At 72.7% G+C, this 54930-nt stretch carries 64 protein-coding genes (2 of these 64 running past the window's edge); 17 read left to right on the forward strand and 47 right to left on the reverse strand.

Going from position 1 to position 54930, the window contains the following annotated elements; all coding sequences use genetic code 11:
• The 4 genes from BN6_RS38965 to BN6_RS38980 all read left to right on the forward strand — a co-directional run.
• Positions 1-664, forward strand: partial view of a 1,4-dihydroxy-2-naphthoyl-CoA synthase gene (locus BN6_RS38965; RefSeq protein WP_041315590.1) — the 3' portion only. It extends 248 nt beyond the left edge of the window; 664 of the gene's 912 nt are visible here — the last part of the coding sequence; its start codon lies beyond the left edge, outside the window; the stop codon is at positions 662-664.
• Positions 665-1253: 589 nt separating this feature from the next.
• Complete coding sequence (gene menE, locus BN6_RS38970) at positions 1254-2213, forward strand: o-succinylbenzoate--CoA ligase (RefSeq protein ID WP_408005272.1); 960 nt, start codon at positions 1254-1256, stop codon at positions 2211-2213.
• Positions 2214-2339: 126 nt separating this feature from the next.
• Positions 2340-3617: a hypothetical protein gene (locus BN6_RS38975; protein WP_015105379.1), complete on the forward strand. Its 1278-nt coding sequence runs from the start codon at positions 2340-2342 to the stop codon at positions 3615-3617.
• A gap of 67 nt (positions 3618-3684) precedes the next feature.
• A complete protein-coding gene (locus BN6_RS38980; protein ID WP_015105380.1) occupies positions 3685-4557 on the forward strand; it encodes a 1,4-dihydroxy-2-naphthoate polyprenyltransferase in 873 nt (290 codons plus the stop codon).
• 59 nt (positions 4558-4616) lie between these two features.
• Here BN6_RS38980 and BN6_RS38985 read toward each other — a convergent pair whose 3' ends face one another.
• Positions 4617-5009, reverse strand: a complete 393-nt coding sequence (locus BN6_RS38985) for a hypothetical protein (protein WP_015105381.1) — start codon at positions 5007-5009, stop codon at positions 4617-4619.
• 81 nt (positions 5010-5090) lie between these two features.
• A complete protein-coding gene (gene cds1, locus BN6_RS38990; protein ID WP_015105382.1) occupies positions 5091-6137 on the reverse strand; it encodes an L-cysteine desulfhydrase Cds1 in 1047 nt (348 codons plus the stop codon).
• Between the two features lie 68 nt (positions 6138-6205).
• Here cds1 and BN6_RS38995 point away from each other — a divergent pair, with 68 nt between their 5' ends.
• From BN6_RS38995 to BN6_RS39005, 3 genes are read left to right on the forward strand one after another with little or no spacing between them, the layout of a single operon-like run.
• Complete coding sequence (locus BN6_RS38995; protein ID WP_015105383.1) at positions 6206-7210, forward strand: ADP-ribosylglycohydrolase family protein; 1005 nt, start codon at positions 6206-6208, stop codon at positions 7208-7210.
• Positions 7211-7257: 47 nt separating this feature from the next.
• On the forward strand, positions 7258-7566 hold the full coding sequence (locus BN6_RS39000) for a PadR family transcriptional regulator (protein ID WP_015105384.1): 309 nt from the start codon (positions 7258-7260) through the stop codon (positions 7564-7566).
• Positions 7563-7862, forward strand: coding sequence for a hypothetical protein (locus tag BN6_RS39005; RefSeq protein WP_015105385.1), 300 nt, complete (start codon positions 7563-7565; stop codon positions 7860-7862). Before BN6_RS39000 ends, BN6_RS39005 begins: the two co-directional genes overlap by 4 nt.
• 27 nt (positions 7863-7889) lie before the next feature.
• Here BN6_RS39005 and BN6_RS39010 read toward each other — a convergent pair whose 3' ends face one another.
• Together BN6_RS39010 and BN6_RS39015 are read right to left on the reverse strand one after the other, a co-directional pair.
• On the reverse strand, positions 7890-8138 hold the full coding sequence (locus tag BN6_RS39010; RefSeq protein WP_015105386.1) for a DUF4229 domain-containing protein: 249 nt from the start codon (positions 8136-8138) through the stop codon (positions 7890-7892).
• 29 nt (positions 8139-8167) lie between these two features.
• Entirely contained in the window at positions 8168-8635 is a 468-nt protein-coding gene (locus BN6_RS39015) for an Lrp/AsnC family transcriptional regulator (RefSeq protein WP_041315597.1), read from the reverse strand.
• A 150-nt stretch (positions 8636-8785) separates the two neighbouring features.
• On the opposite strand from BN6_RS39015, the gene BN6_RS39020 reads away from it, so the two are divergent.
• Positions 8786-9004: a BldC family transcriptional regulator gene (locus BN6_RS39020; protein WP_231904860.1), complete on the forward strand. Its 219-nt coding sequence runs from the start codon at positions 8786-8788 to the stop codon at positions 9002-9004.
• A gap of 52 nt (positions 9005-9056) precedes the next feature.
• Complete coding sequence (locus BN6_RS47560) at positions 9057-9233, forward strand: hypothetical protein (RefSeq protein ID WP_015105389.1); 177 nt, start codon at positions 9057-9059, stop codon at positions 9231-9233.
• 63 nt (positions 9234-9296) lie between these two features.
• Here BN6_RS47560 and BN6_RS39030 read toward each other — a convergent pair whose 3' ends face one another.
• The 4 genes from BN6_RS39030 to BN6_RS39045 form a co-directional block, all read right to left on the reverse strand.
• Positions 9297-10793, reverse strand: a complete 1497-nt coding sequence (locus BN6_RS39030) for an AAA family ATPase (protein ID WP_015105390.1) — start codon at positions 10791-10793, stop codon at positions 9297-9299.
• A 101-nt stretch (positions 10794-10894) separates the two neighbouring features.
• Positions 10895-11863, reverse strand: a complete 969-nt coding sequence (ccsB, locus tag BN6_RS39035) for a c-type cytochrome biogenesis protein CcsB (protein WP_015105391.1) — start codon at positions 11861-11863, stop codon at positions 10895-10897.
• Positions 11864-13402, reverse strand: coding sequence for a cytochrome c biogenesis protein ResB (gene resB, locus BN6_RS39040; protein WP_015105392.1), 1539 nt, complete (start codon positions 13400-13402; stop codon positions 11864-11866).
• Entirely contained in the window at positions 13402-14181 is a 780-nt protein-coding gene (locus BN6_RS39045) for a cytochrome c biogenesis CcdA family protein (protein WP_041319447.1), read from the reverse strand. Before BN6_RS39045 ends, resB begins: the two co-directional genes overlap by 1 nt.
• Before the next feature lie 155 nt (positions 14182-14336).
• On the opposite strand from BN6_RS39045, the gene BN6_RS39050 reads away from it, so the two are divergent.
• A complete protein-coding gene (locus tag BN6_RS39050) occupies positions 14337-15308 on the forward strand; it encodes a M64 family metallopeptidase (RefSeq protein ID WP_015105394.1) in 972 nt (323 codons plus the stop codon).
• A 24-nt stretch (positions 15309-15332) separates the two neighbouring features.
• Here the strand turns inward: BN6_RS39050 and BN6_RS39055 are convergent, their stop codons facing one another.
• The 20 genes from BN6_RS39055 to BN6_RS39150 all read right to left on the reverse strand — a co-directional run bounded on the left by BN6_RS39055 (position 15333) and on the right by BN6_RS39150 (position 32723).
• Positions 15333-15917 carry a TlpA disulfide reductase family protein gene (locus tag BN6_RS39055; protein ID WP_015105395.1) on the reverse strand — a complete coding sequence of 195 codons (585 nt, stop codon included), beginning with the start codon at positions 15915-15917 and terminating at the stop codon, positions 15333-15335.
• Positions 15914-16540 carry a histidine phosphatase family protein gene (locus BN6_RS39060; protein ID WP_015105396.1) on the reverse strand — a complete coding sequence of 209 codons (627 nt, stop codon included), beginning with the start codon at positions 16538-16540 and terminating at the stop codon, positions 15914-15916. Before BN6_RS39060 ends, BN6_RS39055 begins: the two co-directional genes overlap by 4 nt.
• Positions 16537-17826, reverse strand: coding sequence for a glutamate-1-semialdehyde 2,1-aminomutase (gene hemL, locus BN6_RS39065; RefSeq protein ID WP_015105397.1), 1290 nt, complete (start codon positions 17824-17826; stop codon positions 16537-16539). Before hemL ends, BN6_RS39060 begins: the two co-directional genes overlap by 4 nt.
• A gap of 11 nt (positions 17827-17837) precedes the next feature.
• Positions 17838-18170, reverse strand: a complete 333-nt coding sequence (locus BN6_RS39070) for a hypothetical protein (RefSeq protein ID WP_015105398.1) — start codon at positions 18168-18170, stop codon at positions 17838-17840.
• Positions 18171-18277: 107 nt separating this feature from the next.
• The gene (locus BN6_RS39075) at positions 18278-18733 is read right to left on the reverse strand and encodes a hypothetical protein (protein ID WP_015105399.1); all 456 of its coding nucleotides are present in this window, start codon (positions 18731-18733) and stop codon (positions 18278-18280) included.
• Positions 18733-19305 carry a proline-rich domain-containing protein gene (locus tag BN6_RS39080; RefSeq protein WP_015105400.1) on the reverse strand — a complete coding sequence of 191 codons (573 nt, stop codon included), beginning with the start codon at positions 19303-19305 and terminating at the stop codon, positions 18733-18735. The genes BN6_RS39075 and BN6_RS39080 overlap by 1 nt, the downstream gene beginning before the upstream one ends.
• A complete protein-coding gene (locus tag BN6_RS39085; protein ID WP_015105401.1) occupies positions 19302-19952 on the reverse strand; it encodes a hypothetical protein in 651 nt (216 codons plus the stop codon). The genes BN6_RS39080 and BN6_RS39085 overlap by 4 nt, the downstream gene beginning before the upstream one ends.
• A gap of 22 nt (positions 19953-19974) precedes the next feature.
• Complete coding sequence (locus tag BN6_RS39090; protein ID WP_015105402.1) at positions 19975-20361, reverse strand: hypothetical protein; 387 nt, start codon at positions 20359-20361, stop codon at positions 19975-19977.
• Positions 20358-20900 (reverse strand): hypothetical protein, encoded by a 543-nt coding sequence (locus BN6_RS39095; RefSeq protein WP_051075893.1) that lies wholly within the window; start codon positions 20898-20900, stop codon positions 20358-20360. The genes BN6_RS39090 and BN6_RS39095 overlap by 4 nt, the downstream gene beginning before the upstream one ends.
• Before the next feature lie 169 nt (positions 20901-21069).
• Positions 21070-21660 (reverse strand): proline-rich domain-containing protein, encoded by a 591-nt coding sequence (locus BN6_RS42790; protein ID WP_015105404.1) that lies wholly within the window; start codon positions 21658-21660, stop codon positions 21070-21072.
• Positions 21661-21702: 42 nt separating this feature from the next.
• Positions 21703-22269, reverse strand: a complete 567-nt coding sequence (locus BN6_RS39105) for a hypothetical protein (protein ID WP_051075894.1) — start codon at positions 22267-22269, stop codon at positions 21703-21705.
• The gene (hemB, locus tag BN6_RS39110) at positions 22266-23243 is read right to left on the reverse strand and encodes a porphobilinogen synthase (RefSeq protein WP_015105406.1); all 978 of its coding nucleotides are present in this window, start codon (positions 23241-23243) and stop codon (positions 22266-22268) included. The genes BN6_RS39105 and hemB overlap by 4 nt, the downstream gene beginning before the upstream one ends.
• Positions 23244-23301: 58 nt before the next feature.
• Complete coding sequence (locus BN6_RS39115) at positions 23302-24834, reverse strand: bifunctional uroporphyrinogen-III C-methyltransferase/uroporphyrinogen-III synthase (RefSeq protein WP_041315603.1); 1533 nt, start codon at positions 24832-24834, stop codon at positions 23302-23304.
• 14 nt (positions 24835-24848) lie between these two features.
• Positions 24849-25790 carry a hydroxymethylbilane synthase gene (gene hemC, locus BN6_RS39120; RefSeq protein WP_015105408.1) on the reverse strand — a complete coding sequence of 314 codons (942 nt, stop codon included), beginning with the start codon at positions 25788-25790 and terminating at the stop codon, positions 24849-24851.
• On the reverse strand, positions 25787-27109 hold the full coding sequence (locus BN6_RS39125) for a glutamyl-tRNA reductase (protein WP_015105409.1): 1323 nt from the start codon (positions 27107-27109) through the stop codon (positions 25787-25789). The genes hemC and BN6_RS39125 overlap by 4 nt, the downstream gene beginning before the upstream one ends.
• 205 nt (positions 27110-27314) lie before the next feature.
• Positions 27315-28085 (reverse strand): redox-sensing transcriptional repressor Rex, encoded by a 771-nt coding sequence (locus tag BN6_RS39130; protein ID WP_148303177.1) that lies wholly within the window; start codon positions 28083-28085, stop codon positions 27315-27317.
• A 356-nt stretch (positions 28086-28441) separates the two neighbouring features.
• Complete coding sequence (locus BN6_RS39135) at positions 28442-29092, reverse strand: fasciclin domain-containing protein (RefSeq protein WP_015105411.1); 651 nt, start codon at positions 29090-29092, stop codon at positions 28442-28444.
• A gap of 77 nt (positions 29093-29169) precedes the next feature.
• Positions 29170-30660 (reverse strand): molybdopterin-dependent oxidoreductase, encoded by a 1491-nt coding sequence (locus BN6_RS39140; protein WP_015105412.1) that lies wholly within the window; start codon positions 30658-30660, stop codon positions 29170-29172.
• A gap of 212 nt (positions 30661-30872) precedes the next feature.
• The gene (locus BN6_RS39145) at positions 30873-31109 is read right to left on the reverse strand and encodes a glutaredoxin family protein (RefSeq protein WP_041315607.1); all 237 of its coding nucleotides are present in this window, start codon (positions 31107-31109) and stop codon (positions 30873-30875) included.
• A gap of 144 nt (positions 31110-31253) precedes the next feature.
• Positions 31254-32723: an AMP-binding protein gene (locus tag BN6_RS39150; protein WP_015105414.1), complete on the reverse strand. Its 1470-nt coding sequence runs from the start codon at positions 32721-32723 to the stop codon at positions 31254-31256.
• A gap of 217 nt (positions 32724-32940) precedes the next feature.
• Here BN6_RS39150 and BN6_RS39155 point away from each other — a divergent pair, with 217 nt between their 5' ends.
• From BN6_RS39155 to BN6_RS39170, 4 genes are all read left to right on the forward strand, one after another.
• Positions 32941-33540, forward strand: coding sequence for a sigma-70 family RNA polymerase sigma factor (locus BN6_RS39155; RefSeq protein ID WP_408005350.1), 600 nt, complete (start codon positions 32941-32943; stop codon positions 33538-33540).
• 109 nt (positions 33541-33649) lie between these two features.
• Positions 33650-34756: a DUF5667 domain-containing protein gene (locus BN6_RS39160; protein WP_015105416.1), complete on the forward strand. Its 1107-nt coding sequence runs from the start codon at positions 33650-33652 to the stop codon at positions 34754-34756.
• Between the two features lie 39 nt (positions 34757-34795).
• Positions 34796-35686 (forward strand): HAD family hydrolase, encoded by an 891-nt coding sequence (locus BN6_RS39165; protein WP_015105417.1) that lies wholly within the window; start codon positions 34796-34798, stop codon positions 35684-35686.
• On the forward strand, positions 35679-36080 hold the full coding sequence (locus BN6_RS39170; protein ID WP_015105418.1) for a hypothetical protein: 402 nt from the start codon (positions 35679-35681) through the stop codon (positions 36078-36080). The genes BN6_RS39165 and BN6_RS39170 overlap by 8 nt, the downstream gene beginning before the upstream one ends.
• 187 nt (positions 36081-36267) lie before the next feature.
• On the opposite strand, the gene BN6_RS39175 is transcribed toward BN6_RS39170, so the two are convergent.
• The 13 genes from BN6_RS39175 to BN6_RS39240 all read right to left on the reverse strand — a co-directional run bounded on the left by BN6_RS39175 (position 36268) and on the right by BN6_RS39240 (position 47731).
• On the reverse strand, positions 36268-37233 hold the full coding sequence (locus BN6_RS39175) for a lysophospholipid acyltransferase family protein (protein WP_041319461.1): 966 nt from the start codon (positions 37231-37233) through the stop codon (positions 36268-36270).
• Between the two features lie 20 nt (positions 37234-37253).
• A complete protein-coding gene (locus BN6_RS39180) occupies positions 37254-38291 on the reverse strand; it encodes an NAD-dependent epimerase/dehydratase family protein (RefSeq protein WP_015105421.1) in 1038 nt (345 codons plus the stop codon).
• A gap of 223 nt (positions 38292-38514) precedes the next feature.
• Positions 38515-38616, reverse strand: coding sequence for a 30S ribosomal protein bS22 (locus tag BN6_RS44675; protein WP_015105422.1), 102 nt, complete (start codon positions 38614-38616; stop codon positions 38515-38517).
• Positions 38617-38740: 124 nt separating this feature from the next.
• The gene (locus BN6_RS39185; protein WP_015105423.1) at positions 38741-38950 is read right to left on the reverse strand and encodes a helix-turn-helix domain-containing protein; all 210 of its coding nucleotides are present in this window, start codon (positions 38948-38950) and stop codon (positions 38741-38743) included.
• Between the two features lie 120 nt (positions 38951-39070).
• On the reverse strand, positions 39071-39883 hold the full coding sequence (gene proC / locus BN6_RS39190) for a pyrroline-5-carboxylate reductase (protein ID WP_015105424.1): 813 nt from the start codon (positions 39881-39883) through the stop codon (positions 39071-39073).
• Positions 39884-39934: 51 nt separating this feature from the next.
• Positions 39935-40741 carry a thioesterase family protein gene (locus tag BN6_RS39195; RefSeq protein WP_015105425.1) on the reverse strand — a complete coding sequence of 269 codons (807 nt, stop codon included), beginning with the start codon at positions 40739-40741 and terminating at the stop codon, positions 39935-39937.
• Between the two features lie 8 nt (positions 40742-40749).
• Positions 40750-41670 (reverse strand): proline dehydrogenase family protein, encoded by a 921-nt coding sequence (locus tag BN6_RS39200; protein WP_015105426.1) that lies wholly within the window; start codon positions 41668-41670, stop codon positions 40750-40752.
• 40 nt (positions 41671-41710) lie between these two features.
• Complete coding sequence (locus BN6_RS39205) at positions 41711-42496, reverse strand: sugar phosphate isomerase/epimerase family protein (RefSeq protein ID WP_015105427.1); 786 nt, start codon at positions 42494-42496, stop codon at positions 41711-41713.
• Positions 42493-43893, reverse strand: coding sequence for a hypothetical protein (locus BN6_RS48295; protein ID WP_015105428.1), 1401 nt, complete (start codon positions 43891-43893; stop codon positions 42493-42495). Before BN6_RS48295 ends, BN6_RS39205 begins: the two co-directional genes overlap by 4 nt.
• On the reverse strand, positions 43893-44915 hold the full coding sequence (locus tag BN6_RS39225) for a Ppx/GppA phosphatase family protein (RefSeq protein ID WP_015105429.1): 1023 nt from the start codon (positions 44913-44915) through the stop codon (positions 43893-43895). The genes BN6_RS48295 and BN6_RS39225 overlap by 1 nt, the downstream gene beginning before the upstream one ends.
• 27 nt (positions 44916-44942) lie before the next feature.
• Positions 44943-45623 carry a response regulator transcription factor gene (locus BN6_RS39230; RefSeq protein ID WP_015105430.1) on the reverse strand — a complete coding sequence of 227 codons (681 nt, stop codon included), beginning with the start codon at positions 45621-45623 and terminating at the stop codon, positions 44943-44945.
• A complete protein-coding gene (locus BN6_RS39235) occupies positions 45620-46813 on the reverse strand; it encodes a sensor histidine kinase (protein ID WP_015105431.1) in 1194 nt (397 codons plus the stop codon). Before BN6_RS39235 ends, BN6_RS39230 begins: the two co-directional genes overlap by 4 nt.
• Before the next feature lie 108 nt (positions 46814-46921).
• Positions 46922-47731, reverse strand: a complete 810-nt coding sequence (locus tag BN6_RS39240; protein WP_015105432.1) for an oxidoreductase — start codon at positions 47729-47731, stop codon at positions 46922-46924.
• 67 nt (positions 47732-47798) lie between these two features.
• Between BN6_RS39240 and BN6_RS39245 the strand changes: the two genes are divergently transcribed.
• Positions 47799-48428, forward strand: a complete 630-nt coding sequence (locus tag BN6_RS39245) for a helix-turn-helix domain-containing protein (RefSeq protein ID WP_015105433.1) — start codon at positions 47799-47801, stop codon at positions 48426-48428.
• Positions 48429-48480: 52 nt separating this feature from the next.
• On the opposite strand, the gene BN6_RS39250 is transcribed toward BN6_RS39245, so the two are convergent.
• Positions 48481-49227: a phosphoglyceromutase gene (locus BN6_RS39250; RefSeq protein ID WP_015105434.1), complete on the reverse strand. Its 747-nt coding sequence runs from the start codon at positions 49225-49227 to the stop codon at positions 48481-48483.
• 150 nt (positions 49228-49377) lie between these two features.
• Entirely contained in the window at positions 49378-49935 is a 558-nt protein-coding gene (locus BN6_RS39255) for a CGNR zinc finger domain-containing protein (RefSeq protein ID WP_015105435.1), read from the reverse strand.
• A 21-nt stretch (positions 49936-49956) separates the two neighbouring features.
• On the opposite strand from BN6_RS39255, the gene BN6_RS39260 reads away from it, so the two are divergent.
• A complete protein-coding gene (locus BN6_RS39260) occupies positions 49957-50352 on the forward strand; it encodes a RidA family protein (RefSeq protein ID WP_015105436.1) in 396 nt (131 codons plus the stop codon).
• 58 nt (positions 50353-50410) lie between these two features.
• Here BN6_RS39260 and BN6_RS39265 read toward each other — a convergent pair whose 3' ends face one another.
• The gene (locus tag BN6_RS39265; protein WP_041315622.1) at positions 50411-50602 is read right to left on the reverse strand and encodes a hypothetical protein; all 192 of its coding nucleotides are present in this window, start codon (positions 50600-50602) and stop codon (positions 50411-50413) included.
• 296 nt (positions 50603-50898) lie between these two features.
• Between BN6_RS39265 and BN6_RS39270 the strand changes: the two genes are divergently transcribed.
• Positions 50899-51555: a GNAT family N-acetyltransferase gene (locus BN6_RS39270; protein ID WP_015105438.1), complete on the forward strand. Its 657-nt coding sequence runs from the start codon at positions 50899-50901 to the stop codon at positions 51553-51555.
• 90 nt (positions 51556-51645) lie between these two features.
• Here the strand turns inward: BN6_RS39270 and BN6_RS39275 are convergent, their stop codons facing one another.
• The 3 genes from BN6_RS39275 to BN6_RS39285 all read right to left on the reverse strand — a co-directional run.
• On the reverse strand, positions 51646-53208 hold the full coding sequence (locus tag BN6_RS39275; RefSeq protein ID WP_015105439.1) for a 4-coumarate--CoA ligase family protein: 1563 nt from the start codon (positions 53206-53208) through the stop codon (positions 51646-51648).
• A 416-nt stretch (positions 53209-53624) separates the two neighbouring features.
• Positions 53625-54485, reverse strand: coding sequence for a DUF4349 domain-containing protein (locus BN6_RS39280; protein WP_015105440.1), 861 nt, complete (start codon positions 54483-54485; stop codon positions 53625-53627).
• 128 nt (positions 54486-54613) lie between these two features.
• Positions 54614-54930, reverse strand: the 3' portion of a protein-coding gene (locus BN6_RS39285) for a type III secretion system chaperone family protein (protein WP_015105441.1). It continues 166 nt past the right edge of the window; only the last 317 of its 483 coding nucleotides appear in the window; its start codon lies beyond the right edge, outside the window — the gene reads right to left on this strand; its stop codon occupies positions 54614-54616.

Here is a 54930-nt window from a genome sequence, read left to right on the forward strand (position 1 = left end):
GCGCGACGGCGGGTGGGCGTTCTGCTCGGGCGGCGACCAGCGCATCCGGGGGCGCAGCGGGTACCAGTACGCCTCGGGTGAGACCGCCGACACGGTCGACCCGGCGCGGGCCGGCCGGCTGCACATCCTGGAGTGCCAGCGCCTGATCCGGTTCATGCCGAAGGTCGTGATCGCGGTCGTGCCGGGGTGGGCGGCGGGTGGCGGGCACAGCCTGCACGTCGTGTGCGACCTCACGTTGGCCAGCGAGGAGCACGCGAGGTTCAAGCAGACCGACGCCGACGTCGGCAGCTTCGACGGCGGGTACGGCTCGGCGTACCTGGCGCGGCAGGTGGGCCAGAAGTTCGCGCGCGAGATCTTCTTCCTGGGCCGGACGTACAGCGCGGCGGACATGCACGCGATGGGCGCGGTCAACGAGGTGGTGCCGCACGCCGAGCTGGAGACCACCGCGCTCCAGTGGGCGAAGGAGATCAACGGCAAGTCCCCGACCGCCCAGCGGATGCTGAAGTACGCGTTCAACCTCATCGACGACGGCCTGGTCGGCCAACAACTGTTCGCCGGCGAGACCACCCGCCTCGCCTACATGACCGACGAGGCCGTGGAAGGCCGAGACGCCTTCCTGGAAAAACGCGACCCCGACTGGTCCCCCTACCCCTACCACTACTGACCCCACACCCCTCATGACCACACCCCCCACCCCACCCGAAACCCTGGCCGCCCTCCGCAAAGCCCTGACCTCACCCCCCACCCCCGCCGGCAGCCGCACGGCCAGCACCAGCACCGCCACCGCCACCAGCAGCACAACAAGCGGCGGCACGGCAGGCAACGCGGCCCGCTTTGGCGCGGCCGGTAGCGAGGCGGGACGGGCAACCGACAGCAGCACCGCAGGCGGCGGCACCGCAGGCGACATGCCCAACGGCACGACCGGGAGCAGCGCGGCCGGCAGCAGTGGCGAGGCCGGCGGCAGCTCGGCTGGCGGCGGCGAGGCCGGCGGCTCGGCGAACAGCGGCACGACCGGCGGCGGGGCGGCTGGCAGCGGCCCGAGCGACAGTGGCTCCACCGGTGGCAACGCGGCCGATAGCGGTGGCCGGGCGAGCGGCCGCACGACTGGCGGCGCGGCTGGCGGTGACCCAGTCGGCGCTGGGGTGGTCGGCACCGAGCCGGTCGGCGCTGGGGTGGTCGGTGCTGGGGTGGTGGCGGCGTTGCCCGGGGGGCGGGAGCTGGGGGTTTTGCGGGGGTGGGAGGTGGGGGCGGCGGTGGCTGTCGGAACTTCCGGGTCCGCCGGGGAGCCCAAGGTGGTGTTGCTGTCGGCGGCTGCCTTGGTCGCTTCGGCCGAGTCGACGCACGCTCGGCTCGGTGGCCCTGGCACCTGGCTGCTCGCGCTGCCCACCACCCACATCGCCGGGCTCCAGGTCCTCGTGCGCTCGCTCGTCGCGGGCACCGAGCCCGGTCTGATGGACCTCGCCACCGGGTTCCGGGCATCCGGCTTCGCGACCGCCGCCCGGCCCGTCCTGGCCCGACCGGGGCCGCACTACACCGCCCTCGTCCCGACCCAGCTCGCCCGACTGGTCGCCACCGAGGGGCCCGGCCTGGCCGCGATCCGCGAGTTCGACGCCGTCCTGATCGGCGGGGCCGCCACTCCTCCGTCCCTGCTGGCCCGCGCCCGTGACGCCGGCGTCCGCGTCGTCACCACCTACGGCATGAGCGAGACCTCGGGCGGCTGCGTCTACGACGGCGTCCCGCTCGACGGCGTCCGCGTCCGCCTCGCCGCCGACCGCCGGATCGAGCTGGCCGGCCCCGTCCTGGCCCTGGGCTACCAGCACGGCGAGCCCTTCGGCGAGTGGTTCCGGACCGGGGATCTCGGCCGGTTCACCGACGACGGCCGGCTGGAGGTGGTCGGGCGCGCCGACGACGTGATCATCAGCGGCGGCGAGAACGTGTCGCCCACCGAGGTCGAGCGGGTGCTCGCGGCCCAGCCCGGGGTGCACGAGGTGTGCGTGGTCGGCATCCCGGACCAGGAGTGGGGGCAGGTGGTGGCAGCGGCGGTCGTGCCCGACGACCTGGGGTCGCCGCCCGATCCGGACGCCCTCGGTGCGGCCGTGCGGGACGCGGTGGGCCGGTACGCCATGCCCAAGCGGGTGGTCTTCCTGCCCGAACTGCCCGTCCGGGGACCCGGGAAGGTAGACCGGAGGGTGGTGGCTCGCTCGTTCGAGTGAGTTTTTCTCACACGGTCGAGGTTGTTGGTTGACAGCTAACGGGGCACCGCGCTTGGCTCAGGGCTCCGTACGGGTACCCCGGTTAGCGGTACCTCCGCTTCGCCCGTCCGGGCGAGGGGTGCTGCGATGCCGAGGCGCTACGTGCTGACGACCCTGACCGTCGCCGCCGCTCTGACCAGCGCGTTCACCGCGCCGGCCACCGCCGCCCGGTCCGGGGCCTGGCACGCCGACCTGTCCGTGGTGGACGCGGACGACGTCGGTGTCACGTCGGACGGCCGCTCCGTGCGGCTCGACCGCTCCGCTCCGACCCCGGCCGGCGCGCGCGTCGCACTGCGCACGGGCTTCCTGCACCTCGCGCCGCACCACCTCGACGCACCCGCGAACACCATCGCCGCCACCGTGCGCGGCGACATCCCGACCGGTGCCGGGATCACCGTCGACGTGCGCGGCGCGCTGGATGACGACCATCAGCGGGCTGGCAGGTCGGCTGACGGCCGGTTGCCCGAAGGCGAGCAGGCCGAAAGCGAGCGGGCTGGTGGGGGGCGGTGGACGGAGTGGGTGGAGGCGGGGGTAAATGCGCCGGCTGTGCTGCCTGCGGTGGTTCGCACCGTCCAGGTCCGGGTCAACCTCACCGCCGCCGACCAGAGCCCCGCTGTCGACGAGGTCGCGCTGACGCCGTCCACCGGGCCGTCGGGCCGGATCTCCATCGCCGACGGTCCCGGCTCCACGTTCCGCGTCTTCGCCACCCGGGAGGGCCTGGTCGGCGGCACCACGGCGAACGGTCACGTGATCGTCGACAACGACCACTTCGCGGCGCTGCCGTCCCGGCGTGGCCTGTCCACGAAGGACACCGGCTCGTACAGCGTCCAGGTGTGCGCCGAGAACGGTCGCTGCGAGTGGACCCCGGTGTGGGACGTCGGCCCGTGGAACACCCGGGACGACCACTGGAACCCGCCGGACGCCCGGGAGATGTGGCAGGACCTCCCGCACGGCAAGCCGCAGGCGCAGGCCGCCTACCAGGACTCCTACAACGACGGCAAGGACCAGTTCGGCCGCCGGGTCGCCAACCCGGCGGGCATCGACCTGGCCGACGGCACGTTCTGGCACGGCCTGCGGTTGGCCGACAACGCCTGGGTGACCGTCACCTACCTGTGGACCGGCTCCGGCCCGACGGCCTTCGTGGACACCCCGCACGGCACGGTGACGGTCCGGACCGGCCCGTCGACCGAGGCTCCCGACGTCGGCGCGGCCGCCGACCACGCGCAGGTCCGGATCGAGTGCCGGGTCACCGGCCAGTCCGTCACCGGCTCGCAGGGCACGTCGGACGTCTGGCTGCGGCTCGCCCCCGACCGGTACGTGGAGCGGGCGAACCTGGTCGACGTCCCGGACGTGCCCGCCTGCTAGCCGAAACCCGCTGCCTAGCCGAAACCCGCTGCGGGGCCGCCGCGATCCATGTCGGAGGATGGGCGGCATGGCGACAGTCGTCCAGTGGATCTCGGGGACCCGACCCCGCACCCTGCCGAACTCCATCGCGCCCGTCCTGGTGGGCGCGGGCGCGGCGCACCACATCGACGGGTTCGACCTGACGTGGTCGCTGTTGGCGCTCGTCGTGTCGTTGGCGTTGCAGGTGGGCGTGAACTACGCCAACGACTACTCCGACGGCATCCGGGGCACCGACGAGCACCGCGTCGGCCCGTTCCGCCTGGTCGGCTCAGGTGCCGCCAACCCCAGGTCAGTGCGTTTGGCGGCGTTCGCGGCGCTCGGCGTCGCGGCTGTCGCGGGGCTCGTGCTGATCGTGCTGACCGGTCGGTACTGGATGCTGGCGCTCGGCGCGGTGTGCATCGCCGCGGCGTGGTTCTACACCGGCGGGCGCAAGCCGTACGGGTACTCGGGGCTGGGCGAGCTCGCGGTGTTCCTGTTCTTCGGGCCGGCCGCCGTGCTGGGCACGCTCTACGTGCAGGCGGGCGAGATCACCGGTATCGGCATCGGCGGCGCGATCGCGATGGGCGCGTTCTCCACGGGCGTGATGATCGCGAACAGCCTGCGCGACATCCCGACCGACGTCCAAGCGGGCAAGCGGACGCTGGCCACCACCCTGGGCGACAAGGACTCGCGCCGCCTCTACCTGGGCCTGGTGACCATCCCGTTCGTGATCACCCTGGCGATCAGCCTGCGCGTCCCCCTTGCCCTGCTGGGGTTCCTCGCGCTGCCGCTGGTGGCGCTGGGCGTGCTCCGCGTGCTGAAGGGCAGCAAGGGCCGTGACCTGATCCCGGTCCTCCAGCACACCGGTTTCGCGATGCTGGTGTGGGCGGTCGCCACCACCGCGACGCTGTTCCTCGCCTGACGGGCGAATCGCTGCGGGCGGGTCACTGCGGGCGGGTCACTGCGGGCGGATTCGGGTGGCTACCAGGCGTCTTCGGTGAAGCTCATCGGTTCGTCGTCGTCGCGGCGCTGGGGTTTCGGCGGCGTGATGCGGGGTTCCTCGCCCCGGCACAGGGCGGCCAGGCGGTCGCGGTCCTTCTCGAAGGCGGCGCGGACGCCCCGGTCGCCGGCCGCCTCGCCGAGCAGGACCTGGCGCCAGCTCAGGTAGCCCGCCGCGATCCGCCGCTGCAACGCCTGGAGCTCGGGTGACGCCTCGTTCGACTTGGCGAACCGCATCACCCTGCGCACGTCCTCCGCCGAGGGTTCACGGGCCGGGTAGCGGAGTTTCGCCGCGTCGCGCATGGCCTGGTCGGCGGCTGCCACGGACTTGGCCAGCACGTCCTCGGCGGTCTTTACCTCCGCGGTCCGCCACATGCCCACGGCAACCCCTTCCGACTGGCGATCCACGCTGCGACGCACGACGCCCGGCCCGCGTTCCCACGGGTGCCGAGATTGTTACGACCAAGTCCCCGCGGAGCGGAATCGGGTCAGGGTGGTCAGGTGGTCGGACAGGTCCATGCCCTGGGCCGCCACCCACTCGTCGTCGTAGTAGGTGTTGGCGTAGCGCTCGCCGCCGTCGCACAGCAGGGTCACCACGCTGCCGCGCGACCGGGACGCCCGCATCTCGGCGATGAGCTGGAACGCGCCCCACAGGTTCGTGCCGGTGGACCCGCCGACCCGGCGGCCGATGACCTGCTCGACGTGCCGGATGGTCGCGATCGACGCCGCGTCCGGCACCTTGATCATCCGGTCGATGACGTGGCCGACGAACGACGGCTCGACGCGCGGCCGGCCGATGCCCTCGATCCGGGAGCCCCGGGTGCCGACCAGGTCGGGGACGCTGTCGCGCCACGCGTCGAAGAACACCGAGTGCTCCGGGTCCACGACGGCCAGCCGCGACCGCAGCTTGCGGTAGTGGATGTAGCGGCCGATGGTGGCGCTGGTGCCGCCGGTGCCCGCGCCGACCACGATCCACTCGGGTTCCGGCGAGGCTTCCTGGGACATCTGCTGGAACACCGATTCGGCGATGTTGTTGTTGCCGCGCCAGTCGGTGGCGCGCTCGGCGTGGGTGAACTGGTCCATGAAGTGCCCGCCGAGGTCCGCGGCGAGCCTGCGGGACTCGTCGTAGATCGCGCCGGGCTCGTCGACGAAGTGGCACCTGCCGCCCTGGCGTTCGATCAGCGCGACCTTCTCCCCGCTGGTCGAGCGGGGCATCACGGCGATGAACGGCAGGCCCAGCAGCCGGGCGAAGTACGCCTCGGACACGGCCGTGGAGCCGGAGGACGCCTCGATCACGGGCGTGCCGCCGACCACCCAGCCGTTGCAGATCGCGTAGAGGAACAGCGATCGGGCCAGGCGGTGCTTGAGGGAGCCGGTGGGGTGGGTCGACTCGTCCTTGAGGTAAAGGTCGATCCCCCACTCCGGTGGGAGGGGGAAGTGCAGCAGGTGCGTGTCGGCGCTGCGGTTGGCGTCCGCCTCGATGATCGAGACTGCCTCGCACACCCATTCCCTGGTGCGGGAGCTACATCGGTCTACCGAAATGGTCACGCCGGCACGATAACTTCTGCGACGTGACCTCACGTGGGAGCACTTCAGCGCGGGACGCCCTGCGGGCCTGCCTGCTGGCGGGCGCGGTCGGCGACGCGCTCGGCGGGTCGATCGAGTTCGACCGCATCGACCGCATCCGGGGCCGCTTCGGCCCGTCCGGCCTGACCGACTACGCGCCCGCGTACGGGCGGCTCGGCGCGATCACCGACGACACCCAGATGACCCTGTTCACGCTGGAGGGGCTGGTGCTGGCGCGCCGCCGGGGCAGCGACCCGGTGCACGAGGTGCGGGTCGCCTACGGCCGCTGGCTGCGCACCCAGGGCGGGCCGGAGGTGGCGGCGGACGGGTGGCTGCTGGACGTGCCGGAGCTGCACCAGACGCGCGCGCCCGGCAACACGTGCCTGACGGCGTTGCGCTCGGGCCTGCTCGGCACGGTCGAGGCGCCGATCAACGACTCGAAGGGCTGTGGCGCGGTGATGCGCGCCGCGCCGGTGGCGCTGTGGTCGGAGCGGCCGGACGAGGTGTTCGCGCTGGCCGCGGCGACCGGCGCGCTCACCCACGGCCACCCCAGCGGCTACCTGTCGGCGGGCGTGCTCGCGGTGCTGGTCCAGCAGCTGTGGCAGGGCGCGGAGCTGACCGGCGCGATCGACGTGGCGCGCGACGAGCTCCAGCGCTGGGAGGGCCACGAGGAGCAGCTGGTGCTGCTGGACCTGGCCGCGGAGATGGGCACCCGCGGCGTGCGGCCGACGCCCGAGGTGATCGAGACGGCGCTGGGCGGCGGCTGGGTCGGCGAGGAGGCGCTGGCGATCGCGGTGCTCACCGCGCTGGCCGCCGAGACGCTCGCGGACGGCCTGCTGCTGGCCGTGAACCACTCCGGGGACAGCGACTCGACCGGGGCGCTGTGCGGGAACCTGCTGGGCGCGCGGGACGGCGCGGGCGCGCTGCCGGCGCACTGGCTGGAGTCGCTGGAACTGGCCGACGTGATCGGTCGGCTGGCGGACGAGGCGGGCGAGGTGTTCGGCCGCTGAGCCCCGCACCCTGGACGGCACTAATCTACATAGGTAGCATTAGCGTCGTGGAACCGCTGGAACGCATCGGCAAGGCCACCGTCGACGTGCTGGAAGTGCTGCTCGACGGTGCCCACCCCCGCTGGGGGCTGGAGATCATCAAGCTGACCGGGCGCCCGTCCGGCAGCGTCTACCCGCTGCTGGACCGGCTGGAGCGGGCGGGCTGGGTGACGTCGAGCTGGGACGACGACGCCGAACGCCGCGGCCCGCGCCGGCGGATGTACGTGCTCACCCCGGACGGGGCCCAAGAGGCGGTCAAGGTGTGCGCCCGCAAGTCCCGGCCCGCCCGCGCGACCCGGCCGCAGGTGGCGGGATGACGCGCCTCGCGCTCGTCCTGGTCACGTGGGCGGCGGCGCTGCTGCCGCGCAAGGACCGCGAACGCTACCTGGAACAGTGGCGCGCGGACGTGCTCGGAGCCCGTGAGCTGGGACTTTCGCCGTTCGGCGTCGCCTTCGGCGCGGTGCGCACGGCGAACACCCGCAAAGCTCCGGTCATGCTGCCGGTCGGTGTGCTGGCCCTGGCCCTGCGGCTGCGCGAGAGCCGGCACCTCGGTGCGGTGCTCGCGGTGATGCTGATCGCGAACCTCGGCGGGGTGATCGTGCTGGTCATCTAGGGCGCCGATGTCGGCCGGCCGGAGCTTTCAGGCCGAGGGGCCGGGCTCGCCGCGCAGCTGGGAGCGCAGCTTCTCGCGCTCGACCCGGCGCGCGGCCTGCTTCTCCTCCAGGCCGCGGGCCACCCGCGTCCGCAGCCCGCGGAACACGAACAGCGACAGCGGCAGCGCGACGACCACGCCGACCGCCAAGGCGACCAGCAGCGGAACGTTGAGCAGGACGAGCAGCGCGGTGACCGCGGCGACCATGCCCAGCCGCGCGCCCACGTAAAGCGTCACATCACGACCCAGGTGCACGGTTGCCCAGGTTACGCCGTGCCCTCGGGCTCGCCCGCCGCGGTGTTCGGCCGCCCCTCGAAACGCGTGGACAGCACGACCGTGGTGCGGGTGCGGGCCACGCCCGGGATGCGCCGCAGCCTGCCCAGCGACCGCTCCAGGTCGTCCACGGTGGCCACCCGGACCTTCACGATGAACGACTCGTCGCCGGCCACCCGGTAGCAGGACTCGACCTCGATCAGCTCGCCCAGCGACAGGGCCAGCTCGTCGTCGTCGGCGGTGTCCGTCGGGTGGATGCTGACCAGGGCGGTGACCCCGAGGCCGACCGCGCTCGGGTCGACCACGGCGTGGTAGCCGACGATGACGCCGGTCGCCTCCAGCTTGCCGACCCGCTCGTGCACGGCGGAGGCGGACAGGCCCACCTTCCGGCCCAGATCGGCGTAGGTGGCTCGGCCGTTCGCCCGCAGGGCGGCGATGATCTGGCGATCGAGTGCGTCCACCGGGCCTAGCCTAGGGCCACCGACCACGATGTCCGAACCGCCCACTTCGTCCCTTACTACCTCTTTACCATCACCCAAGCGTTCGAGTACCCGAAGGTCGGGATGCCACCATGCGTCCGGTACGTCTGTTCGGCATCGGGGAGGAAGACCGTGACCGTGACGCAGGGACACCAGGGGGAACGGCTGCTCACACCGGGCGAAGTGGCCAATCTCTTCCGCGTCGACCCCAAGACCGTGACCCGCTGGGCCACGGCGGGGCGCATCGGCTCGATCCGGACCCCGGGCGGTCACCGCCGCTTCCGGGAGTCCGAGGTCCAGGCCCTGCTCTCCCAGTTGACGACCGAGGCGACCGAACCGGTGCGGCACTGACGCCGTTCACCTCGGTGACACGGGTAATGTCGTGGCAAAGGAGGTGGCGACCATGCTCTACGTGCTAGCGCTGATCGGTGCGCTCACGATCGCCGTGCTGCTGTGGCGCGCGTTCGGGCCGGACCGGGTCGATACCGCCCCCAGCCGCCGCGTCATCGCGCCGGACGACGATCCGGAGTTCCTGCGCAAGCTGGGTGAGCAGAGCAAGAAGCGTCCCGACGAAGAGTGACGGGCGCGGTGCCGAGGGGCCTTTCGTCGAGGCCCCTCGTCGCGTCGGCGCGCGTGAACGCGCTCAGGTGACCTTGTTCGGGAAGTCGTCGGCCACCGTCGCGGCCAGTTCCAGCAGCGCCAGCCGGGTCTCCGGGCCGAGCTTGTCCAGCTCGATCTCGGCACCCTCCTCCAGGTGCGCGTCGAACGGGATCCGGACCACCGCGCGGCAGCGCTGGGCGAAGTGCGCGGCCAGCTTGTCCAGGTCGACCTTCCCCGAGCCGGGGCGCACCGAGTTGATCACGGCCACCGACTTGGCGACCAGGTCGCGGTAGCCGTGCGCCTCCAGCCAGTCCAGCGTCGCCGCCGAGGTCTGGGCGCCGTCCACCGAGCCGGAGGACACCAGCACCAGCGAGTCGGCCTGGTCGAGCACGCCCTTCATCGCCGAGTGCATCAGGCCGGTGCCGCAGTCGGTGAGCACGATGTTGTAGAACAGCTCCAGCAGTGTGACGGTCCGCAGGTAGTCCTGGTCGCTGAACGCCTCGGACACCGCCGGGTCCTGCTCGGAGGCGAGGATCTCCAGCCGGCTGGGCGACTGCGAGGTGTACGCGCGGACGTCGCTGTACTTGGTGATCCGCGAGGCGTCGCGCAGCAGGTGCCGCACGGTCGCCGTGGTCTCGCGGGGCACCTTGAGCGCGAGCGTGCCCCGGTCGGGGTTGGCGTCCACCGCGATCACCCGGTCACCGCGCAGCGACGAGAACGTCGAGCCCAGGGTGGTGGTCGTGGTGGTCTTGCCGACGCCGCCCTTGAGGCTCAGCATCGCGATCTTGTAGCACCCGCGCAGCGGCTGGTTGATCCGCGCGATCAGCTCGCGCCGCCGCACGTCCGCCGGGCTCTCGCCGAGGTTCACCAGGCCGCCGGTCACCGCGTGCACGGTCTTGCGCCAGCCGGACTGCGGCGGGCGCTTCGCGCGCTTGATCAACTGGTGCGAGGACACGTCGTGCGCGCTCGCCTGCTGCGGCTGGGACTGGATGCTCTGCGGGAAGTTGTTCGGGAACGCGCCCCCGAACTGCTGCTGCGCGTTCGGGTCGAACTGGTGCGGCCCGCTCTGGCCGGCGACGTGGTACGCGCCGCTCTGGTGCGGGCCGGCCTGGTACTGGCCGCCCACCTGGTACGGGCCGGACTGGCCGGGGACCTGGTAGGGACCGGACTGGCCGGGCACCGGGTACGCGCCGGACTGGCCGCCGACCTGGTACGCGCCGGACTGGTGCGGACCCGGGTGGGGACCCGACTGGTGCGGTCCCGACTGGTGCGGTCCGGGCTGGCCGGGCACCGGGTGCGGACCGCTCTGCCCGACCGGGTAGGAGCCGGACGGCGTGCCCTGGGCCGGGAAGCCGCCCGACGGCGGGCCGGTCACCGGACCGGACGGGGCGGGGTCGAAGTTGACCGTCGCGGGCTCGACGTACGGGGAGTCCACCGCGGGCTCGACCGGGTGGCCGCCCGACTGGTTCGGGTTGGGCTGCCCCTCCCCGCCCGAGGGCGGCTGCCACGACGATTCAGGGTTCTCGTAGCGACCGGTCACCGCTGGGGTCCTCCCTGGAGCGAAGCGGATCGAGCACTCCCCGACCTCACGATTGCGACGGTAGTCGGCGTGCAGCGGTTCCACGACACTGGGTAGGGGGTCTAGTTCACACCCGCGTAAGAGTGCAATCCGGTCGTGACCAGGTTGATGAAGAACAGGTTGAACACGGTCAGCGCGAAGCCCAGCGAGTTGATCCACGCCGCGGGCCGGCCGCGCCAGCCGGCGGTGGCGCGGGCGTGCAGGTAGGCGGCGTAGACCACCCAGGCCACGAACGACACCGTCTCCTTGGGGTCCCAGCCCCAGAACCGGCCCCACGCCGCTTCGGCCCAGATCGCGCCGCAGATGAGCCCCAGCGTGAACAGCGGGAACGCGAACACCGTGCTGCGGTAGGCCAGCCGGTCCAGCACGTCGGAGTCGGGCAGCTTCGCGAACCGCGCCCGGCCGGAGGACTTCAGCAGGTACAGCACGCTGGCCACGCCCGGCAGCAGGAACAGGCCGCTGGACACCGAGATCACCGAGACGTGGACGACCAGCCAGTAGGACTGGAGCGCCGGCTGCACCGGCGCGGCCTCGGCGTAGAGCACGGTGCCGCCGAGGAACATCAGCAGGGCGATCGGCGTCAGCACGAACCCGCCGAGCTTGCGCACCGGGAACATCCGCACCAGCACCAGCCAGCCCACGACCGCCGCGAGCGTCAGCAGCGCCGTGTACTCGTACATGTTGCCCCACGGCGCGCGCTGGGTCGCCAGACCGCGCAGCACGAGGGAACCGGCGTGCAGCAGCACGCCGAGCAGGGTCAGCGCGACGCCCATCCGCCCGAGCTTCTCCGCGCGCGGCCGCTCGGTGCGCACGACCAGGCCCGGTCGCCACCCGCCGTCGTCGCCGGTGCCCGCGACCTGCGGGCCGGCCCCGACCAGCTCCTTGGCCTTGTCCGCGCTCGCGGCGCTCTTCGCGGTGTTCTTCGCGAAAGCCTGCTCGCACAGGTAGAACACGGCCGCGATCACGTAGATCGCCACGGCCGCGCCGTACGTCCAGTCGCTGAACGTGGCCAGCGTCGTGTTGACCGGCATCTAGCTCTCCTCCTTGAGCAGGTCCCGGGACAGGGAGCCGAACTCCTCGCCGTACCCGGCCTGGTCGGTGCGCGCCAGGCCACCGACCTCGACAACCGTACGCCCGTCCTCCTGGGGGGTCGCCCGCACCCAGATCCGCCGGCGCTTGACCGTCAGCGACACCACCAGACCCAGGATGACCAGCACCGCGAACGCCAGCACGTAGATCTGCGTCGGGTCGTGCGACACCTGGAGCGACACCCAGTCCCGCACGCCGTCGAACCGGATCGCGGTGCCGTCGTCCAGCTTGATCTCCTCGCCGACCTTCAGGTTCTGCCGGGCCACCTTGGTGACCTTGCCGTCCTTCACCACCTTCGGGTCGAGGGTGAAGATCGACTGGCCGCGCCCGGAGTCCCGGCCGAGGTCGCCCCGGTAGACGTCGACCGCCACGGCCGGGTCGCGCGCCTCGGGGAACGCCGAGTCGAGCAGCTCGCCCTGGAAGACGGCGGTGGGCGCGAGCAGGCCGGTGATCGCGAGCTGGTTCTTGCGCCGCTGCTCGTCGTCGGTCACACCCGGCGGGTCGAACTTGGTCGCGCCCTCGGAGGCCAGCGTCAGCTCGTCGACCGGCCGCCACTGGGTGGACCCGGTGCGCACCTCGCCGTTGGGGAAGGTCACCGTGAACAGCGGCGTGTAGCCGTGGCCGAGCAGGTAGAGCCGGTCGCCGGCGGTCCGCAGCGGGTGGTTGACCTGCAACGGGTACGGCCGCCAGGTGCCGGTCTCCAGGTCGTCGCCGGACTGGTACTGGATGTCGGCCTGGAACGTCTGCGCCTGCCCGTTGTGCAGGTAGGTGGCGTGGAAGTCGTCGACCTTGACGCAGAACTGGTTGAGGTCGGTGCCGTCGACCCGCAGGCCGGGCCGGAACGTGTCGAAGTTGTACACGCCCGAGTTGCAGTACTGGCCGCCCTGCGACTGGACGATGACCTGGCCCTCGTAGCCGAACATCTTGCCCAGCGCGAACGCCACCAGCAGGCCCAGCAGGGAGAAGTGGAAGACCAGGTTACCGGTCTCGCGCAGGAACCCGCGCTCGGCGCTGACGCTGCGCGCGCCGCCCTCCTCCGCGCGCTCGACCAGCCGCCAGCCCTTGAGCCGCCGCTTCGCCGCCGCGATCACCAGGTCGGGGGAGGCGGCGCTCTCGGCGGACGCGTGGTGCGGCATCCGGGCCAGGTTGCGCGGCGTGAGCACGGGCTTGGCCCGCATCTGCTCGAAGTACTCCCACGTGCGCGGCAGCAGGCAGCCGATCAGCGACACGAACAGCAGCACGTAGACGGCGGAGAACCAGGCGCTGGCGTAGACGTCGAAGAACTGGAGCCGGTCGAGGAACCCGCCCCACCAGCCCTTCTCCGCGATGTACTCGGTGACCTTCTGCTGGTTGAGCGAGCGCTGCGGCAGCAGCGCGCCGGGCATCGCGCCCAGCGCGAGCAGGAACAGCAGGGTCAGCGCGGTGCGCATGGCGGTGAGGCCGCGCCACGTGTTGCGCAGGAAGGCGAGGAGGGCGCGCACTACAACGGCAGTTCGAGATCGCTGACCACGGCGTCGCGCAGCCAGAAGACGAAATCACCCCAGAGCCCGGTGACCAGCGCGACGCCCACCGCGATGAGCAGCACGCCGCCGAACACCTGCACCTGGCGGACGTGCGAGCGCAGCCAGCCGGTGACCCGCACCGCCCACCGCGCGCCCAGCGCGATCAGCACGAACGGCAGGCCCAGGCCGAGGCAGTAGGCGACGACCAGGACCGCGCCGCGGGCGGTGGCCGAGCCGACCTCGGTGCTGCGGGCCAGGGCCAGCACGCCGGCCAGCGTCGGCCCGATGCACGGGGTCCAGCCGAGCGCGAAGATGCCGCCCAGGACCGGCGCGCCGAGCAGCCCGCCGCGCGGGGTGCGGTGCAGCCGGACGTCCTTCTGCAACCCCGGCACCAGGCCGATGAACACCAGGCCCATGGCGATGGTGACGACGCCGCCGATCCGCTGGAACACGTCGGCGTCGAAGTAGAGGGTGTCGGTGAGCCCGAGCACCACGAACGACGTCAGGCTGAACACGATCGTGAAGCCCAGCACGAACAACAGGGCCGCGCCCGCGACCCGCCAGCGGCCGGACTTGCGGCCCTCGCCGGAATCCACGGCGGGCGCCTCCGCGCCGACCAGGCCGGCCAGGTAGGCGAGGTAGCCGGGGACCAGCGGGACCACGCACGGCGAGGCGAACGAGATCGCGCCGGCCAGCACGGCCAGGCCCATCGCCAGTCCCAGCGGCCCGGACATCGCCAGTTGCGTCGTCGGGTCCACGGCCACAGGGTAGGTACGGGCCGCTGAGAGCCGCTCACCGGACTCCCTTAGCCGCGACCTGGGTCACACCCGTCCGGAGACGCTCTGTTCCCCCATCGGTTAAACCCGACTTTCCACCCTTGTGAGTGAGTGACCCACTTCATAGCGTGAGTCCCATGCGCGTGAGCCGACTGACCCTGCCGGTCCTGGCCGTCGCACTCGTCGTCGCCACCGCCCCTGCGAGCGGTGGCGCGGTCGAGTCCCCGGTGGAGTCGAACCCGGTGGAGTGGCGGGAGGCGTTCTCGCCGGACGGCACCATCACCCGGGTCGCCGTCCCGGTCGCGGCGGAGCCGAGAGCCGCGGTGTCCGAGGTGGTCGCCGACGTGGTGCCGGTGCAGCAGACCGGGCCCAGTGACCAGCGGTTCGACCTGGTGTTCGTCGGGGACGGGTACACCTCGTCCGAACTGGACACCTATCACCGACACGTCGTGGGCAAGTGGGACGAGCTGTCCGCCGTGGAGCCGTTCAAGTCCTACAAGCAGTACTTCAACGTGTGGCAGGTCAACGTGGTGTCCGCCGAGTCCGGGGTGGACAACGACCCCGCGCTGGGCTCGGCCAGGGACACCGCGCTGGACATGGGCTTCTGGTGCCAGGGCCGGGACGTCAACACCGAGCGGCTGCTGTGCGTGAACCAGGCGAAGGCCGCGCAGTTCGGCGCGCTCGCGCCGGAGGCCGACCAGGTGATCGCGCTGGGCAACACCGCCAAGTACGGCGGCGCGGGCGGCGGGGTGGCCACCGCGGCGGGCGCGAACGCGCAGGCCGGGCAGATCGCCGTGCACGAGCTGGGGCACTCGATCGGCGGGCTGGCCGACGAGTACGACTACCCGTACGACCGGTACTCCGGCGGCGAGCCGTTCGAGCCGAACGCGACCGCCGACCCGTCGGGCGCCAAGTGGTCCCGCTACCTGGGCCAGACCTCCCCCGACGGCGGCACGGTCGGCGCGTACGAGGGCAGCCGGTACTACCGGTACGGCCTCTACCGGCCCACCGAGAACTCGATCATGCGCACGCTGGGCCGCGAGTTCAACCTCGTCGGCCGCGAGGCGATGGTCGACGCCTTCAAGACCAAGATCCCCGAGATCCGCTGACCCGGTGCGCGGCGCTCCCCCTGCCTACGCCTCGGCCGCCAACTCCTTCACCAGCGGCACCAGGTCGGTCGCGATCAACGTCTCCAGGAACACCGCGGCCACCCGGTGCTGCTTGTCCAGCACGATCGTCGAGGGCACGGTGTTGGGCGGCAGGCCCTTGAACGCCAGCAGGGTGCGCCCGGACTCGTCGTAGATCGACGGGTAGCTCAGGTCGCGGTCGCGCATGAAGTCGCGGGGCTGCTCGGCGGAGCTCTCCTTCACCGCGATGCCCACCACCTGCACGCCCAGCGACCCGGTCTCGTCCTGCACCTTCTGCAGCTCGGGCGACTCGGTGCGGCACGGGCCGCACCACGAGCCCCAGATGTTGACCACGACGACCTTGCCCGCGTAGTCGGCCAGCGAGACCGTCCGGCCGTCCTCCCGCACGTCCGGCCCGGACAGCACGCGGACCGCCTTGCGCTGGTCGCCGTCGTAGCGGATGCGGACCTGGCCGTCGGGCGCGACGAACTGGAAGTCCGAGCCGGTCACCACCGCGTCGTCGCCGGTCGCGCACGCCGTCGCCACGAGCAGCAGCGACAGTGCCGACAGCGCCGCTGCGAGCCGCTTCACGCGCCCGTCACCCGCGGGCTGGTCGCCCCGGCGGGCTCGGTGTAGACGACCCGGACCAGTTCCTCGCCCTCGAACACCAGGCTGGTCAGCGACGCCAGCGAGCACTCCCGGCGGCGCGGGTCGTGCCACATCCGCTTGCCCTCCAGGAACCGGCGCAGCGTCCAGATCGGCAGCTGGTGCGACACGCACACCGCCTCGTGGCCCTCGGCCGCCGCGCGCGCCCGCTGGACCGCCCCGAGCATCCGGTGCGCGATCTCCAGGTAGGGCTCGCCCCACGACGGCTTGAACGGGTTGACCAGCTTCGGCCAGTGCTTGGGCGAGCGCAGCGCGCCGTCGCCGACCGCGACCTTGAGGCCCTCGAACTTGTTGCCCGCCTCGATCAGCCGGTTGTCGGTGGCCAGGTCGAGGCGGTGCGAGTCGACGATCGGCGCGGCGGTCTGCTGCGCCCGGTCCAGCGGGGACGCCACGACGTGCGCGATGTCGTGGTCGGCGAGGTGCTCGGCGACGACGAGCGCCTGCTTCTGGCCCCGCTCGGAGAGCTTGTAGCCCGGCAGCCGGCCGTACAGGACCCCGGTCGGGTTGTGGACCTCGCCGTGGCGGAGCAGGTGCACGACGGTCTTCACTGCTTGGCCTCCGCGGCGGCACGGGCGGCGTGGGGCAGGGCGTCCGCGATCACCGCGAAGTCCTCCTCGGTCATGGCGGCGTTGACGAACCACGCCTCGAACGCGCTGGGCGGCGGGTAGACGCCGCGCTCCAGCAGGGCGTGGAAGAACGGTGGGAAGCGCCAGGTCTGCGCGGCCTGCGCGCCCGCGTAGTCGACCACCTCGTCCTCGGTGAAGAAGACGCTGACCAGGTTGCCCGCGAACTGCACCCGGTGCGGCACGCCGGCCTCGGTCAGGGCGGCGGTGAACAGCGCGCCCAGGCGGGTCGCGTTGGCGTCCAGCGCCCGGTACACGTCGTCGGTGGCGGCGCGCAGCGTGGCCAGGCCCGCGGCGACCGCCACCGGGTTCCCGGACAGCGTGCCGGCCTGGTAGACCGGGCCGGCCGGGGCGAGCTTGGCCATCACGTCGGCGCGCCCGCCGAACGCGGCGGCGGGCAGCCCGCCGGACATCACCTTGCCGAACGTGTAGAGGTCGCCGGCGACCTGCTCCAGGCCGTACCAGCCGGCCCGGGACACCCGGAAGCCGGTCATCACCTCGTCCATCACCAGCAGCGCGCCGTGCGCGTGGCACAGCTCCAGCAGCCCGGCGTTGTGCCGGGGCGCGACCGCGCCCATGTTGCCTGCCGCGGCCTCGGTGATCACGCACGCGATCTCGTCCGGGTGCTGGGCGAACGCGGCTTCGAGGGCGGGCAGGTCGTTGTACGGCAGCACGATCGTGTCGGCGGCCTGGGCGCCCGTCACGCCGGGCGAGGTGGGCAGGCCCAGCGTCGCGACGCCGGAGCCGGCGGCGGCGAGCAGGGCGTCCACGTGGCCGTGGTAGCAGCCGGCGAACTTGACGACCTTGCGCCGCCCGGTGAAGCCCCGGGCGAGCCGGATCGCGCTCATCGTCGCCTCGGTGCCGGAGTTGACCAGGCGCACCTGCCGGACCGGCGCGACGCGGGCGATGATCTCCTCCGCCAGCTCGATCTCGCCCTCGGTGGGCGTGCCGAACGACAAGCCGCTCACGGCGGCCGTGCGGACGGCCTCGACGACCTGCGGGTGGGCGTGGCCGAGGATCATCGGCCCCCACGAGGACACCAGGTCCACGTACCGGTTGCCGTCGGCGTCCCACAGGTGCGGGCCCTCGCCGCGGACCATGAACCGGGGCGTGCCGCCGACCGAGTGGAAGGCCCGGACCGGCGAGTTGACGCCACCGGGGATCACCGCCGCCGCGCGCTCGAACAGTGCCTGGGATCGCGTGGAAGTCACGGGGTCCAGTCTCACACGTCCGGTTCGGCGACCTTCTCGCGACCACGGGTGCGGACCGCGAGCAGCAGTTGCCGGACCGCGTCGAGCAGCAGCACACCGGCCACCGTGCCCAGGCCGAGCGCGCCGCCGACCCAGTTGCCCAGGTAGCGGGTGGACTCCAGCGGCGCGTGGTTCTCCACCGGGTAGCTGTAGCGCAGCACACCCCGGTTCCAGCACCACACCGCGAGCGCCACCAGCGCCACCGCGAGGACGACCTCGCCGGCCGCCACGGCGGCGCGCAGGGGCTGGTGCAGCCCCGGGCCCGGGGCGTCCGCGACGGGGGCTTCGGAGGTGGCAGCGGTCACCGGCTCAGCCTCTCACGCCTCGTCACGGCGCGGGGCACGGGTCGCGAGCAGCCGGTCCGACGCCGCGCAACGCGTCCGGGCCACGCCGCCCAGCACGTCACGACGCCTCACCCCTCGCCGCGACGCGGAGCGCGCGTCGCGAGCAACCCGTCCAGCGCGGCGCGCAACGCCTCCGGGTCACGCGCCCAGCCCAGCACGACCTCGCCGTCGGCCAGTCGCACCGGCACCGGCCCGGTGCCGCGCGGCTCGGTCCAGCCGCCGCCGAGGATCCGGGCGCCGGCGCGCGGCTCCACGCCGGACACCTCCGCGATGTCGCGCACCCGCACCTCCTCGCGGCCCAAGTGCAGCGCGGCGGGCGTGAGCAGCACGCCGTGCAGCCGTCGCCGGCCCTGCACCCAGACCAGCGCGGCGAAGCTCAGCCCGGCCGCCACGAGCAGCCACAGCAGCGGGAACACCGCGCCGGTCAGCGCCTCCACGCCCAGGCCGACCAGGCCGAACACCGGCCCCCACAGCACCGGCCACCAGGACGCGCCGGGTTCCCGGTAGAGCACCGGCTGGTCCATCAGCCCAGGTTCCCGGCGAAGTAGTGCCGGGTGCCCGGCAGGAAGCTCAGGACGCCGGCCGCGGCGGGCAGCACCAGCCGCAGCACGATCACCGCCCACGACGCGGCCTCGGTGCCGCCGGACCTGGACGCCACGACCGCCGCCGCCACGGCCAGGATGCCGAGCACCAGGTATCCGCCGCACAGCGCGATCCGGGCGTAGTAGCTGCCGCCCAGGAACGCCACCGCGCCCCACACCCCGCCGACCGCGAGGCAACCGGTGGCGAACAGCGTCATCACCGCGCCGAACCCGACGAACCCGCCCTGCTCGGCGAGTTCGCGCACCACCGTGCCCACCGGCCAGATCAGCGCGGCGAGCAGCCACAGGACGAACGCCGCGACGACCGCCCCGGGCCGTGCCACGGCCGACGTCTGCTGGTCGATGCCGCGCATCTGGCCGGGGAACCCGAGCGGCTGTGGCCCGTAAGGCGAGCCCTGCGGCGGCCCGTACGGCGACCCCTGCGGCGGCCCGGCCTGCGGCAGGTGCACCGGGCGCATCGGCTGGTCGAACGGGTCGAACGGCGGCTGCGTCATCGGCGGTTCACCCACCTCACGTAGTCGTTGGCCGGGGGCAGGAACATCGCCACGACCCCCAGCAGGAGCACGCCCAGCAACAGCAGGCACCAGACGATGCCCGCCCACCAGTTCGCGTACGCGCTCAGGTCGCCGGTCTCCCACCCCGTCACCACCACCAGCCACAGCAGCAGGGCGGGGGCGGCCAGCACGGCGAGCAGGACCCGGGCCCAGTTGCGGCCGGAGCGCAGCTTGAGCGCGCCGAGCACGAACGGCACGGCGAGCACCGCGAACCCGAACCCGAACAGCACGGGCGTGAGCCGCGCGCCGAACCGCGCCTCTTCCCTGGTGTAGGGCTCGGGCCCGCCCTGGGAGTCCCGGTAGAGCTGATCGGCGAACGCGTCGCCGCCGGTGAAGAACAGGGCGGGCAGGCCGACCACCACCAGCACGACGCCGGCCAGCCACGTCCAGGACGCGACGGTCAGCGCGGCGGGCCGGCGCGGGGCGAGCCCGCCCTGGTCGACGGCCGGCATCGGCAGCGGGTAGCCGGCGTAGCCCGAGTAGCCCGGGTGACCGGCGTCCACCGGGTGGCCGGGCGGCGGCGCGGCCGGTTCGCCGGGCAGGTGGACCGGCTGGAACGGCGAGGCGTACGGGTCTGGCTCGGACATGGGCGCTCTCCGGCGGGGGGTTCTAGTGCTGCGTCACCCACTCTGCCGTACCGCGCAGCCAGGTGAACGCCAAACCGGCCCCGATCAGGAGCAGCAGCACCAGGTTCGGCCCGGCCGACGCGGTCAGCACGATCCACAGCACGTGCAGCACGGCCACGGCGGTGAGCGCGCCCCGCGCCCACCGCGTGCGCCGCCGCAGCAGCAGCGCGAACACCACGTACCCCGCGCCGCACACCAGCGCCACGGTGGTGAGCTGCACGAGCCGCTCGGTCACCGCCGAGCCGTCCTGGCCCGCGCCGGTCCACTCGTCCCGGCGCAGCCACAGGTAGCCGACGTGCAGCAGGCCGAACGCCGCGAGCGCGAACCACAGCGCCACCGCCGCGCGCGCGGTCGACGGCGGTGCGGTCACCGAGCCCGCTTCACCGAGTCGAAGTAGGCCTTCGAGTTGGGCAGGTAGAGCAGGACCACGGCGACCACGCTGATCAGCGAGGTGAGCAGGCCCGAGACGCCCGCGCCGACCAGCAGCGTGGACAGCAGGCCGAGCACGGTCAGCGCGGCGAGCACGACCCGGGCCCAGTTGCGGCCCGCCCGCGCCTTGAACGCGAACAGCACGTAGAGGCCCGCCATGACGACGCCGACCACCGCGGTGATCATGATGTTGGCGCTGACGAGCGCGTCGAACTCCTCGGCCGAGAGGTCGGCCGTCTGCGGCGCGCGGCGCAGGGCGTCGGCCACGGCGTCGCGCTGGGCGAAGGCCAGCAACCCGCCGATCACCGACAGCACCGCGCCCGCGATCCAGATCCAGAACGAGATCTGGACCTCCTTCGGCACCGGCAGCGCCGGGCCCGCGGCGGAGGGGGTGCCGTGCAGCTCGGACTCGCTCAGCGGCGGGGGCGCGGGGATGTGGGGCTGCTGCGGCCCGCGGTCCGGGTCCTGTGGGGTCGTCACATCGGGAAACGCTAGAACCACCCAGCGCCACTGTCCACCGCGACGGGCCGGCGCGCGACGGACCGCGACCCCGATTTCCGACGAAGGTCGTCGGGGCGTGCGACTTAGGTCGTTCGAGGTAGGGGGCGTGTTGCCCGTCGGGTGACGGGCAACACGCGCGAGACTGCGGTCAGGCGGACTTGAAGTAGTGGTTCGCGTCGGGCTTGAACATGAAGATCAGCGCGCCGACCGTCACCGCGAGGGACACCAGCGACAGCAGCGCCTGGATCACGCCGAAGAAGCCGATGCTGAACAGCAGGCCGAAACCGGCCAGGCCCACCAGGCCGGAGATGACGCCGATACCGCCGAGCACCGCCAGCACGATCCGCGCCCAGTTCGCGCCGTTGCGCATCTGGAACACGATCAGCACCCACACCGCGAACAGGATGATGCTGAAGATCGCCGTGCCGTACGCCGGGCCGCCACCCAGCGAGCCGCGCAGCGACGGATCGAGGCCCTTGGTCAGCTCGTCGTAGAGCGCCTGCGCGGTGATGAAGCTGATGATGCTGGACAGGATGCCGATGCCCGCGCCGACCATCCACAGCAGGAACGCGGTGTCGACGGACTTCGGGCGCGGCGGGCGGCTCAGCTCACCGGGGGACAGCGGCGGCGCCTGGGGCGGGTAGCCGGGCTGCTGGGGGTAGCCGCCCTGCTGGGGGTGGCCGCCGGGCTGCTGGGGGTAGCCGCCCTGCTGGCCGTAGGGGTCCTGAGGAGTGGTCATGCGCGGACCGTAAGAGGACGGGCCGGTCGAGTCGACCGGAAATCACAATCCGTTAGCTACCCGGGGTGTTTTATCGGCGACGGAACGCTGTGATCGGAAGTACCCGGAAACTGACGGCAAATACATCAGCACGATCGCCGCCGCGTCCAGCACCATCGTGATGGTGCCGAACACCAGGTCCGGCGTGGCCACCTGCAGCTTCATCGCGGCCGCCAGACCCGAGGCGACCAGGATCAGCCGGGTCACCCCGACCACGATCCCGACCGCGCCGAACACGGTCAGCACGATCCGCGCCCAGTTCCGGCCGCCGGCCACCCGGTTCGCCAGCACCGCGTACACCAGCACCAGCAGCGCGCCCATCAGCAGGCCCATCAGGATCCCGCCGGACACCGCGGCGTCCACCTCGTCCTGGCTCATCGTGACGCCGTTGCGCTGCTGGTCCTCGCGCAGCATGTCGATGAGCATCCCGCGGTCGGCCAGTTGAAACAGGAACCGGCCCAGGCCGACCAGGGCGCTGCCGATCCACAGCCACCGGGCCAGGTCGACCAGCTTCGGCGGGGTCGGCTTCGGCCGGGCCGGTCTGCGCCCGACCGGGGACGGCCGGCTCACCCGCGGTCCAGCCACCGCGCCGCCTCCGCCGCCCAGTAGGTGAGCACGACGTCCGCGCCGGCACGTCGGATCGACGTCAACGTCTCCAGCACGGTCCGCTCGCGCTCGATCCACCCGTTACGGGCGGCGGCCTCGACCATCGCGTACTCGCCCGAGATCTGGTAGGCCGCCACCGGCACGTCGGCGACCTCCCGCACCGCGCGCAGCACGTCGAGGTAGGGCAGCGCGGGCTTGACCATCACCAGGTCGGCACCCTCGGCGAGGTCGAGCTCCACCTCGCGCAGCGCCTCCCGCGCGTTGGCCGGGTCCTGCTGGTAGGTCTTGCGGTCGCCCCGCAACTGCGACTCGACGGCCTCGCGGAACGGCCCGTAGAGCGCCGACGAGTACTTCACCGAGTAGGCCAGGACGCCAGTGTCGGCGTACCCGGACTCGTCCAGCGCCTTGCGGATGACCCCGACCTGGCCGTCCATCATGCCACTGGGCCCGACCAGGTGGGCGCCGGCGCGCGCCTGCGCCACCGCCATCTCGCCGTAGATCTCCAGCGTGGCGTCGTTGTCCACCTCGCCGGTGGGCGTGAGCACGCCGCAGTGGCCGTGGTCGGTGAACTCGTCCAGGCAGCAGTCCGACATCAGGACGGTGCTGTCGCCCAGCTCGGCGCGCAGGTCGGCCAGCGCGACGTTGAGGATGCCGTCCGGGTCGGTCGCGCCGGAGCCGACCGCGTCCCGGGTCGTCGGCACGCCGAACAGCATCAGCCCGCCGACCCCCGCCTCGACCGCCTCGACGGCGGCCTTGCGCAGCGAGTCGCGGGTGTGCTGGACCACGCCCGGCATGGCCGAGATCGGGACCGGCGCGGCCGCGCCCTCCTTGACGAACATCGGCAGCACGAGCTGCCGGGGCCGCACGCTGGTCTCGCTGACCAGGCGGCGCATCGCGGGCGTGGTGCGCAGCCGGCGGGGACGGTGGGCGGGGAACACGCGGGCACTCCCTACGAGAAGAGGTCGGGGCCCCGGAAGAGGCCCCGACCTGGTTGCTTCACGAACGGCGCAGGCGCTTGGTCTTGCGCGGCGGGGGCAGCGCGCCCTCCGCCCTCAGCCTGGCCGCGTGCTGGGCCAGCGCGTCCACCAGGGCCGGCACGTTGGCCTCCTCCGGTTGGACGTCGACCCGCAGGCCGAACTCGCGGGCCGTCTCGGCGGTCTGCGGTCCGATGCACGCCACGAGCGTCCGGGCGTGCGGCTTGCCCGCGATGCCGACCAGGTTGCGGACCGTGGACGACGAGGTGAAGCACACCGCGTCGAACCCGCCCGACTTGATCATCTCGCGGGTGTCGGCGGGCGGCGGCGCGGCCCGCACGGTGCGGTAGGCCGTCACGTCGTCGATCTCCCAGCCGCGGTCCCGCAGGCCCGCCGCCAGGGTCTCGGTGGCGATGTCGGCGCGCGGCAGCAGCACCCGGTCGACCGGGTCCAGGATGTCGTCGTACGGCGGGAAGTCGGCCAGCAGGCCCTCGGAGGACTGCTCGCCGGAGGGCACCAGCTCGGGGATGATCCCGAACGAGCGCACCTTGGCCGCGGTCGACTCGCCGACGCAGGCGATCTTCACGCCGGAGAACGCCCGCGCGTCCAGGCCGAACTCGCGGAACTTCTCCCACACCGCGCGGACGGCGTTGGTCGAGGTGAACACCACCCACTGGTAGCGGCCGTCGACCAGGCCCTTCACCGAGCGCTCCATCTGCGCCGGGCTGCGCGGCGGCTCGACCGAGATGGTCGGCACCTCCACCGGGATCGCGCCGTGCGAGTGCAGCCGGTCGCTCATCGCGCCCGCCTGCTCCTTCGTCCGCGGCACGAGCACCCGCCACCCGTAGAGGGCGCGGGACTCCCACCAGGACAGCTTGGCGCGGCCGGCGACGGCGCTGCCGACCGTGACGACCAGCGGGCCGCCCAGGTCGCCGGCGTCGGCGGCCAGCGACGCCAGCGTGGTGTCCACGGTGCGCTGGCCGAAGCCGGTGCCGTCCGCGGTCACCGCCACCGGGGTCTGCGGCGCGACGCCGTTCTCCACCAGGGAGGACGCCGCCTCGGCGAGGTGGCTGCCGGTCGCGTGCAGGACCAGCGTGCCGGGCGCGGCGGCCAGGCTCGCCCAGTCCGTCACGCCGCGCACGTCGGCCTCGGTGTGCACCGCGCCGAGCGCGACACCCGCGTACGCGGGCACCGCCGTGCCCGCCGGGACACCCGGCACCACGTCGAAGGCGATCGTCGTCTTCGAGACCGCCTGCGCCTCCTTGACCACGGAGTCCAGCGTGAGCGGGTCGCCCGCCACCAGCCGGACCACGGCGTGGCCGTTCTTCGCCTCGGTCACCAGGTCCTTCGCCACGTCGGCCGGATCACCGACCGCCGGTCGGATCTCCACTCCGTCCGGGACGAGGGCGACCACCTCGGACGGCACGTCCGGGTCCGTCACCACGAGTTCCGCCTTGGCCAGCAGATCACGGGCGCGGACCGTGAGCAGGCCGGTGTCGCCGGGGCCGGAGCCCACGAAGGCGACACGGCCGGGGGTCTTGCGTGCGCGGGTCATCAGGGCACTCCCCATCAACTACGCCCCTCCGACCGCGCAGCGGCGAGGCCGGAGAGGTCGAGCAACTCGACGGCCAGCGCGCGGCCGAGTTCCTCTGCTGCGGTCAAGTCACCGGTGGCGGACGCACGGAGGAGGTCGCCGTCCTCCGTCGCCATGACCCCGCGCAGGGACAGGCGGAGGACTACCGCTCCCTGGTCGTCAAGGTCTTCCACCACATCGGCCAGTGCGCCGACCGGCGCGCTGCACCCCGCTTCGAGCTCGGCCAGCATGGCCCGCTCGGCGGTGACAGCGGCCCGACTGGCCGAATCGTCCAGAGTGGACTGGAGGAGGTGCTCGGCGTCGACGTCGTCGACCCGGCACTCCACCGCGAGTGCGCCCTGTGCGGGCGCGGGGAGCATCTGGATGGGCTCCAAGGTCTCGGTGATCTCGGCCGTGCGGCCGAGTCGGGCGATGCCGGCGCGCGCCAGCACCACGGCGTCCAGCACGCCCTCGGCCACCTTACGGATTCGGCTGTCGACGTTCCCGCGCAGCGGCACGACGTCCAGGCCCAGGCCCAGCGCCGCCAGCTGCGCGGCGCGGCGCGGCGACCCGGTGCCGACCGTCGAACCGGTGGGCAGCTCGCCCAGGGTCAGGCCGTCACGGGCGACGAGCGCGTCGCGCGGGTCCTCGCGCGGCGGCACGGCGGCCAGGGACAGGCGCGGGTCGCGCGCGGTGGGCAGGTCCTTGTACGAGTGGACGGCCACGTCGATCTCGCCGTTGGCGAGGGCGTCGCGCAGCGCCGAGGTGAACACCCCGACGCCGATCTCGGCGATCGGCGCGGACGACCGGTCGCCGGGGGTGGAGATGGTGACGATCTCCACGTCGGCGCCGGCGGCGCGCAACGCGTCGGCCACGTGACCGGTCTGCGCGAGTGCCAACGCACTGCCGCGCGTACCGATCCTCAGGGTGCGGTTCACCGCTTCTCACCTTTGGGTCGCGTCGAATGGGGGGTGCTCACGGCCGCCGGTTTCTGCGGGTCGAGGCCGAACAGCTCGCGCAGCGCCTCGGCGTACCCGGCACCGCCGGGCGCGGCGGCCAGCTCCTTGACCCGCACGGTCGGGGTGTGCAGGAGCTTGTCGACCACCCGGCGCACGGTCTTGGCCAGCTCGTCGCGGACCGCGCCGTCGAGCTCGGGCAGCCGCGAGTCCAGCCGCAGCAGCTCGGTGTCCACGACCTCGGCGGCCCGCTTGCGCAGGGCCGTCACGGTGGGCGTGACCTCGGCCGAGCGCTGCCCGGCCAGGTAGCCGCGCACCTCCTCGGCGACGATCTCCGCCGCGCGCAGGGCGTCCTGGCCGGTGGGGGCGTCGGACAGCCGTCGTTGCAGGGTCTCCAGGTCGACCACGCGCACGCCGGCGAGCAGCTCGGCGGCGGGGTCGACGTCCTTGGGCAGGCCGAGGTCGCACACGACCAGCGGCCGGCCGGGCGCGCGGTCGCCGATCAGCTCCGCGCCGACCACGACGTCCACCGAGCCGGTGCAGGCGAACAGCACGTCGGCGGCGGCGATCTCGGCGACCAGGTCGTCCAGGCCGGTCGAGCGGGCGGGCACGCCGTCCGCGACCAGCGCGTTCGCCAGCCGCGCGCCGTTGGCGGCGGTCCGGTTGGCGATGACCACCTCGCCGATGCCGGCCCGGCGCAGGTGCGCGGCGGCCAGGCCGCCCATCGAGCCCGCGCCCACCACCAGGGCGGTGCGGCCGGCGAGGCCGTCCAGCTCGGTGGCGGCGTCGGCGAGCGCCTCGGACACCACGGACGCGCCCGCGTGGTCGATGTCGGTGTCGGTGTGCACCCGCTTGCCGACCCGCAGCGCCTGCTGGGTCAGCTCGTGCAGCACGCGGCCGACGACGCCGGCCTCGTCCGCGCGGGTGTAGGCGGTGCGCAGCTGGCCGAGGATCTGGGCCTCGCCGACCACCATCGAGTCCAGGCCGCCCGCGACCGAGAACAGGTGCTCGACGGCGGCGGCGGCGTAGTGCACGTACAGGTGTTCGAACAGGTCCGCGGGCTCCGCGCCGGCTTGCCGGGCGAGCACCTCCACGACCTCGTTCATGCCGCCGTGGAAGGTCTCGACCACGGCGTAGACCTCGACCCGGTTGCAGGTCGAGAGCAGCACGGCCTCGGACACGCTGGGCGCTGCGAGCAGCTGGTCCAGCAGCTTGCCGAGGTCGGCGTCGGCCACGGCGACGCGTTCCAGCACCGGAACCGGCGTGGTGCGATGGGACAGCCCGACGACGAGGACGCTCATGACCGCACCGGGCCCGTCCCGGGGAGCACCCCAGAGAACGACGACACAGCGGACGACGACACAGAGAACGACACAGCGGACGTCACAGCGGACGTCACAGCGGACGACACAGCGGACGTCGCCGAGGACATCCCGGGGCACGTCTGGAGGCCCGTCGCCGGTCCGGTCGAAGAGACCGGAGCCGTCCGGCCCACTACCCGCACGATCACGGGCGAATCACCACCCCGTCCACACCGACGCCGTTGACCACGTCGACGGCGGCTTCGTCGGCCCGCCGCGCCACGTGGAACGACAGGATCTGCATCTCGACCGCCAGGTCGACCTTGCGCACCTCGACGTTGTCCGGCACTTGGAGCACGACGGGTGCGAAGTTCAGGATGCACTGCACGCCGGCGGATACCAAACGGTCGCAGACGGCCTGGGCGGCCTGGGGCGGTGTGGCGATGACGCCGATCGAGACCTCGCGAGCGGCGCAGATGGACGTGATGTCGTCGATGTGGTCGACGGGTATGCCGCCTACCGGCACTCCGGTGAGGTCCGGGTCGATGTCGAACAGCGCGGCGACCGGGAAGCCCCGGCTCGGGAAGCCGCCGTAGTTGGCCAGCGCGTGACCAAGATTACCGATGCCGACGACCGCGACGGAGTGCTTGCGGGTGAGCCCGAGGATCCGCTCGATGTGGCTGACGAGCACCTCCACGTCGTAGCCGACGCCCCGGGTGCCGTACGAGCCGACGTAGGAGAGGTCCTTGCGCAGCTTCGCCGAGTTGACCCCGGCCGCGCCCGCGAGCTCCTCGCTGGAGATGGTCGTCACGCCCTGCTCGGCCATCCCGGAGAGCACCCGGAGGTAGACCGCGAGCCGTGCCACCGCCGCCTCGGGGATCGCGCGCGCCCGTTCCCGGACGTCCGCGACCGACTCGGCGGGCGGCTTCGAGGTGGTGGTCACGACCTCGTCACCCTCGCCCCGCCGATCCACCACGCTGGCTCTCCTCGACATCCGAAGCACTGACCCGCCGGGCACCGTCACCAGCGGAGTGATAAACCCACCGTACCGCTTGTGAACGTGTGCACAAAGTCGGCGACCTGACGGCCGGGCGGGCACCTGAACGCGTGCGACCCCCATGGAACATCCCCCCGTGGGAAAGGTGGGCCGGGTCGCCGCGTGGATACCCGCCGGACCGGCCGGGCTCGTCACCCTCCTTCGGGTGAACCCGGCGGGACCGGCCGCGCCGGTGCCCGGACGCCGAAGATCCGGCGGCCCGAGGGCCGCCGGATCCGGGGCAGTGCAGGGGAGGTGGGGGCGTTCCGGGGGAGGTCCGCCCCCACCGGCCGGGGTCACGCCGCGGGCGGCGTGAGGACCTTGCCGATCACGAACACGGTGGCGTTCTTGGTCGGGATGTTGCCGCACAGGACGGGCGCGCCGTTCACGGTCATCGCGTCACCGGTGCCGGCGACCTTGAGCTCCTGGCCGGTGAGCGACTTCACGGTGCCGGCCGACTCCAGGCCCTTGGCGTCGTAGCGCTTGTCGACCACGTGGAAGGCCAGGATCTTGCCCAGGGTGGTCGGGTCGTTGGCCAGCTCCTGGAACTTGGCGTCGCCCAGCTCGGCGAACGCGGGGTCGTACGGCGCGAACACGGTGATCGCGGGCTTGGAGTTCAGCGTGTCGACCAGGTTGGCCGCCTTGACGGCCGCCACCAGCTTGGTCAGCAGCGGGTTGTTGCTCGCCGCGATGGCCACCGGGTCGCTGACCATGCCCTGCAGGGAGCCCTTGTTCGACGGGTCCTGCGGCACGCTGGCGCAACCCGCGCCGAACACGTCGGTGGTCTGGGTGACGCCGTCGGCCATGGCCGAGGACGACGCGGTGGCGGCGGTCGTGGTGGTGGCCGCGGCGGTGGTGCTCGTGCTGGAGGCGCTGTCGCCACCTCCGCAGGCAGCGAGAGACAGGGCGGCTGCGGCGGCGACACCGGCGATGGCGAGCTTGCGCACTGGGAATCACTCCTCGTTTTACCGGATTCGGTATTCACTGAGGTGTTCGAAGCCGGGGTCGATCCGGTTCGACCCAATCACTCGATCGTGAAAAAAATCGAGTGCCAGCCGGTCGCGCCGTCCGGGATCGGGGCCACCCGCTCCGCGGGCTGGGTGAAGCCCTTGAGGTCGGTGGCCCGGCACTCGACGGTGTGCCCGCCGGCGGGCAGGTCCAGCTCGGCGCGCCACATCCGCCACGTCGACCCGTTCACGGCGGTCGCCAGCTCGGCGTCCCGCCACGGCCCGCCGTCGGTCCGCACCTCGACCTTGCCCACCCCGGTCGGCTGCGCCCAGGCCACCCCGCTGACCACCGCCCGGCCCCGCACGGTGGCGAAGCCCTGCGGGGTGTCGATCCGCGACATGACCTTGACCGGGCCCTTCTGGCCCCAGCCGCGTTCCAGCCAGTACCCGCGCTTGTCCGCGAACGTGGTCAGCTCCAGGTCGACCACCCACTTCGTGGCCGACAGGTAGCCGTAGAGGCCGGGGACGACGAGCCGGGCCGGGAACCCGTGCTCGACCGGCAGCGGCTCGCCGTTCATGCCCAGCGCGATCAGCGCGCCCCGGTCGCGCTCCAGCACCACGTCGACCGGGGAACCGGCGGTCCACCCGTCCACGCTGGTGGAGAAGAGCTGGTCGGCGCCCTGCTTGATGCCCGCCTCCAGCAGCACGTCGCGCAGCGGCACGCCGACGAAGTTCGCCGTCGACACGTACGGGCCGCCCACCTCGTTGGAGACGCAGGTCATCGTGATCGTGCGTTCGACCAGGTCACGGCGGCGCAGGTCGTCGTAGGAGAGGGTCAGTTCGCGGTCGACCAGCCCGTGCACGCGCAGCGTCCAGTCCTCGGCCAGCACCCGCGGCACGCTCAGCGCCGTGTCGACCCGGTAGAAGTCCCGGTTCGGCGTGATGAACGAGGGTGTCCCGTCCGCGACGAAGTCCGCGCCGGCCGGGATCGCGGGCGCGGGGGTGGTCGGCTTGAGCTCGCCGACCGCGCTGCGCGAGCCCTCGACGTCGGTCCGGGTGCCGATGAACTGCCCGCCGAGACCGGCGAGCACGCTCGCGCCCGCCGCGATCAGGAACGTCCGCCGCCCCTCCCCCGGTGCCGAGGGCGCACTCGCGGCCCGGTGCAGCCACCGGAACACCAGCACCCCGACCACCCCGGCCGCGACCGGCGCCAGGACGGCCAGCTGGCCCAGGTCGGGCCGGTAGAGCACGGCCGCGACGCCGAGCGCGCCGAGCGCGGTGGCCAGGATCGTGCCGGGCAGCGGGCTCGTGCGCGACAGCAGCCCGGCGACCACCGCGACGGCGGCGATCACCACGGCCATGCCGACCAGCAGGACGAGCTTGTCGTAGGTGCCGAACGTGCGGACCGCGAAGTCCTTCAGCGGCGTCGGCGTGAAGTCGATGGCGGTGTTCCCGACCGCCAGGAACGGCGACGCGGTGGGCCCGACCAGCCCCGCGACGAGGTGCCCGGCCGCGAGGGCGGCGGCGACACCGAGAAGGCCGATCAGGGCTGCGGTCCAACGCGACATACGGGTAATTCGACACCGGAGCCGCCCCGGTTCGGTGAATTCGTAAGCCCCCGGTAATCCACTCCCCCGATCTCGGGCTCCGGGACCCCCGGATCGGCCCCGCTCGCCCCTTGGGCTTCGACGGATCGGGAGCGGCGGATCGGGCGGCGGGCTGGATCGGGCGGCGGGCGGGGCCGGGCGGGGCCGGGCAGCAGACCGGATCGGGCGGTGGGTCAGGCCAGGGCGGCGCGGAGCCGGTCTTCCTCGACCGACCAGTAGCCGTGCTCGGCACCGTCGACCAGGATCACCGGCACCCGGTCGCCGTACTCGGCGCGGAGTTCGCGGTCGCTGTCCACGTCCTGCACGTCCCACGGCACCTCCAGTTCGCCGCAGATCCGTTCGAGGTCGGCCCGAGCCTGCTCGCAGGCGTGGCAGTCGACGCGGCTGACCAGGGTCACGTGGTGGCTCACACGCCCATCATCGCGCACCGCCCCACAGCGCCGACGTGGCCTCCGGCCCCCGGTTCCATGGTCCCACGGACCACCGACAATCCCCGCCTCGACGGGGCCGGGACGAGGGCCGAGGCGGGGCCGCGCGGACGACAGCGGGGGCGGTCAGGAGAGGGGGAGGCGGAGGCGGGCTCGGGCGAGCTTGCCGGTGGGGGAGTGCGGGAGGGTGGTCGCGAACTCGACGGCCGTGGGGACCTTGAACTTCGCCAGGCGGGCCGCGCAGTGGTCCTTGACCGCGTCTTCGGTCAGGTCCGCGTCGTCACCGAGCACCACCACGACCTTCACCGACTCGCCGGTCCGCTCGTCGGGCACGCCGACCGCTGCCGCTTCGGCCACGCCCGCCAGCTCCGCCACCACCTGCTCGACCTCGTGCGGGTAGACGTTGAAGCCGTTGACGATGATCAGGTCGCCCGCCCGGTCCACCAGGTGCAGGTCGCCCTCCTCGTCGAGGTAGCCGACGTCGCCGGTGCGGAACCAGCCCTCGGCGTCCGGGCCGTGCGCGCCGTCCGGCCAGTAGCCGCTGAACAGGTTCGCGCCCCGGGCCGCGACCAGGCCGGTGCCCGGCTCGTCCTCGTCCAGGTCGAGCGGGCGGCCGTCGCTGTCCACCAGGCGCACCTCGACACCGGGCAGCGCCCGGCCCACCGAACCCGGCTTCGGGGTGCCGCCGACCAGCGTGGAGGTCAGCACCGGGCCGGTCTCGGTCAGGCCGTAGCCCTCGTACACGGGCAGGCCGACGGCCTGGCGCACGCCGTCCAGCACGCCCGCCGCGAGCGGCGCGGCACCGGAGGTGAACAGGCGGACGGTGGCCAGGTCCTCCCGCAGGCGTTCGGCCGGCTGGGCCACGATCGCCTGGTACATCGGCGGCACGCCGACCAGCGTGGTCACCCGGTGCTCGCGGATCGCGGTGAGCGCGGCGTCCGGGTCGAACCGCTCCAGCAGCACTGCCGTCGCGCCCGCGCCCGCCACCTGGAGCAGGCCCGGCCCCAGGCCGTAGACGTGGAACAGCGGCAGCGCCAGCAGCACCCGGTCGCCGGCGGTCACCGGGGCGGGACGCAGGGACGCGCACTGGTCGACGTTGGCCAGCAGCGCCCGGTGCGAGAGCATCGCGCCGCGCGGCACGCCGGAGGTCCCGGACGTGTAGCCGAGCACGGCCAGGTCCTCGCCGGAGCCGGTGGTGGCGAACTCGTCGCCGGGCAGCAGCTCGGGTTCGGGCAGCGCGGTGGCGTCCGTGTCGCCGGCGTCGCCGACCAGCAGCCGCGCGCCGCTGTCGGCGACCAGCCGCTGGAGTTCGCGGGCGGGTTGGCCCGGCCCGGCCGGCACCACGACACCGCCCGCGCGCAGCACGCCGAACACGGCCACGCAGAACGCCGGGCCGGTGGGCAGCCGCACGACCACCCGGTCACCCGGTTCGACGCCCGCGTCCACCAGTCGGTGGGCCTCGCGGTCCACGAACGAATCGAGTTCCGACCAGGTGTAGCTGTTCGCAGTCGTGACATCGACCAGTGCCACGTGCTTGGGTCCACGGTGCGCGGAGGCGCGAACCAGGTCGGCGACGTTGCGTGCGGAAGCGGTCAAGTCGACCTCCTGGTTTACCTCTGCGGACCTCAGCGCAGTCTGTCACGGGCGGGTGGCGTCACGCAGTGCCCGGCGAACGCGTGGTGGGTTCGAGACCGGTTGCCGCTACCTACTACGGAGTAACAACACGTATGCTGCCCGGACGGCGACTCTGTGGAGGTGCCGCGAGCCGATGACCGCAAGGGCGCGCGACAAGACGGACCGGACACTCCGCTCGATGTGGAGTGCGGGCGGCCGGTCCAGCACGATCGAGGGTGTGCAGAACGACTCGGTCGAAGAGCCGTGGGACCTCGTGCGTGCCGCCCAGTCCGGCGACACGGACGCGTTCGGCGCGCTCTACGACCGGTACGTGGACGTGGTCTTCCGGTACGTGCTGTTCCGGGTCGGCGACCGCACCCTGGCCGAGGACGTCACCAGCGAGACGTTCCTCCGCGCGCTGCGCAGCATCGGCTCCATCAGCTACCAGGGCCGGGACGTGGGTGCGTGGTTCGTCACCATCGCCCGCAACATCGTCTTCGACCACGTGAAGTCCAGCCGCTACCGGCTGGAGGTCACGACGGCCGAGCCGGCGGACAACCGCGAGGTCACGAGCGGTCCCGAGCAGGAGGTGCTGACCGACGCGGCGAACGCGGAACTCCTCAAATGTGTAGCCCAACTGGGTGACGACCAGCGGGAATGCATCACTCTCCGTTTCATCCAGGGCTTGTCCGTGGCGGAGACGGCCGCGAAGATGGGTCGCAACGAAGGCGCCATCAAGGCCCTGCAACACCGCGCTGTGCGCAGGCTGGCCCAACTGCTGCCGAACTGGCTGCGGTGACCGGTTGCCACGATCGCGTGGTCCTGGGACGCGTCGCTCGTGCCCGCGTAACCCCGGCACCCGCGGGTTCGTTACTCGGGGCAGGAACTCCTGACGAGTCTGGTGCGGGATGGTGGGCAGAGGGATCACGCCGCTAGGGCGTCACAGGCAGCGCGAGCAGTTCGCCCGCGCCGTCGACGCGCTGCCCGAACAAGCCGACCCGGCCTTCGCGGACGAGCTCGCGGTGGTCGCCCTGCTGCGGAAAGCCGCAGTCACGAGCGGCCCGGACGAGGCGGCCAAGGCCCGGATGCGGGAGCGGGTGCTCAACGCCTCCCCGCCACCGACCGCCAAGATCGACAGCATCCGTCCGCGCAGCGGAGCCCGTGGGCGATTAGCGGTAGCCCTGGCCGCCGCGCTGTGCCTGGTGTTCTCGCTGGCCGGGATGAGCCTGCTGCTGTCCCGCGACGCGCTGCCCGGTGACGCGCTCTACGGCGTCAAGCGCACCGCCGAGTCGGCCTCGCTGGGCCTGACCTTCGGCGAGGAGTCCAAGGGCTACAAGCGGCTGGAGTTCGCCGCGGCCCGGATCTCGGAGATCGAGACCCTGGTCGACCGCTACCGCGACTCCGGCGGCGGCCCGCTGGGCGGCCACCTCACCGCGCTGACCGACTTCGACGCCGACGCCGCGGCCGGTTCCCGCGTGCTGGCCGCGCACGGGACGGGCTCGGACGGGACGGGCTCGGACGAGCGCACGCTCGGCTCGCTGCGCGAGTGGGCCACCTCCCAGACCACCCGCCTGGGCGACCTGCGGGACCGGCTGCCCGCCGAGGCGGCGACCCGCTCCGGCACGTCCCTGGACCTGCTCGGCCGCATCGCGCAGCGGGCCGCCGACCTGGCCGCGCGCAGCCGCTGCGCGACCGTGACGACGGGCGAGGTCGACGAGGTCGGCCCGGTCCCGGCGACCGGCGAGTGCAGCGCGCCGCCGATCGCCCCCAGCCCGTCCGCGACGCAACCGTCGGGCACGTCGATCGCGGTCACCCCGACGCCCGCCGGACCCACCACGTCCACATCCGCGCCCGCGCCGACCGCGACCGCACCCGCGCCCGGCAGCGGCGGCACCACGCCCCCGACCAGCAAGCCGGGCCTGCCGCTCCCGTCGGTGACGGTCACCGTCGAACCGCCCGTCCAGCTGCCTTCGCTGCCCATCACGCTGCCGCCGCTGCTCGGTCTCAGCGGCTGATCGCTACCCTGTCCCCAGCGGACGCTGGGAGGCGCTGACGTGGTGAAAAGGCGTGTGGTGGAGGGCTCGGCGGAACGGGAGCGGCTCGCCGAACTGGCCGGCGAGGCCTCGGCCGAGGCCGCGCTGGCCTCGGTGCGCGGTCCGGGCGTCGACTCCCCCACCGACCTGACCGCCGCCGCGTTCTTCGACGTGGACAACACGATGATGATGGGCGCGTCGATCTTCCACTTCGCGCGCGGCCTGGCCGCGCGCAAGTACTTCAAGAACTCGGACCTGGCCGGGTTCGCCTGGCAGCAGATCAAGTTCCGGGTCGGCGGCCGGGAAGACCCGCAGAGCGTGCAGGCCTCCCGCGAGCAGGCGCTGTCGTTCGTCGCCGGCCGGTCGGTCGCGGAGCTGGTCAGCCTCGGCGAGGAGATCTTCGACGAGCTGATGGCCGACAAGATCTGGACCGGCACCCAGGCCCTGGCGCAGATGCACCTCGACGCCGGGCAGCGGGTGTGGCTGGTCACCGCCACCCCGGTCGAACTGGCCCAGATCATCGCCCGCCGGCTCGGGTTGACCGGCGCGCTCGGCACGGTGTCGGAGAGCGAGGACGGCATCTACACCGGCAAGCTCGTCGGCGACCTGCTGCACGGCCGGGCCAAGGCGCACGCGGTGCGCTCGCTGGCCGCCAAGGAGGGCTTGGACCTGCGCCGCTGCACGGCCTACTCGGACTCGGTCAACGACGTGCCGATGCTGTCCGTGGTCGGCACGGCGGTCGCGGTCAACCCCGACTCGGGCCTGCGCGACACCGCCCGCAAGCGCGGCTGGGAGATCCGCGACTTCCGCACCGGGCGCAAGGCCGCGAAGATCGGCGTGCCGTCGGTGCTCGGCGCGGGAGCCGTCGCGGGCGCGATCGCCGTCGGCCTGGCCTACCGCCGCCGTGGCTGAGCCGCAGGCGCCCGCCGCGCGCTACGTCCGGTTCCAGGCCACGACGCCCAACGCGCGCGGCCTCTACCCGGGCGTGTTCGGCCTGGTCAACCGGCTGGCGCGGGAGGGCAGGCTGACCCCGGGGCAGGACGAGTTCCGCCGGGTGAACAACGCCTGGTACGACGCCGCCTACCTCACCCCGACCACCGTCGACCCGACCGTCTACGACCTCGACCTGCACCCCGGCGCGGTGGCCTGGTTCAAGTCGTCGGCGCAGCACCTGATCAGCCGGGTCGACGGCTACCTGACGGTCCTGGCCGCGCACGGCGTGGGCTGCGAACGCGTGACCACGGACGACCCGGGCGTGATCGTGTACGAGGACGACGAGCAGGTCATCGCCAAGCCCCGCCCCTGACCGCGCGGCACCGGACCGCGTCGGCGCCGCGGAGGACCGACGGCCCGGACGCGAAGCCGACGATCGTGACCAGTCCCGCTTCGACGTCCAGCGCGCCTCTCAGAGCCGTCTCCAGGGCAGCCAGGCCCGTCGTGGGGGTGGCGCGCACGACCTTGGGGTCAGGGCCGGCTCGCCGGCGTCACGCGCCTCAGCCCAGGAAGACGTTCCGGCGTTGGGTGAGCAGGCGGTAGAGGGTCTGCTGGATGGTCTCGCGGACCTGGTCGGTCAGGTTGAACACCAGCATCGGGTCGTCCGCCGCGTGCTCGCCGTGCACGTCGGTCCGGATCGGCTCGCCGAACTCGATGTACCACTTGGACGGCAGCGGGATCGCGCCGAGCGGGCCCAGCAGCGGGAACAGCGGGGTCACCGGGAAGTAGGGGAAGCCGAACAGCCTGGCCAGGGGCTTGATGTCGCCGATCTTCGGGTAGATCTCCTCCGCGCCCACGATCGAGCACGGGATGATCGGCACCCCGGTGTTCAGCGCCGCCGAGACGAACCCGCCGCGGCCGAACCGCTGGAGCTTGTACCGGTCCTTGAACGGCTTGCCGATGCCCTTGAAGCCCTCCGGCCACACGCCCACCAGCTCGCCCGAGCGCAGCAGCCGCTCGGCGTCGGGGTTGCAGGCCAGGGTCTGGCCGGACTTGCGGGCCAGCGCGCCCAGCACCGGCGTCTTGAACACCAGGTCCGCGCCCAGCATCCGCAGGTGCCGGCGGGCCGGGTGGTCCGCGCGCACCGCGTACGCCGTCATGGTCGCGTCCAGCGGCAACGTGCCCGAGTGGTTGGCCACGATCAGCGCGCCGCCCTCGGCCGGCACGTTGTGCAGGCCGATGGTCTCCACCCGGAACCACTTCTCGTACAGCGGCTTGAGCGGCGGCATCAGGACGTTGTCGGTCAGGTCGGGGTCGAAGCCGAACTCGTCGACCTCGTAGTCGCCCTGGAGCCGGCGCCGGGCGAACGACAGCAGGCCCGCCAGCCGGCGCTCCCAGTCCGGTGACGGGGCAGGCTCCGGCGGGACGGGCTCCGGCGGGACGGGTGGCGCGGCGGACACCGGACCGCGTCGCCGGGACGCGTCCCGGTCCGGGGCGTGCAGCGGGATGACCCGTGCCTCTGCCACATGCACCTCCTCGGCGGGGTTCACCGGAGTCGGGCCGCCGCGTCGAGCACGCCGCGCTCGACCGACGACACCAGGTCGGGATCGATCAGCGGCCGCATCCCCCGGCCGCTGACGTAGTCGTCGAACGCCTGCTGCGTGGTCCACCGGGGGGTGAACCCGAACTCGCGCCGCAGCAGACCGGTGTCCACCACACGGCCCCAGTTCAGGAACCGCATCTGGTCCGGCGAGAAGTCCACCAGCCGGGCGCCGCGGAACAGCCTGCCCACGGTCGGCACCGCCGCGCTCGGCACCGGCAGCGGCAGCTTGCCCGCCCGGCGGATCGCCTGCGACAACAGCAGTACCCCGTCGCCGCCGACGTTGAACACGCCCGGCAGGTCGTGCAGGGCCGCGCGCTCCAGCACGGCCAGCGCGTCCTCGGAGTGCAGCAGCTGCACGCGGGCGTCGTAGCCCATGATCGTCGGCACCACCGGCAGGGCGAAGTACCTGGTCAGCACGGTGTCGATGCGCGGGCCGATGAAGTTGGTGAAGCGCAGGGCGGTGACGTCGACGTCGGGCCGGCGGCGGGCGAACCCGCGCACGTAGCCCTCGACCTCGACGGCGTCCTTCGCGTAGCCGCTGGAGGGCAGGTCCTTGGGCCCCATGTCCTCGGTGAACACCGCCGGGTCGCGCGAGGAGGACCCGTACACCGCGCTGGTCGACTTCACCACGAGCTTGCGCACGTGCGGCGACTTCTGGCACGCCGCCAGCAGCTGCATGGTGCCGATGACGTTCATCTCCTTCATCGCCGCGCGACCGGTGGGCCCGGCCGGGTTGGCGGTCACCGAGACGTGCACGACGGTGTCGACGTGCGCGGCGGCGATGACCTTGGCGATGAGCGGGTTGCGGATGTCGGCCCGGACGAACTCGGCCCGGCCCATCCGGCGCAGCAGGTCGCGCGGCGGCGGCTCGGTGTCCACGCCGAGCACCCGGTCCACGTCGGGGTTGGCGGCGAACCGCGCGGCGAGGTGGCCGCCGAGGAAGCGGCTGCAACCGGTGACGAGTACGACCTTGGGCGCCATGCGACTCCGTGCGTGGGGTGCGGTGCGACGACGTGGATGCTACCCACGCAGTCACCAGACCTGATCGTCGCGCGTGTGCGGTCCTGGTGCGGGTCGCCGCGCCGTTCACCCGGACGGCCACTCGAACCACAGCGGAGAACGCCCGGCGGAACCCGCCCCGGGCGGTGAAAAAAGCAGGCGCCGACCCCCGCGGACGGGGATCGGCGCCGGGAAACCCGTAGGCCTACTTGCCGCGCTTGCGACGCTGGACGCGGGTCTTGCGCAGCAGCTTGCGGTGCTTCTTCTTCGACATGCGCTTGCGGCGCTTCTTGATGACCGAGCCCATGCGGGTCCCTCACTCACTAGACGATGGCGGTTCTCCACGCGCCGGTGGAGACACCCATCAGGTAGGGCGCGCCGACACCAGGCACGAACGGCCTGTCAGTTTACCCGGCGGCCGGCGCGGGCCCTCACCCGGCGTCGAAGTACGCGTTCCTCAGGTACTCGTGCACCGCCTTCTCGGGCACCCGGAACGACTTGCCCACGCGCACGGCGGTGAGCTCGCCCGAGTGCACCAGCCGGTACACCGTCATCTTCGACACCCGCATCACCAGCGCCACCTCGGCGACGGTCAGGAACTTGACCTGGACCAAGGGCGCTCGATCGTTGTCCTCCGGCATGGTTCACCGTGTCCTTCGACACGCGTCGTGCCGTCAGCTTCCCCACCGACGGTTCGACACGCACGTGCTCCCCTGAGAGTAACGGGACTCGTGGGACTGGTGCGACGGCCAATGGCGGTATCACTCCGCCTCGTGGGCCTGCCCCAGCTCCACCGAACGGTCGCGAGCGGCCTCGATGGCCGCCAGCAGGGCCGCCCGGACGCCGTGCCGCTCCAGCTCCCGGATGGCCATGATGGTGGTCCCGGCGGGCGAGGTGACCGCCTCGCGCAGGATCACCGGGTGCTGGTCGCCCTGGTTGAGCATCTGGGCCGCGCCGACGGCGGACTGGATGATCAGGGTCGCGGCCAGCTCGCGCGGGATGCCCAGCAGGATCCCGGCGTCGATCATGGCCTCGACCAGGAAGAAGAAGTACGCCGGGCCGGAGCCGGACAGCGCGGTGACGGCGTCCTGCTGGTTCTCCGGGACGCGGGCGACCTTGCCGACCGTGCCGAGCAGCTCCTCGACCAGGTCGAGGTGCCCGGACCCGGCGAACCGCCCGGCCGAGATGGCGCTCATCGCCTCGCCGACCAGCATCGGCGTGTTCGGCATGACCCGGACCACGGGGGTGCCCTCGGGCAGCCGGCGCTCGTAGAGCGACGTGGGCAGGCCGGCGCACAGCGACACGATCAGCGCGCCGGGCCGCAGCACCGGCGCGAGCTCGTCCAGCAGGGGTTCGATGTCCTGCGGCTTGACCGCGACCACCAGCACGTCGGCGAGCTGCGCGGCCGACGCCACGTCCACGCCCTTCACGCCGTACCGCTCGCTGAGCGCGGCGGAGCGCTCCGGGTGCTTCTCGGTGAACACCAACTCGTCGGCCGGCCGCCCGCCCTGCAACAGGCCGGACAGCAGCGCCTCCCCGATCTTCCCCGCCCCGAGCACCGCGATCGTCGTCATGCGCCAAGCCTGCCACGGCTGCGCCGTTCGGCCGACGCCACCCGACGGGGGTCAGCCGGCGGGGGTCAGCGCCAACTGGCGGGCCTGGCAGACCAGCCGGCCGGCCGAGTCGATCACCACGGCGTCCTCGTCGAACCACTGGCCGTGCACCGCGCTGCACGACACCTGCACGCGCAGCCACCCGGACGCCGGCGCGGCCCGCAGCAACGCCGTGAGCTGCACGGTCGGCGACCAGCCGAACCGGCCCAGGTTGAACGTGACGGGCATCGAGATGTCACCGGCGACCAGCGCGAAGTACGGGTCCGGGCGCTCGCCGAGGGGCCGCACCCACAGCCGCAGCACCAGCGGGTCGCCGGAGCGCCCGGTCAGGAAGCCCGCGCCCTGCTTGTCCAGCCGCACGTCGCACACCGAGCCGAGCTTGTAGACCCCGCCCGGCCCCAGCGAGGCCAGGTCGACGGCGTCCGCCGGCGGCACCGCGGGCACGTCGGGCAGGTCGGCGTAGTCCGGGGTCTGCGCCGGGATGCGCCCCACCGTCACGGTCGACTCGACGCACGCCCGGCCGCGCTGCTCCAGGGTGGAGGTCACCACGGTCGCGGTCCGCCCGGCCTTGCGGACCTCGGTGCGCAGCAGCACCGGGCCCACCTCCGGCGCGCGCAGGAACTGGGCGCTGACCGCCAGCGGGGAGAGCTCCTCCGTCCCGGGCATCGCGCCGCCGGCCGCGTGGACGGCCGCCCGCGCCGCGAGGGCGAGCAGGAACCCGCCGTGCGGCTTGGGACCGATGGTCCACTCCGCCGGCAGGGTCGCGGTGTACGTGCCATCGCCGAGCGGACGGACGGCACTGGCTACCGAGAACGACACGGGGCTCCTCACGAGCGGCTGACCAGCGAACGCAGGAAGAACGCCACAGCGGCCGGGCGTTCGGCCAGCCTCCGCATCAGGTACCCGTACCACTGCTCCCCGAAGGGCACGTAGACCCGCACCACGTGGCCCTCGGCCGCCAGTCGCGCCTGTTCGGCGGGGCGGATGCCGTACAGCATCTGGAACTCGAACGAGTCCGGCGCGCGGTCGTGCCACCGGGCGCGCTCGGCGACGATCTCCACCAGCCGCGGGTCGTGCGTGGCGAACATCGGGTAGCCGGAGCCGGCCAGCAGGGCGTTCGCGCAGCGCACGTAGTTCAGGTCGACCTCGTGCGGGTCGCTGAACGCCACGGAGGCGGGCTCGGCGTACGCGCCCTTGCACAACCGCACCCGGGCCCCTTCGAGGGCGTGGCAGTCCTCCAGGGTGCGCCGCAGGTACGCCTGGAGGACCGCGCCGGTCGCCGGCCAGGCGCGGCGCACCTCCGCCAGCACGCGCAGCGTGGAGTCGGTGGTGGTGTGGTCCTCCATGTCGAGCGTGACGGTCGTGCCGCACTGCTCGGCCGCGGCGCAGATCCGCGACGCGTTGTCCAGCGCCAGCCGCTCGTCCAGGGCCTGCCCGACGGCGGAGAGCTTCACGCTCACCTCGGCGTCGCAGGCCAGGCCGGTCTCGTGCAGCTGGTCCAGCAGCGCCAGGTAGGCCCGCACGGTCCGCTCGGCGACGGTCCGGTCCGAGGTGTCCTCGCCCAGGTAGTCCAGGGTGACCCGGAGGCCGTGCTCGACCAGGTCGGCGGTCGCGTCGACGGCCGAGGCGACCGTCTCGCCGGCCACGAACCGGCGCACCACGTCCCGGCTGACCGGGGCGGTCGCGACGGCCCGCCGCACCGCATCGTTGCCCGCGGCGGCGAGGATCAACGTGCGCAACGGATTCACGATCAAGACCCTAGTCGCTGCTTGACGGGAAAGCAGCGGGTCAGAGGTGCAGCCGGGCGAACCGCAGGGACTCGGCGAGCAGTTCCCGGCGCTCGGCGGCTGTCCGCGCTTTGCGGGTGTTGACCTCCAGCACAACCTGCCCGGAGAAGCCCGAACGGACCAGCCACTGGCACAGTTCGGCGCAGGGCTCGCTACCCCGTCCGGGGATCAGGTGCTCGTCCTTCGGCAGGCCCGTCCCGTCCGCCAGGTGGACGTGGGAGAGCCCGTCGCCCATCCGCTTGGCCAGTTCCATGGTGTCCACGTGCGCGGCGGAGGCGTGCGACACGTCGAGGGTGTAGTTGCGGTGGCCGACGTCGGTCGGGTCGATCGACGGCCGGAACGCCGTCACCTGCACGGACCGGCCGCGGCCGAGCGGGCGGCGGACCGGGAACATGTTCTCCACCGCGATCGCCACGCCGGAGCCGTCCTCCAGCTCGGCGACCAGGTCGGCGAAGCCGTCGGCGTACTTGCGCTGCCAGACGAACGGCGGGTGCACCACGACCGTGCGCGCTTCGAGGTCCTGCGCGGCCTGGACGCTGCGGCGCAGCCGCTCCACCGGGTCCGGCGACCAGACCCGCTGGCTGATCAGCAGGCACGGCGCGTGCACCGCGAGCACCGGCACCTCGAGCCCGTCCGACAGCCGGCGCACGGCCCGCACGTCCTGGCTGACCGGGTCGGCCCACACCATGACCTCGACACCGTCGTACCCCAGCTCGGCGGCCGCCTGGAACGCGGCACCGGCGGGCTGCGGCCACACGGCCGCTGTCGACAGTCCTACCGGGATCAAGACTTCACCAGCAGCATCGCCGCCGGTGAGACCGTCACGATCAGACCGACCAGCACGGCCAGGATGGTGGTCTGGAGGTCGTCGGCGCGGCGGATCCGGCGGACCAGCATGACCAGCCCGACGGTGACCGCGAGCGCCACCACCAGCGCGGCGGGCGCGAGCGTGCGCCACAGGAAGCTGAAGCCCAGCCACAGCGCCGCGCCGCCGACCACGCCGATCGCCAGCTGGCCGATCATGACCAGCCACTCCTTGCCCGGCGACCGCTCGACGGGCTCCTCCGGGTCGGCGTCCACGTCGGCCAGCCCGGCGGGCTCGTCGTCGAAGTCCGCCGGGTCGAAGTCGGCCCGCGCGGGACGGCGGTGGTCGTCGTCCTGGTCGTCCTCCTCCTCGTCGAGGTCGACGTAGGGGTGGAACTGGGTGCTCTCCGGCTCGGCCGGGCGCGGCTCGTCCTCGTCGTCGCCGAACCAGTCCTCGGCGGACTGGTCGGGCAGCGGGTCGGGCAGCGTGGCCGGCGCGGGCGGCACGATCAGCACCGACTCGGTGGGCAGCGACTCCAGCGGCACGTTCGGCGTGAGCTTGTCGGTGATCCGCGGCAGCACCTCGGTGACCGGGTCGCGGACCGGCGGGCCGGGGCGCACCAGGTTGGCCCGGGACGCCTCGGCGGGCGGCGGTGTCGGCGGCCCGGCCGGCGGGATGTTCGGCTTGGGGTGGCTGCCCGAGAGCTGGTTGGGCGGCCCGGGGTTCGGCGGCGCCAGGTTCGGCGGGGCCAGGTTCGGCGGGGTCAGATTCGGCGGGGCCAGATTCGTCTGGGTGAGATCGGCCTGGCCGAGGTTCGACCGGGACGCCTCACCCGCGAAGTCGTAGTCGTCCGGGAAGTCGTCGGTGATCGGCGGGACCTGGCGGGTCTCCTCCGCCGCGCTGGGCGCGGGCGGCGCGGGCGGCCTGCCGGCCTGCGGGTCGAGCCGGGCGCGCGGGTCCGGGCGGCCCGGCGGCTCGACCCGGCCGGGCGGCGGCTGCGGCACGTCGAGGCGCGCGCCGGGCGGGTGGTCCGGGCGGCCCGCGCCCGGCTGGACCGCGGGCAGCGCCGGCTCGGGCCGGACGGGCTGCTGGTAGGCGGTGCGCTCCGGCTCGGTCGGCCGCGCGCGCTGCGGCAGCGGCGGACCGGCGGGCACCGGCGGCGGGCCGGGCGGCGGCGCGGCGGGCTCGTCGCGGATCGGCAGCAGCCGGCCGCTGTCGGAGTTGACCCGGTCGATGATCGCCTGCGGAGCGGTGTCCGAGGCGTCCTCGGCACGACGGCGTCGCCGACGCGGCGCGACCTCGCCGGAGCCCGCGCCGTACTGGGCGAGCAACTCCGCGACCGTGCGCTGGGTCTGCTCCGACTCGCTCTCTCGACTCATCAACTCCACCGTGCCCCGTGGCGGCCAGTCCGTCCAGTGTCACCCGGCCGACGGGTGCGGGCCGTGGGGATCTCCCGCGCTTCGCCGTTGTCCGGGCCGTTAGTGTGGTCCAGCCGACGCAGGATGACACCTTCCCGCAGCGCCCAGGGGCAGATCTCCAGCTCTCCGAGTGACAGGGCTCGCATGGTGGCCTCGGCCACCAGGGCCCCCGCGACGAGCTGGTGCGCGCGGCTCGGGCTGACACCCTCCAGCTCCGCCAGGTCGTGCGCGGACATCCGCGAGACGAACGCCGTGAGCTGCCCCAGCCCGGCGTGGGTGAGCACCCGGCGGGCCCTCGGTCCGGCCGACGACGGGGCGGCCCCGGTCAGCCGGGCCAGCGTGCGGAACGTCTTGGACGTCGCGACCACCCGATCGGGTGAACCGGCGCGGCGGAGCTTCTTGGCCACCGGCGCGAGCTGGTCGTCCAGCCACTCGGTGGTCTCCCGGATCTCCGAGCGGCTCGGCGGGTCGTGCTTGAACCTGGTCCGGGTCAGCCGGCCCGCGCCCAGCGGGACCGAGAACGCCTCCTCGGGCTCCTCGTCCACGCCGACCGCGAGCTCCAGCGAACCGCCGCCGATGTCCAGGCAGAGCAGCCGCCCGGCCGACCACCCGTACCAGCGGCGCACCGCCAGGAACGTGTAGCGGGCCTCGTCCTCGCCGGAGAGGACCTTGAGCTCCACCCCGGTCTCGGTGCGGACCCGGTCGAGCACCTCGGCCGAGTTGCCCGCCTCGCGGACCGCCGACGTGGCGAACGCCATCAGGTCCGCGCAGCCCAGCCGGGCCGCGGAGGCCTTGGTCGCCGCGACGGTCCGGACCAGCTGGTCGGCCCCCGCCTTGGTGAGCAGGCCGTCCCCGTCGAGCTGCTCGGCCAGCCGCAGGACGGACTTCTCCGAGCTCATCGGCGTCGGGTGGGCACCCCGATGAGCGTCCACCACCAAGAGGTGGACGGTGTTGGACCCGACATCAAGCACCCCTAGGCGCACGGCGTGCACCGTACCCGGTCGGCGGGGTCAGGACTCGAACTTGTAGCCCAGTCCGCGCACCGTCACCAGGTGCCGCGGCGTGGACGGGTCGGGCTCGATCTTCGACCGCAGCCGCTTGACGTGCACGTCCAGCGTTTTGGTGTCGCCGACGTAGTCCGCGCCCCAGACCCGGTCGATGAGCTGCCCCCGGGTGAGCACGCGACCGACGTTGCGCAGCAGGTACTCCAGCAGGTCGAACTCCTTCAGCGGCAGGTTGACCTCGCCGCCGTCGACCGTGACGACGTGCCGCTCGACGTCCATCCGGACCGGGCCCGCCTCCAGGACCTGCGGCAACAGCTCCTCGTTCTCGCCGCCGCGGCGCAGCACGGCGCGGATCCGGGCGATCAGCTCGCGGGCCGAGTAGGGCTTGGTGACGTAGTCGTCGGCGCCCAGTTCGAGGCCCACGACCTTGTCGATCTCGCTGTCCCGGGCAGTGACCATGATCACTGGGACGGCCGAGCGGGCGCGCAGCTGCTTGCACACGTCGGTGCCGCTCATGCCGGGCAGCATCAGGTCCAGCAGCACGATGTCCGCGCCGTTGCGGTCGAACTCCTCCAGCGCCTCCTGGCCGGTGGCCGCGAGCGCCGCGGTGAAGCCCTCCTTGCGCAGCAGGAAGGCGAGCGGATCGGCGAAGGACTCCTCGTCCTCCACGATGAGCACCCTGGTCACAGCTCTCCTCCGAGTTTGCCCGCGCTGGTCGGCACAGGGACAGCGAGTTCCGGTCTGGGCAGGTCGGCGGTGCGCTCGTCCCGGTCGGGGTGTGCCGGGATGCGCAGCGTGAACGTGGAGCCGGTGCCCGGGAGGCTCCACAGCTTGACCTCGCCGCCGTGGTTGGCGGCGACGTGCTTGACGATCGCGAGCCCGAGGCCGGTGCCCCCGGTGGCCCGGGACCGGGCCTTGTCGACGCGGTAGAACCGCTCGAAGACGCGGGCCTGCTGGTCCTCGGCGATGCCGATGCCCCGGTCGGTGACCGCGATCTCGACGAAGCCCGCGACCAGCCGCCTGCTCACCGAGACCGGGCTGCCCGGCGGCGAGTAGGCCACGGCGTTGTCCAGCAGGTTGCTCAGCGCGGTCACCAGCAGGGTCCGGTCGCCCTCGACCTCCAGCCCGCTGGGGTCGTCGGTGGCGATGCCGATGCCGGCCGACTCGGCGGCGAGCTTCGAGCGGCTCATCGCCTCGTCGATCACCACGTCGACGCCCACCCGGTTGAGCTCGGGCAGCTTCTCCGCGCCCTGCAGCCGGGACAGCGCGATCAGCTCGGTGACCAGGGTGCCCAGCCGGGTGGCCTCCTGCATGATCTTGGCGCTGAACCGGCGGACCTCCTCCTGGTCGTCCGACGCGTCCAGGACGGCCTCGGCGAGCAGCGCGAGCGCGCCCACCGGGGTCTTGAGCTCGTGGCTGACGTTGGCGACGAAGTCCCGCCGGGTGGCTTCCAGCCGGACCGCCTCGGACTCGTCCGAGGCGTCCACCACCACGAAGCCGTCGGTGATCACCTTGACCTGGGCGTGCACCGCTTCCGGCTGACGGCCCTTGACCTCCAGGGAGGACAGGTCGACGTCGACCACCTCGCCGGTCTCCCGGGCGAGTTCGGCCGCGCGCCGGGCGCGGTCGTCGACCCGGTTGTTGCGCACGACGCCGAGTTCCTCGGCGCGCGGGTTGTGCAGCACGACGTCCCCGAAGACGTTCAGGACGACGATGCCGTCGTGGGCGGACTGGACGACCATCCCCATCAGGTCGGCGACGGTGAGGCCGGCGGGCCGTTCGCTGCGCGGGCGCGCGGTGGCCCGCCCGACGAAGAAGGCCGCGCCGCCGATCAGCAGAACGCCGATCGACAGGAGGAGGTAACCCGTTGCGGTCACGGACGCATCGTAAGCAGGTCAGGGCGGGTGCGGCCTAGCCCGCACGCGTGGTTCGTGACACCTGCGACACCGACTGGCAATGATGTTTTCCCCCAGGACGGCTCTAGTTCACCCAATCGTGTCCAACCGGGACACGTCCTGTTCCGACAGGCGCAGTCGCGCCGACGCCAGGTTCTCTTCCAGGTGTCGCAGGGACGACGTTCCGGGGATCGGCAACACGTTCGGTGCGCGCTGCAACAACCACGCCAGAGCCACCTGCCGGGCGGTCGCGCCATTACTTTCCGCAACCTGCTCCAACGCTTTGTGCTGAACCGGCGAAAAGCCGCCCAACGGGAAGAACGGGACGTACGCGACCTGCGCCGCGGTGGTGAGGTCGAGCACGTCCGAATCGGCCCGGTCGGCGATGTTGAACAGGTTCTGCACGCACACGACGGGGGCGATCGCCTGCGCCTCCCTGATGTGCCGCGGGCCGACGTTGCTCAGGCCCAGCTCGCCGATCAGCCCCTCCTCGCGGAGTTCGGCGAGCGCGGTGAACGGCTCCTCGACCGAGCCCGCGTCCCGGCCGGCGATGCGCAGGTTGACCACGTCCAGCCGGTCGACGCCCAGCGCGCGCAGGTTGTCGTGGACGGCCTCGCGCAGCTCGTCGCGGCTGACGGCCACCACCCAGCCCGCGTCGGGCGTGCGGCGGACGCCGACCTTGGTGACGACGGTCAGCCCGTCGTAGGGGTGCAGCGCCGCGCGGATCAGCTCGTTGACCACGCGCGGGCCGTAGAAGTCGCTGGTGTCGACGTGGTCCACCCCCAGCTCCACGGCACGCCGCAGGACGGCCTTCGCGTTCTCCGGGTCGGCGGGCGGGCCGAAGACGCCGCGGCCCGCGAGCTGCATCGCGCCGTAGCCGATGCGGTTGAGGTTCAGCATGCCCACGACTCTGGTCACGCGCCCTCCCCGACGCTCGGATTGGCCGGATGCTGCCATGCTCGACGGCATGGAGAGCGTGGTCGTGGTGCGCGGCGAGGCGGAGCTGTTCGCCCGCGCGGCGCACCTGTTCGAGGCGGCGACCGAGGAGCTGGCGTGCGCGGCGAACGCGCTGCGCACGTGGATGGGCACGCACCCGACGACGATGCCCGAGCGGACGCCGAAGAAGGTCCGCAAGCTGTTCCGGCTGAGCACCATGCTCGAACCCCGCTGGGCCGAGCACGCGCGGATCATGGCCTCGCACGGCGCGCAGGTGCGCGTGTGCGCCCACGAGGTGAACGAGACGATCCTGCTGGACGGGCGGGTCGCGATCGTCGCCGGCGACACGTCGCACGGGCTGCGCAGCTACACCGTGATCACCCGGCCCGAGCTGGTGCACGGGGTGGCCTCGCTGTTCGAGGCGGCCTGGCGCGGCGGGACGGACCTGGCCGTGCACGACGCCGAGATGTCGGAGCTGCGGCCGGTGGTGCCGGCGGTGCTGGAGGCGTTGAACGAGGGCTGGACCGACGAGACGGCGGCCCGTGCGCTCGGGATGTCCCTGCGCACGTACCGCCGCCGCGTCGCCGATCTGATGACCGCGCTGGGCGCGTCCTCCCGGTTCCAGGCCGGGGCGCGCGCCCGTGAGCTGGGCCTGGTCTAGCGGCCCCGGTCTGGTTACCCCGGTTCAGCTGCCCCGGTCTGGCTGCCCCGGTCTAGCGGCCCTGGTTGGCGACGGCCTTGATGGCATCGGCCGCCGCGTCCGGGTCCAGGTAGGTGCCGCCCGGGTTGAGGGGCCGCAGCTCCTCGTCCAGGTCGTAGCGCAGCGGGATGCCGGTGGGGATGTTCAGGCCCGCGATGGCCTCGTCGGACACGCCGTCGAGGTGCTTCACCAGCGCCCGCAGCGAGTTGCCGTGCGCGGCGACCAGGACCGTCCTGCCCTCGCGCAGGTCCGGCACGATCGCGCTCTCCCAGTAGGGGATCATCCGCTTCACGACGTCGAGCAGGCACTCGGTCAGCGGCAGGTCCGGGCCGAGGTCGGCGTAGCGCGGGTCGGTGTCCTGGCTGAACTCCGAGCCGGGCTCGATGGGCGGCGGCGGGGTGTCGTACGAGCGCCGCCAGAGCATGAACTGCTCCTCGCCGAACTCCTCCAGCGTCTGCTTCTTGTTCTTGCCCTGCAACGCGCCGTAGTGGCGTTCGTTGAGCCGCCAGTCGCGGCGCACCGGGATCCAGTGGCGGTCGGCCGAGTCCAGCGCCAGGTTGGCGGTGGTGATGGCGCGCCGCATCAGCGACGTGTGCACCACGTCGGGCAGCAGGTTCGCCTCGCGCAGCAGCACACCGCCGCGCGTCGCCTCCCGCACGCCCTTCTCCGACAGGGGGACGTCCACCCAGCCGGTGAACAGGTTCTCCGCGTTCCAGACGCTCTCGCCGTGGCGGAGCAGCACGAGGGTTCCGACAGCCATGCGGCAAGCCTGCCAGATGAGCCCGACCGGGTCGCATCGGCTGTGACAGGGGACGCTGGATCGTTGCAGTCGACCTTGGTCCAACTGGAGGTCCTGGCGGTCCCGGCGGGTCCGGTCGCCGGCGGTCTGGTCGCCAGGCGGGTCCGGTCGCTAGGCGGGTCCGCGCGCGTTGCGCTTCTTGGCCCGGTCGCCGCAGCGCTGCATCGAGCACCACCGGCGCCGGCCGGGGCGGGACGCGTCGACGAACAGCAGCCCGCAGTCCTCCGCCGCGCACACCCTGATCCGGTCGCGCAGCGGCGAGGCCAGCAGGTCGATCGCGTCACGGGCCAACGTGGACAGTGCCTGCCGGACGGTCCCCCTGCCCAGCACCGCCTCGCCGTTGTCGAGCCGGGGTACGAGCGGGGCGTGGGCGGCGGCCGCGTTGATCACCGCGATGTCCGCTTCGGCGGGCGGATCTCCTTGCGCCGCACCACGTGCGACGTTCGTCAGCGCGGTCCGCAGCGGGCGCAGCTCGCCGAAGTCCGCGTCCACCGCGTCGAGTTCGACGTCCAGCAGCGCGCCCACGTACCGGGCGACGTCGGCGGGGCCGTGCAGCAACTCCCAGACCGCGTAAGGACCTTCGCCGCCGGTGTGGGTGAAGTCCAGGCAGGGCCGCCCGGTGCGGAACCGGCGGCGCTCGGCGACGGGAACCCGTTGACTCGTCGACATGGCACCACTATAACTGGTGCCATGTCGACCGTCACCCACCTCACCCCGCCGACCCTGCACACCAACCCCGCCTTCACCCAGGCGGTCAAGGTCGAGGGCCCCGGCACCCTGCTGTTCATCGGCGGCCAGAACGGCGTCGACGCCGAAGGCTCCGTGGTCGGCGACGACGCCGGCGCGCAGTCCGCGCGAGCGCTGGACAACGTGCGACTGGCCGTCGAAGCGGCCGGCGGCACCCTCGCCGACGTGATCAAGCTGACGATCCTGATCACCGACCGGTCCGCGATCGGCCCCGGCTTCGGCGCGTTCCAGCGGCTCTGGGGCGACCGGCCCAACCCGCCCGCGATCACCGTGCAGATCGTCTCCGGCCTGGCCAACCCGGCGTACCTGGTCGAGGTCGAGGCGGTCGCGGCCTTCTGAGGACGCCGAAAGGCCCCCGACCGCCGGTCGGGGGCCTTTCGGGTGCTGTCGGGCGTGATCAGCCGCCGAGGCTGCCGAGGCCGCCGAGGCCGAGCAGGTTGGTGACCGGCTGGACCAGGCTGAACGGGCCGCTGGACGTCACCGGGCTGGTGAGGCCGGACACCGGGACCGCGCCGGCGGCCGGTGCGGTGACGACGATGGCGGCGGCGGTCGCGGCGGTCGCGGCGGCGATCTTGCCGAGGGTGCGCATATGAGCTCCGAACCAATGGGGGGTGTTGCCGAACAACCGACGATGCTGGCGGCTCACCCGCCCGACCCGCGACCCGAAACCACCGGATCAACCCGTACGTGTGACGTCGGACCACCCTTCCGCGCACCACCCGCCTCGGACCGGCCTCCGGGACGAGGACGACGGGAGACCGCCCGAAGCTCGCCGGGACCCGCGCACGCGAACCGTTGGCGGAGAACGGTTCCCAGCACCATCCCGACCGTCGCCATCGACGGGACGGTCCACGGGACGGCCGGTGGGCGTGGCAGGATCGCGGTGTGATCGATTCCTGGACCCCGGCGGACGTGTCGCGAACCGGCCAGGTCGTCGCCGACTGGGTGTGGGGCTGGGCGTTGTCCCGGGGCACCCCGGATCCCGTCACCGAGCCCGACGGCTACCGCGTCGACGTCGGGCTGCCCGAGCACCGGGTGCGCTACGTCCTGCCGGACCCGGCTTCGGTCGGCCCGCGTGCCGCCGCCCTCACCGAACCCGGCACCTGGCTGAAGGTCTGCGGTCCGGTCGGGCGGGTGCGGTCCGCACTGGGCTCCCGGTGGACGATCCGCGAACCGGAGTACCTGATGAGCACCGGGTTGGGGACGCGGCCGCCCACCACCCCGCCGGCCCCCTACACCGTGGAACTGCACAGCACCGGCGACGTGCACGACGTCGTCGTCACCACCGGCAAAGGGTGGGCGGCGAAAGGACGGGTCGCGGTGCGCGGCCCCGCCGCCGTCATGGACATGGTGGAAACCGATCCCGCGCACCGCAGGCGCGGTCTCGGCAGCGTCGTCATGTCCGAGCTGTCACGGGTGGCCGCGTCCCGCGGCGCGGTGTGCGGCGTGCTGGTCGCGACCGAGGAAGGTCTTGCGCTGTACGGAAAGCTCGGGTGGACGGTCGACTCCCCGATCACCGCGGCACACCTCGCGACGCGGTAGCCGGTTCCGCACGTTCCCGACCGACCCCGGCAGTCGACCGCTGCCGGGGCCTTCGCCGGTCGCCGAGCGTTTCCGCGAGCGGCGGAGAGATCAGCGGGCCTCGCGGGCGCGCAGGTCCTTGCGCAGGATCTTGCCGGCGGCCGATTTCGGGATGGCTTCGATGAACTCGACGACCCGGACCTTCTTGTGCGGTGCGACGTTGTCGGCCACGAACGCCATCACGCCGGTCCCGTCGAGGGCCGCGCCGGGCTGGAGGACGACGAACGCCTTGGGCACCTCCTCGCCCTCGTCGTCGCGCACGCCGACCACCGCCGCGTCGGCGATCTCCGGGTGCGTCAGCAGCAACGCCTCCAGCTCCGCCGGCGGCACCTGGTAGCCCTTGTACTTGATCAGCTCCTTGACCCGGTCCACGATGGTGACCAGGCCGTCGGCGTCGATCACCGCGACGTCGCCGGTGTGCAGCCAGCCGTCCTCGTCCAGCGTGGCCGCCGTGGCGTCGGGGTTGTTCAGGTAGCCCTTCATCACGTTCGGGCCCCGGCACCAGAGTTCGCCGCGCTCGCCCACGCCGACGTCCTCGCCGGTGGCCGGGTCGATGAAGCGGCACTCCATGTTGGGGGCGATGACGCCGACCGTGCCGACCGGGATGTCGTCGCGGTCGTCCGGGATGGCGTGGCTGACCGGGCTCATCTCGGTCATCCCGTAGCCCTGCGAGACGCGGCAGCCCAGGCGCTCGGCGACGGCGGCGGCCAGGTCGACGTCCAGCGGCGCGGCGCCGGAGAAGATCGTGTCGATGCCGGTGAGGTCGTACTGGTCCACCAGCGGGTGCTTGGCCAGCGCGACCGCGACCGGCGGCGCGATGTAGACCCGGTCGGTGCGGTGGTCCTGGATCACCCGCAGGAACTCGGCCAGGTCGAACTTCGGCAGGGTCACCACCGTCGCGCCGACGTGCAGGCCGTTGTTCATCAGCACCTGCATCCCGTAGATGTGGAAGAACGGGAGCACGGCGAGGATCCGGGTGTTCCCGCCGACCTTGAGCAGCGGGCCGCACTGCACGATGTTGGCCACCAGGTTGCGGTGGGTCAGCATCACGCCCTTGGCGCGCCCGGTGGTCCCCGAGGAGTACGGCAGCACGGCGACGTCCTGCGCCGGGTCGACCACCACCTCGGGCACCGGCCCGGTGGCGGCGAGCAGCTGGGTCAGGTTCGGGTACCCCTCGGCCTGGTCGAGCACGACCACGTCGGAGATGCCCGCCTTCTCGGCGCCCGGTGCGGCGTTGGGCAGCAGCACGGAGACCGTGAACAGCATCTTCGCGCCGGCGTCGACGAGCTGGTGGGCGACCTCGTCGGCGGTGTAGAGGGCGTTGACGGTGGTCGCGGTCGCGCCGGCGCGGAGGATGCCGTGGAAGACGACCGCGTAGTACGGGGTGTTGGGGCTGAGGATGCCCACGACGTCACCCTTGCCGATGCCCCGTTCGGCGAGGGCGGCGGCGAGGCGGTCGATCGCCCCGGCGAGCTGGGCGTAGGTGAGGGACGCGCCCGAGGAGCCGTCGACCAGCGCCACGCGGTCCGCGCGCTCGCCGAGGTCGGCGAACAACAGCTCGTGCAGCGACACGTCGGGCAGCTCGACATCGGGGTACGGACTGCGGAAGACCATGCGGCGGCCTCACTACTCACTAGTAACGACAATCTCGCCATGGTGAGCCACAACACATCCCCGGTCAAGGCAGAACGAAGATCACGAGAGCGTTACTTAACCCCGCTAATAACACTCGAATGGAGCAACGTCAGCCCTTGTGGTGATCGCCGGCGATCTGCCAAGTTGACAGGGCCGAACGGGTCGGCTCCCACGCACTCCAACGACCCGGTAGGCACCACCGCGGTTCGCAATCCCCCCGTCGAACCGCGGCCCGCTGGGATTCCCGGGCTCCCCCCGCCCGGATCCACCAGTAGCGGGGACTGACGTGGGGCGGCTTGAGCTCGCGACTCCCCCTCTCTCCCAAGCCGCCCCGCGCTCCCGCCCGATGCCACTCTCAGTAGAATTTCCGTCAGGAACCGTGGCTCATTCAGGTGTCAGGGAGTAACCGCGCTTTTGCGGCGACGACGCCAGGCGAGGTATGCGATCAGGGGCGTTGCGAGCACCACCGCGAACGGCAGAACGCTCCCGATGACGATGAGCAACCACGAAACGGCCTTCGTCAGCGCGCCCCAGCCGTCGCCGAGAGCCGTCAGGAAGTTCTCGTCCTCGGCCTTGTCCCCGCCTTGGACGACCTCGGCGGTCCGCGACACCGACAGGGTCAACGTCGACATGGAGACCTGGCCGCGCAACGAGTCGTAGCGCCGCTGGAGCGACTCCAGCTCGCCCTGCCGCTTGGTCAGCTCGGCCTCGATCTGGGTGATCTCCGACGTGCTGGAGGCCCGGTCCAGCAGCCCGCGCACCCGCTCCACGCTGGCCCGCTGGTTCGCCAGCCGCGCCTCGACGTCCACCACCTGGTCGGTCACGTCCTCGGTGCGCACGGTCCGCTCGCCGACCGTCACGTCCGGCAGCTCGCCGATCGCCTTCATCACCGCGTCCAGCCGGTCGCCCGGCACCCGCAGGGTCGCGGTGGCCCGCTGGTCGGTGAGGTTCTCCGCGCCGGTGAACCCGCCCTGCGCGATGGCGGCGTCCTTCGCCCGGGTCAACGTCCCCGCCACATCCGCCGCGCGCAGCTCCATCGACCCGGTCCGCACCAGCTGCCGGTTCTGCGCGGCGGGTTCGGCCACCGCGTTCTCCTGCTTGCCCGGGGCCTGGGTCTGCTTGCCCACCTGCGGCGCGGCGTCCTGCCGCTCGGCCGGCGCGGCGGCCTGCGAGCTGCCGCTGTTCTGGCTCGCCGAACACCCGGCCAGCACGACCAGACCCAGCAGCGCTACCGCGATTCCCACCCGTCTGCCCATGTTCCCCTCCCGCATCCCACGCCGTGCGAAGCCGTGCCGGAACTTCCGGGCGGCTCCGCCGACCTGCCGGAGGCAGGTCGATCAGACCCAGGACGGAGGGATGGGAAGGAGGCGTTGCGCGGGGTCGATCACGATTCGGACACCAGGTGCTGGAACGCTTCCAGGTTGGCCAGCGATTCGCCGCGCGAGACCCGCCAGTCCCACTCGCGCTGGATCGCGCCCTTGAAACCGAGCTCCAGCAACGTGTTGAAGTCGCCGTCGGCCGCTTCCACGACCTGGCCGAGCACCCGGTCCAGCTCGTCCGCCGTCACCGCGTGCGGCGCGATCCGGCCCACCAGGTAGATGTCGCCCTGGGCGTCGAGCGTGTAGTGCACGCCGTAGAGCTTCGCGTTGCGCCGCAACAGGAACCGGTACACGTCCTGGTGCGCCTCGTCCGGCCGGCGGC

The sequence above is a fragment of the Saccharothrix espanaensis DSM 44229 genome (genome assembly GCF_000328705.1).
Lineage (GTDB): Bacteria > Actinomycetota > Actinomycetes > Mycobacteriales > Pseudonocardiaceae > Actinosynnema > Actinosynnema espanaense.

Bases quoted from the DNA above. Each gene is read 5' to 3' on its own strand.
- BN6_RS38975 (WP_015105379.1), top strand. From the start codon at position 2,340: ATGCCGAGGCGCTACGTGCTGACGACCCTGACCGTCGCCGCCGCTCTG.
- BN6_RS38980 (WP_015105380.1), top strand. From the start codon at position 3,685: ATGGCGACAGTCGTCCAGTGGATCTCGGGGACCCGACCCCGCACCCTG.
- BN6_RS38985 (WP_015105381.1), bottom strand. From the start codon at position 5,009: ATGTGGCGGACCGCGGAGGTAAAGACCGCCGAGGACGTGCTGGCCAAG.
- BN6_RS39005 (WP_015105385.1), top strand. From the start codon at position 7,563: ATGACGCGCCTCGCGCTCGTCCTGGTCACGTGGGCGGCGGCGCTGCTG.
- BN6_RS47560 (WP_015105389.1), top strand. From the start codon at position 9,057: ATGCTCTACGTGCTAGCGCTGATCGGTGCGCTCACGATCGCCGTGCTG.
- ccsB (WP_015105391.1), bottom strand. From the start codon at position 11,863: ATGCCGGTCAACACGACGCTGGCCACGTTCAGCGACTGGACGTACGGC.
- BN6_RS39050 (WP_015105394.1), top strand. From the start codon at position 14,337: ATGCGCGTGAGCCGACTGACCCTGCCGGTCCTGGCCGTCGCACTCGTC.
- BN6_RS39075 (WP_015105399.1), bottom strand. From the start codon at position 18,733: ATGGACCAGCCGGTGCTCTACCGGGAACCCGGCGCGTCCTGGTGGCCG.
- BN6_RS39080 (WP_015105400.1), bottom strand. From the start codon at position 19,305: ATGACGCAGCCGCCGTTCGACCCGTTCGACCAGCCGATGCGCCCGGTG.
- BN6_RS39085 (WP_015105401.1), bottom strand. From the start codon at position 19,952: ATGTCCGAGCCAGACCCGTACGCCTCGCCGTTCCAGCCGGTCCACCTG.
- BN6_RS42790 (WP_015105404.1), bottom strand. From the start codon at position 21,660: ATGACCACTCCTCAGGACCCCTACGGCCAGCAGGGCGGCTACCCCCAG.
- BN6_RS39115 (WP_041315603.1), bottom strand. From the start codon at position 24,834: ATGACCCGCGCACGCAAGACCCCCGGCCGTGTCGCCTTCGTGGGCTCC.
- BN6_RS39125 (WP_015105409.1), bottom strand. From the start codon at position 27,109: ATGAGCGTCCTCGTCGTCGGGCTGTCCCATCGCACCACGCCGGTTCCG.
- BN6_RS39140 (WP_015105412.1), bottom strand. From the start codon at position 30,660: ATGTCGCGTTGGACCGCAGCCCTGATCGGCCTTCTCGGTGTCGCCGCC.
- BN6_RS39155 (WP_408005350.1), top strand. From the start codon at position 32,941: ATGTGGAGTGCGGGCGGCCGGTCCAGCACGATCGAGGGTGTGCAGAAC.
- BN6_RS39160 (WP_015105416.1), top strand. From the start codon at position 33,650: ATGGTGGGCAGAGGGATCACGCCGCTAGGGCGTCACAGGCAGCGCGAG.
- BN6_RS39180 (WP_015105421.1), bottom strand. From the start codon at position 38,291: ATGGCGCCCAAGGTCGTACTCGTCACCGGTTGCAGCCGCTTCCTCGGC.
- BN6_RS44675 (WP_015105422.1), bottom strand. From the start codon at position 38,616: ATGGGCTCGGTCATCAAGAAGCGCCGCAAGCGCATGTCGAAGAAGAAG.
- BN6_RS39185 (WP_015105423.1), bottom strand. From the start codon at position 38,950: ATGCCGGAGGACAACGATCGAGCGCCCTTGGTCCAGGTCAAGTTCCTG.
- proC (WP_015105424.1), bottom strand. From the start codon at position 39,883: ATGACGACGATCGCGGTGCTCGGGGCGGGGAAGATCGGGGAGGCGCTG.
- BN6_RS48295 (WP_015105428.1), bottom strand. From the start codon at position 43,893: ATGAGTCGAGAGAGCGAGTCGGAGCAGACCCAGCGCACGGTCGCGGAG.
- BN6_RS39240 (WP_015105432.1), bottom strand. From the start codon at position 47,731: ATGCTGAACCTCAACCGCATCGGCTACGGCGCGATGCAGCTCGCGGGC.
- BN6_RS39245 (WP_015105433.1), top strand. From the start codon at position 47,799: ATGGAGAGCGTGGTCGTGGTGCGCGGCGAGGCGGAGCTGTTCGCCCGC.
- BN6_RS39250 (WP_015105434.1), bottom strand. From the start codon at position 49,227: ATGGCTGTCGGAACCCTCGTGCTGCTCCGCCACGGCGAGAGCGTCTGG.
- BN6_RS39255 (WP_015105435.1), bottom strand. From the start codon at position 49,935: ATGTCGACGAGTCAACGGGTTCCCGTCGCCGAGCGCCGCCGGTTCCGC.
- BN6_RS39260 (WP_015105436.1), top strand. From the start codon at position 49,957: ATGTCGACCGTCACCCACCTCACCCCGCCGACCCTGCACACCAACCCC.
- BN6_RS39265 (WP_041315622.1), bottom strand. From the start codon at position 50,602: ATGCGCACCCTCGGCAAGATCGCCGCCGCGACCGCCGCGACCGCCGCC.
- BN6_RS39275 (WP_015105439.1), bottom strand. From the start codon at position 53,208: ATGGTCTTCCGCAGTCCGTACCCCGATGTCGAGCTGCCCGACGTGTCG.
- BN6_RS39280 (WP_015105440.1), bottom strand. From the start codon at position 54,485: ATGGGCAGACGGGTGGGAATCGCGGTAGCGCTGCTGGGTCTGGTCGTG.